The 57671-nt window shown below is 39.6% G+C and carries 41 protein-coding genes and 1 pseudogene; 2 read left to right on the top strand and 40 right to left on the bottom strand.

The features are described from left to right. Positions 1-61: 61 nt before the first annotated feature. A pseudogene (locus tag QR40_RS33525) lies at positions 62-142 on the bottom strand (DUF6783 domain-containing protein); the annotation flags it as partial. Between the two features lie 41 nt (positions 143-183). Here QR40_RS33525 and QR40_RS06305 point away from each other — a divergent pair. Then, on the top strand, positions 184-864 hold the full coding sequence (locus QR40_RS06305) for a response regulator transcription factor (RefSeq protein ID WP_044293923.1): 681 nt from the start codon (positions 184-186) through the stop codon (positions 862-864). Next, a complete protein-coding gene (locus QR40_RS06300) occupies positions 857-2149 on the top strand; it encodes a sensor histidine kinase (protein WP_044293922.1) in 1293 nt (430 codons plus the stop codon). Before QR40_RS06305 ends, QR40_RS06300 begins: the two co-directional genes overlap by 8 nt. An 84-nt stretch (positions 2150-2233) precedes the next feature. On the opposite strand, the gene glnA is transcribed toward QR40_RS06300, so the two are convergent. The 39 genes from glnA to adhE all read right to left on the bottom strand — a co-directional run bounded on the left by glnA (position 2234) and on the right by adhE (position 57421). After that, the gene (gene glnA, locus QR40_RS06295; protein ID WP_044293921.1) at positions 2234-3664 is read right to left on the bottom strand and encodes a type I glutamate--ammonia ligase; all 1431 of its coding nucleotides are present in this window, start codon (positions 3662-3664) and stop codon (positions 2234-2236) included. An 83-nt stretch (positions 3665-3747) separates the two neighbouring features. After that, positions 3748-4092 carry a helix-turn-helix domain-containing protein gene (locus tag QR40_RS30540; RefSeq protein WP_063837253.1) on the bottom strand — a complete coding sequence of 115 codons (345 nt, stop codon included), beginning with the start codon at positions 4090-4092 and terminating at the stop codon, positions 3748-3750. 36 nt (positions 4093-4128) lie between these two features. Further along, positions 4129-5718: a hypothetical protein gene (locus QR40_RS06285; RefSeq protein WP_044293919.1), complete on the bottom strand. Its 1590-nt coding sequence runs from the start codon at positions 5716-5718 to the stop codon at positions 4129-4131. Positions 5719-6086: 368 nt separating this feature from the next. Further along, complete coding sequence (locus QR40_RS06280; protein ID WP_044293918.1) at positions 6087-13772, bottom strand: endo-alpha-N-acetylgalactosaminidase family protein; 7686 nt, start codon at positions 13770-13772, stop codon at positions 6087-6089. A gap of 284 nt (positions 13773-14056) precedes the next feature. Then, the gene (locus QR40_RS06275; RefSeq protein WP_044293916.1) at positions 14057-15796 is read right to left on the bottom strand and encodes a S8 family peptidase; all 1740 of its coding nucleotides are present in this window, start codon (positions 15794-15796) and stop codon (positions 14057-14059) included. Positions 15797-15882: 86 nt separating this feature from the next. After that, positions 15883-16494 (bottom strand): TasA family protein, encoded by a 612-nt coding sequence (locus QR40_RS06270; protein WP_027295108.1) that lies wholly within the window; start codon positions 16492-16494, stop codon positions 15883-15885. After that, positions 16494-16673: a hypothetical protein gene (locus QR40_RS06265; RefSeq protein WP_027295109.1), complete on the bottom strand. Its 180-nt coding sequence runs from the start codon at positions 16671-16673 to the stop codon at positions 16494-16496. The genes QR40_RS06270 and QR40_RS06265 overlap by 1 nt, the downstream gene beginning before the upstream one ends. Positions 16674-16950: 277 nt before the next feature. Continuing rightward, positions 16951-17559: a SipW-dependent-type signal peptide-containing protein gene (locus QR40_RS29560; protein ID WP_052430722.1), complete on the bottom strand. Its 609-nt coding sequence runs from the start codon at positions 17557-17559 to the stop codon at positions 16951-16953. A 108-nt stretch (positions 17560-17667) separates the two neighbouring features. Next, entirely contained in the window at positions 17668-18288 is a 621-nt protein-coding gene (locus QR40_RS06255; protein ID WP_044293915.1) for a SipW-dependent-type signal peptide-containing protein, read from the bottom strand. Between the two features lie 121 nt (positions 18289-18409). Continuing rightward, complete coding sequence (locus tag QR40_RS06250) at positions 18410-18925, bottom strand: signal peptidase I (RefSeq protein ID WP_027295111.1); 516 nt, start codon at positions 18923-18925, stop codon at positions 18410-18412. 63 nt (positions 18926-18988) lie between these two features. Continuing rightward, positions 18989-19555 (bottom strand): SipW-dependent-type signal peptide-containing protein, encoded by a 567-nt coding sequence (locus tag QR40_RS06245; protein WP_044293914.1) that lies wholly within the window; start codon positions 19553-19555, stop codon positions 18989-18991. A gap of 12 nt (positions 19556-19567) precedes the next feature. Then, positions 19568-23611, bottom strand: a complete 4044-nt coding sequence (locus tag QR40_RS06240; RefSeq protein WP_044293913.1) for a fibro-slime domain-containing protein — start codon at positions 23609-23611, stop codon at positions 19568-19570. Positions 23612-23865: 254 nt separating this feature from the next. Beyond that, complete coding sequence (tnpA, locus tag QR40_RS06235) at positions 23866-24342, bottom strand: IS200/IS605 family transposase (RefSeq protein WP_027292570.1); 477 nt, start codon at positions 24340-24342, stop codon at positions 23866-23868. Between the two features lie 231 nt (positions 24343-24573). After that, entirely contained in the window at positions 24574-31725 is a 7152-nt protein-coding gene (locus QR40_RS06230; protein ID WP_160295777.1) for a leucine-rich repeat protein, read from the bottom strand. An 11-nt stretch (positions 31726-31736) separates the two neighbouring features. Then, positions 31737-32327: a hypothetical protein gene (locus QR40_RS06225; RefSeq protein WP_027296311.1), complete on the bottom strand. Its 591-nt coding sequence runs from the start codon at positions 32325-32327 to the stop codon at positions 31737-31739. An 11-nt stretch (positions 32328-32338) separates the two neighbouring features. Next, entirely contained in the window at positions 32339-32674 is a 336-nt protein-coding gene (locus QR40_RS06220; protein WP_044293910.1) for a hypothetical protein, read from the bottom strand. A 186-nt stretch (positions 32675-32860) separates the two neighbouring features. Beyond that, the gene (locus QR40_RS06215) at positions 32861-33985 is read right to left on the bottom strand and encodes a leucine-rich repeat protein (protein ID WP_044293908.1); all 1125 of its coding nucleotides are present in this window, start codon (positions 33983-33985) and stop codon (positions 32861-32863) included. Positions 33986-34011: 26 nt separating this feature from the next. Next, positions 34012-34167: a hypothetical protein gene (locus QR40_RS31685; RefSeq protein ID WP_156043044.1), complete on the bottom strand. Its 156-nt coding sequence runs from the start codon at positions 34165-34167 to the stop codon at positions 34012-34014. Between the two features lie 12 nt (positions 34168-34179). Continuing rightward, positions 34180-35682 (bottom strand): hypothetical protein, encoded by a 1503-nt coding sequence (locus QR40_RS06210; RefSeq protein WP_052378000.1) that lies wholly within the window; start codon positions 35680-35682, stop codon positions 34180-34182. Next, a complete protein-coding gene (locus QR40_RS06205; RefSeq protein WP_242858458.1) occupies positions 35673-36665 on the bottom strand; it encodes a CpaF/VirB11 family protein in 993 nt (330 codons plus the stop codon). Before QR40_RS06205 ends, QR40_RS06210 begins: the two co-directional genes overlap by 10 nt. 141 nt (positions 36666-36806) lie before the next feature. Next, positions 36807-36986, bottom strand: a complete 180-nt coding sequence (locus QR40_RS06200; RefSeq protein ID WP_044289699.1) for a hypothetical protein — start codon at positions 36984-36986, stop codon at positions 36807-36809. A gap of 295 nt (positions 36987-37281) precedes the next feature. Then, a complete protein-coding gene (gene truA, locus QR40_RS06195; RefSeq protein ID WP_027296306.1) occupies positions 37282-38028 on the bottom strand; it encodes a tRNA pseudouridine(38-40) synthase TruA in 747 nt (248 codons plus the stop codon). Between the two features lie 110 nt (positions 38029-38138). After that, positions 38139-38945 (bottom strand): energy-coupling factor transporter transmembrane component T family protein, encoded by an 807-nt coding sequence (locus QR40_RS06190; protein ID WP_027296305.1) that lies wholly within the window; start codon positions 38943-38945, stop codon positions 38139-38141. A 130-nt stretch (positions 38946-39075) separates the two neighbouring features. Then, positions 39076-39936 carry an energy-coupling factor transporter ATPase gene (locus QR40_RS06185; RefSeq protein ID WP_044293905.1) on the bottom strand — a complete coding sequence of 287 codons (861 nt, stop codon included), beginning with the start codon at positions 39934-39936 and terminating at the stop codon, positions 39076-39078. Beyond that, a complete protein-coding gene (locus QR40_RS06180; RefSeq protein ID WP_027296303.1) occupies positions 39927-40772 on the bottom strand; it encodes an energy-coupling factor transporter ATPase in 846 nt (281 codons plus the stop codon). Before QR40_RS06180 ends, QR40_RS06185 begins: the two co-directional genes overlap by 10 nt. A 275-nt stretch (positions 40773-41047) precedes the next feature. Continuing rightward, a complete protein-coding gene (locus QR40_RS06175; RefSeq protein WP_044293903.1) occupies positions 41048-42079 on the bottom strand; it encodes a LacI family DNA-binding transcriptional regulator in 1032 nt (343 codons plus the stop codon). Between the two features lie 119 nt (positions 42080-42198). Further along, the gene (gene malQ / locus QR40_RS06170; RefSeq protein WP_044293902.1) at positions 42199-43683 is read right to left on the bottom strand and encodes a 4-alpha-glucanotransferase; all 1485 of its coding nucleotides are present in this window, start codon (positions 43681-43683) and stop codon (positions 42199-42201) included. A 177-nt stretch (positions 43684-43860) separates the two neighbouring features. Beyond that, positions 43861-44793, bottom strand: a complete 933-nt coding sequence (locus QR40_RS06165) for a DMT family transporter (RefSeq protein ID WP_027296300.1) — start codon at positions 44791-44793, stop codon at positions 43861-43863. A 79-nt stretch (positions 44794-44872) separates the two neighbouring features. Continuing rightward, positions 44873-46027, bottom strand: a complete 1155-nt coding sequence (locus QR40_RS06160; protein WP_027296299.1) for a 1-propanol dehydrogenase PduQ — start codon at positions 46025-46027, stop codon at positions 44873-44875. Positions 46028-46217: 190 nt separating this feature from the next. Beyond that, on the bottom strand, positions 46218-46742 hold the full coding sequence (locus QR40_RS29555; RefSeq protein WP_052430721.1) for a hypothetical protein: 525 nt from the start codon (positions 46740-46742) through the stop codon (positions 46218-46220). Beyond that, entirely contained in the window at positions 46729-47520 is a 792-nt protein-coding gene (locus QR40_RS06150; RefSeq protein ID WP_027296298.1) for a ParA family protein, read from the bottom strand. Before QR40_RS06150 ends, QR40_RS29555 begins: the two co-directional genes overlap by 14 nt. Before the next feature lie 170 nt (positions 47521-47690). Further along, a complete protein-coding gene (locus QR40_RS06145; RefSeq protein WP_044293901.1) occupies positions 47691-48959 on the bottom strand; it encodes an MFS transporter in 1269 nt (422 codons plus the stop codon). Positions 48960-49056: 97 nt separating this feature from the next. After that, positions 49057-49725, bottom strand: coding sequence for a TetR/AcrR family transcriptional regulator (locus QR40_RS06140; RefSeq protein ID WP_044293900.1), 669 nt, complete (start codon positions 49723-49725; stop codon positions 49057-49059). Positions 49726-49839: 114 nt separating this feature from the next. After that, entirely contained in the window at positions 49840-50676 is an 837-nt protein-coding gene (gene nudC / locus QR40_RS06135) for an NAD(+) diphosphatase (RefSeq protein ID WP_044293899.1), read from the bottom strand. A gap of 90 nt (positions 50677-50766) precedes the next feature. After that, a complete protein-coding gene (locus tag QR40_RS06130) occupies positions 50767-51570 on the bottom strand; it encodes an AAC(3) family N-acetyltransferase (RefSeq protein ID WP_044293898.1) in 804 nt (267 codons plus the stop codon). 157 nt (positions 51571-51727) lie between these two features. Further along, on the bottom strand, positions 51728-52756 hold the full coding sequence (locus tag QR40_RS06125) for a LacI family DNA-binding transcriptional regulator (RefSeq protein WP_044293897.1): 1029 nt from the start codon (positions 52754-52756) through the stop codon (positions 51728-51730). Continuing rightward, positions 52756-53580, bottom strand: a complete 825-nt coding sequence (locus QR40_RS06120; protein WP_052430720.1) for a GNAT family N-acetyltransferase — start codon at positions 53578-53580, stop codon at positions 52756-52758. The genes QR40_RS06125 and QR40_RS06120 overlap by 1 nt, the downstream gene beginning before the upstream one ends. A gap of 243 nt (positions 53581-53823) precedes the next feature. Then, positions 53824-54570, bottom strand: coding sequence for a phosphotransferase family protein (locus QR40_RS06115; protein ID WP_027296292.1), 747 nt, complete (start codon positions 54568-54570; stop codon positions 53824-53826). Positions 54571-54799: 229 nt separating this feature from the next. Next, positions 54800-57421, bottom strand: a complete 2622-nt coding sequence (adhE, locus tag QR40_RS06110) for a bifunctional acetaldehyde-CoA/alcohol dehydrogenase (RefSeq protein WP_044293896.1) — start codon at positions 57419-57421, stop codon at positions 54800-54802. Positions 57422-57671 lie beyond the last annotated feature (250 nt).

Here is a 57671-nt window from a genome sequence, read left to right as displayed (position 1 = left end):
TCATGTTTAGAACAACGTCTAAGAATAATTATCCCTGACTTTAATATTCTAATTTGATTCTTCATGATTGCAGCATTTCACAGACAATGCCAGAGCGTGTCTTAAAATTGCTTTCTGACAGCTGCTCGTCACAGTTTGTGGGCGATTTGTTACAATAAAATAAACATTTGTAAAGGAGCTATCATGCGAATTTTAATTGTAGAAGATGATGTCAAATTATGCGAATCTCTAAAGATTCAGCTGGAGCAGGAGAATATCAGCGTCGATCTCTGCCATAATGGAGAAGACGGGTTACATCTTATTCGAGATAAGGCCCATGATATTATCCTTCTGGATCGTATGATGCCTCTGATGGACGGGCTTGAGGTTTTACGTCAAATGCGTAGCGAAAATATATCCACTCCGGTTATCCTTGTAACCGCACTTGGCGAATTAGATGATAAAATTGAAGGATTAGACTGCGGAGCTGATGATTATATCGTAAAGCCATTTGCATTTGGTGAACTTATGGCTAGAATCCGCTGTATTGTTCGGCGCCCTCAAAAATGGGAAAGCAGTGGTTTATTGAATTTTGGAGATATTTCATATGATGCTTCCCTGAAAAAATTAGTAAAAACAGACTCCTCCTGTTCGCTTTCTAAACGTGAAGGGGATCTGCTGGAATTATTTCTCCGCAACCCGGGTCAGACCCTCCCCCGGCTTACCATATTGACTAAGGTCTGGGGACCGGATGCAGATGTGGAAGAGGGGAACCTTGATAACTACATACATTTTTTAAGAAGACGACTGAAGGGGGTGGGAAGCATCCTGAGGCTGAAAACAGTCCGTGGCGTAGGTTATTGCCTGGAGGAAACACATGTTTAAAAAATTGCACCTGCAGATGACATTCTTCTGCACTTTGATCACCGGCTTAATCCTGGTAACTATGACCACACTCTGCCTTTATATAGTAGAAAGTGGAATAAATGACCGGAGTTATACTTCTTTTCTGGATAACCTGAATACCATGTTGACTCATTTTGAAAGCCAGTCTACTATTTCACATCAATGGATTCTTCAAATGGAAGCGAATTATCATATTAAACTGAACATTCTGGATAATGATACTCCGCTTTTCTCTCAACAGCTGAATAGCGATCAGGAAGTATCCGTTATTTTTGAAGAGGCGGCTGAAAAAGCCAGAACAGACTATGACTTTAATGACGCCGGAATAAGTCCGGCAAATATTCTCTCCCGGCATGTGGAGTTCAAGATGAAAGGAAGCAATGGGCAGAATTATTATTCCTCTGTAGCATTTATACCAAAAGATAATGGTTATCTGAAGGTTACTGTTCTGTATCCACTTGACAACCTGGAACATGATATTATTGTCCAAAGAGCTCTTTTTGCACTTCTTGACCTGCTTGCCATTGGAATGCTCACGATTTTCTCCTGGCATTTCACAAAACGAATGATTCAGCCAATCAAAGAAAGCAGAGAACGTCAGGTACAGTTTATAGCGGCAGCCTCCCACGAACTCCGTTCTCCTCTTACCGTAATATTAACCAGTTTATCCGCCATGAAAGTAGCAGATAAAAACCAGTCAGAACAGTTTGCTGAGTCCATCCAATCCGAAGGGCAGCGGATGTCCCGTCTGATCGATGATATGCTGACACTGGCAAATGCCGATAACCGAACCTGGAGCATCCATCCTTCAGATATTGAGCTGGATACATTGCTCTTGCAGACCTATGAAAAATATGAACGGATTGCCCGGGATAGAGGTCTTGTTCTGGATGTTGACCTCCCCGAAGATATACCACCCACATATCCATGTGATGGGGAAAGAGTAGCCCAGGTACTTTCCATCCTCATTGACAATGCCATGAGCTATACTCCAAAAGGCGGCAGGATAAAACTTGGACTAAAGACAGAAGCTTCCCGCATACAGCTCTATGTAGCCGATAATGGACCCGGTGTTCCGGATGAATCCAAAAAATCTATTTTTGACCGGTTCTATCGGGTTGACAAAGCACATAAAGACAAAGCTCATTTCGGGCTGGGTCTTTGTATTGCAAAAGAAATCGTCAAATTACACAAAGGGAAAATAGCGGTGGAAGATACTCCGGGAGGAGGAGCTACATTTATAGTAACTCTGCCGCAGACTTAATTAACATAAAACTACTTTTTATATGTAGAAGAAGATGAGAATAAGATATCCTCATCTTCTTATTAGAAATATCTTTGGAACTGTCTACAAATCGTAGTATCTCTGAAATTCAGCCGGATGAGGAATCTGGCTAATATCTTTACTTTCTCCTCTTTTCCGTTCAATCCAGATTTGAATCAGACGTTCCGGAAACACACCGGATTTCGTCAGATAAGCATTGTCTTTTTCTAATGCATCAAGTGCTTCATCCAGATTTTTGGGCAACGACTGAATTTTTGCCTGCTGTTCTTTATCCAGATCGTACAGATTAAAATCATAGGGACCCCAGCCATTTTCGGTTGGATCAATTTGATTTTCAACCCCATCCAATCCAGCCATTAATATAGCTGCATATGCATAATAAGGATTCGCTGCAGCGTCCGGGCAGCGAAGTTCAAAACGTTTTGTCTCCGGTGATTTTGCATATGCCGGAATACGAACTACCGCACTTCTGTTGGAAGTAGCATAACCGATCGTTACGGGTGCTTCATAGCCTGGTACCAGACGTTTAAAAGAGTTGGTGGAAGGATTGGTCCAGGCACAAAGAGATGCCGCATGCTTTAATAATCCTCCTATAAAATAATGTGCCGTTTTACTGAGTCCGGAATATCCGTTTTCGTCATAGAATACAGGTGCGCCATCTTTTTGCAGCAGCATATGTACATGCATTCCATTTCCGGCTTCCCGGTATACCGGCTTTGGCATAAAGGTTACCGTCTTTCCTTCCGACACTGCTGCATTCTTAACCACATATTTTGCAATCATGGTTTTATCAGCCATATCCACCATCTCTCCCAGTTCCACTTCTATTTCCATTTGACCGGAACCGCCCACTTCATGATGGTGATACTTCACTTTTACTCCCCAATCTTCCAGAAGCATACACATTTTACTGCGGAGGTTATAATTTATATCATTGGGTGCCGAAATATGATAACCGCCCTTTTTCGGTACCTGATAACCATTGTTAAACCCATCATCTATGCCGCTGTTCCACTGCGCCTGTCTGGTATCCACCGAATAAAATGATTCCTCCGGTGATACAGCGAACCGCACATCCTCAAAAATATGAAACTCAAATTCCGGACCGATGATCATCTTATCTGCAATCCCTGTCTGTTTCATATACTCTGCGGCACGAAGGCTTACGTTTCTTGGATATTGATCAAATGGAGTATTTTCCTCTTTGCCGATTACACATACATCCCCTGTCATTGATAATGTCGGAATGGTAACAAAGGGATCTACAACTGCGGTTGCAGGATCCGGAATAAAAACCATATCACTTTTTTCAATGGGGGCATAACCATAATTAGACCCGTCAAAACCTATTCCATATTCAAATATCTTCTCGTCAAATCTCTCTGCCGGAATGGTGATGTGCCGCCATCTTCCATCCAGATCAGTCATTTTAAAATCAATCATCCTGATACCGTTGTCCGTACATAACTGCTTTACCTTTTCACTTTTACCCATGCTATCCTCCAATTTACATTTTATAGCTGACTCATGAATCAATTTTAGCATAGGATATATAAGAATTCTATAGTGAAATACACTTATTGGCCGGTACCACTATAGTCCCGATAAAGGATAAACATATATTTTATTACTCTTTTATATAAGATATCCGTAAGATCATCTCTATTTTTTCTACTTTGCTCTGCTTCCTCACGATTACGTTCAATCAGTATATCGTTCATTGATACCCCCAAAAGTATACTAAGGGCAAACAAATTATCCACATTTGGCAGCGTCATTCCACAAAACCAGCGGTAAATGGTCTGGGGACACGCAAATCCCATATATTCCTGCAATTCTTTTACGGAAATATTTTTTCCTTCGCATAAACATTTTATATTCTCCCCTGTTTTTGGCATGTCTATAACCGGATAAATTACCACCTTAACCCCCTTCTTAATATGTATACTGAAACACAGTTAATAATAATGATCCAACAATTCCTCATTGGATATCAACGCATAATAGATTTGGTAACTCTCATCATTTACCACCTTCACTCTGAAAAACGGGTAGTATTTCTTCATATATTGGTCATCCAGAATGTGGTTAAAGATCTGGTTCCAGGATCTTTTACTTAATAAGAACTGTTCATTATTTGATATAAGCATCCTGCACCGTTCCCTTACATTCAGAGGTAAAAACTGTTTGTCATATTCATCTTTACTGACCTTTTTCATAAACTTAATCAGCTTTTGCACACACCGCTCCAGCTGAGGCTCCATGGTATCTCCTTCCTCATACTGCATAAGATCTTCAAAATCCACAATATCGTAAATCTCATTTTCTTTATCTTCCTCCTCCAGCACTTTACCCATTTTAAGCATAATTTCATTATTATCATAAAACAGGCTCTGAAAGCTTTCCTGCTCTTCTTCATTTTCTTTTCGAAACTGCTCTACAATCTTTTTCACATCACATTCATCCTTGAAGTTTTTTTCCAGAACTGTCATCATATCATCGTAGGAAAGATATGCACTGACATTTTCATTTACTGCACCGGACATTAATGCAAAAACCTTGGACATCTGGTCTTTAATTGTCTCAATTTCTTCACTGTCCGGCCTGTCCTGAATATGTTCCGTGTAATCATAAGTGTTCTTCTCTTTTACATATAACTTTGACTTAACAACACGCCGGATGATGCTTTCTGCCGTAAGGGCTTTTGTTGATTTATGCTTTTCTTTTACCAGCTTACAGAACATCTCCAGATCAAATCCCATGGCGAAATACTTCTTCATTTCATGAATAAATCCTATCTGATCCGGGGCAAATCCATTAAAAGACTTTTGAAAATGAGTTTTAATAGTATCTTCGTTAAAATGCTCACGTATAAAATCCCCCATTTTCTCATCTTTCTTCTCCATAGCCAGTGTCAAAAATGCATCTAATCTTTCATCTTCATCCAGACTCATTTTCAAAACCCGCTTATAAAGCTGAAGCATACAAGCTCTGTCCGTTAATTCAATCGGTATTTCCAGATACTGGTTGGCCCAGCGAATGGCACGCTTACACTGTCCCAGTGATATATCTCCGTATACAACAGCCGCTCCCGGCAGCCTCGCCTCTACCAGACAGCCTACCGCCAGTAAATATAAGTGATATGGTTCTCCCTGGGTTTTTGCACCCCATAAACTTTGAATATCGGGAATCCGTTTATCATCATCTTCTATACAAGCCTTAGCAGATAAAATTGACCAGAACACGTCCTGATCAAGCTGATCCCGGATACCTCCCCCATAACTTTTCAGCTCTTTCGGAAAACGGAAAGACTCGCCCCTCTTTTTGCTCACCAGATCGCCGCTGGTAAACCAGCCCGAATGTCCATATTGATTTGTAATCTCCCGTGTTTTGACATAAAATGAAAATGTCTGCCCGTATTTCTTTGCGGATACACGGTTTAAGAAAGGATAGTTCTTAATCAGAACCAGACTTTCTTTGTATACTTTTTCCCACTCCTCTTTTGCAATTTTTTCTGGAACTACGTCCAGTGAAATATGAATCCCCATAGTCTTCCTCCTCTTTTATGCGTATAATCGTTTTCTATTTCATGATAGACTATCTGAAAGAGGAAGTCATTGAAGTACAAATTCAAAAAAAGAAGGGATCTGGTATTTTTTCATATCTTATGTATCTTTTTTTATTTTTTATTTTTTCAAATGTTATTTTGAGTGATTTATTCTTTTAGGATACTATAAAGTTAATAAAAAAGCAAATTGTATTAGCAGATCAACAAATTTTTATAAAAAGAAGGCAGCTGCCCCGGTTATATTTAACCGGAAACAGCTGCCTTCTTATTTCGAATCAATCCATTTTAAAATGTCCAGCCTAATATTACTATCATATTGCTTTACATTTCTAAACTTTAATTTACTGTTTACTTTACAATCTTAAGCTTAACATAATCATTTTTATTATTGTAAGTTTTGACCGTAATCTTAACCCTTCCTTTTTTCAGTGCTTTTACTTTTCCACTTGCACTAACCGTTGCAACTTTAGGGTTGCTGGAGGTATAGGTTACTTTTCCTGCACTTCCCTTTGAAAGCTTCGCCTTCAGTTGCATGGTCTTGTTTACTTTTAAACTGTCTGATTTCGCTACAAGCTTAACACTTTTTGGCTTTTTCTTTACGGTAATTTTACAGCTTGCACTTTTTTTGTTCGCTGTTGTTACAGTTATGGTTGCGCTACCTGACTTCTTAGCCGTGATCTTGCCTTTTTTATCAACTGTTACAATCTTTTTATTGCTGCTGCTCCATTTAAGGGTTCCTGCGCTGACACCGGATGGTTTCAGCTTCACAGTTAACTTAAATTTCTCTTTTTCTCCAAGTGTCTTTTTCTTCACATTTAATTTGACTGAAGTAATGGTCTTTTTCACTAAACCTTTTACTGCCTGATTCAGTTTGTTATAAAGTGCGTCTACTGTTTTCTGGTCTGCATTTACATTTGCCATTACTGCATCAATCTGTGAGAACAGATCTTTTACGGCTTTCACTGTTTTGTCTGTGTACTTGCTGAATGAAATTGCCTTTACGCTTTGATAAGCACTGTTTAACTTTGTCTTATCTGCACGTTTTACCAGCTGGCTTTCTGCAGATTTGGCCTGTGCCAGTAAGTCTGAACCTTCTTTTTCAGATACATTTGAGGTATCTGCCAGAACTTTTTCTATTCTTGCTAGAACCTGCTTCATAGCGGCGAAACTGTTAGATGTATAAGCAGCATCTTTTCCGTTATAAGCGTTGTAAATGGTTCTCAGACTATCAACTACATTCTTTTGTACTACTTTTACCAGTGATTTCTGTGCAGCTGTCATTCTGACAACGGCTGCGTCCAGTTTCGCCTGTGTTAAGTCGACACTGTTGGCAATTAAGTTCTCTACTTCTTTGATTGCATTTTGTAAAGTTGTATAGGAATCTTTTGTGTAATTACCCTGTACTACTTTCTTTGCTTCTGTTAATGCGCTCTGGGCTTCTACGATTTTAACAAGTCCGTTGATTGCATCATTCAGGTTCTTTGTTGCTGCATCTACTGCTTCCTGGTCCTTACGGTCTACCTTCTTGGCATTTTCCAGTGCTGATGCCAGTCTTGCGTAGCTGTTTGCAGTGTACTCACCCGCATTAATGGCTTCCGCCTGTTTAATCAATTCATCCAGGGCACCGTATTTTACCAGATCCGCTGCTGCTTTTTCCAAAGCATCATAAGCTTCTTTCAACTCTGCAACTGTTGCTTCCTGGCTGCCTAATGCTTCTTTGGCTGCATCCAGTGCTGCTTTAAATACTTTCCAGGATTGTGCTGTGTAGTCTGCTTCTTTTAAGTCCTTGTTTGCATCATACAGCTGCTGTAACTGGTCTTTCATATCTGTGTCGCTAGTTTTCACACCTATATTATCTAAGATCAATGCATATGCAGATGTCGGATTGGAATCCGTTGGTTTTAAAATAGCTTTTTCATAGAAGTAAATCTGATAATCCTCAGCATCTCCCGTAGTGAATGTACCGTTAAATGTTGACTTTGTCTTCTTATCTCCGGAGGTCGGGGTATGTTTCAGTTTCACCTCTGTGGCATTTTCATGGTCTTTGAATGCCAGTTTTCCTTCTGCTCCCTGGCTTACCGGTTTTACATAGACTACATAATCACAGCCATCTTCTAATGTATAATCGAAGGTTAAATCATAAGAAGTGTTCGGCTGGAGTTTTAAACTGCTTTCATTTGTAACTACATATCTGCCCACTTCATTTTCGTTGAGCTTTAAGGAGTTTTCTCCATCTAAAACCCAGGTCATTACAGGTCCTACTTTGTCTTCGCCAGGCTTTACAATTTCGTTATTATCATTTGCATTGCTTCTGTCGGATGCGATATGAATTTTTCTGGATCCGCCGCCATATTCTAACGGTCCCCAGCCTTCATAGGTATTTTCAAAATCTTCATAGAGCACATAATCTGAATTGTTTACATCATTTTCTGTTGTTGTATGCTGCCATACTTTTACGTCATCAAAGTTAACCACTCCATCGCCTTTTTCTGCGGTCAGCTTAATCTGTGCTGTGGTTACTCCTTCCGGAACGGTAAACTCAACATCCATTCTCTGCCATCTGGTTCCCACATATTTGAAGGAAGAGCGGTGCACTCCGTCTTTACCGGTAACAAAGTTGGTATAAGTCTGATCTCCAATTGTCACTTCAATAGAAGCTTTACGCCCGTTCTGGGTTTCTGTCCAGACACCTACGGTGTAGTCCTGTCCCGGTTTCAGATCTGTCATTTCCTGGGACAGCGTTCCGCCCTCTGTCTTAAACTGTGCATAGCGGTCCCAGCGGTTTTCGCTCATTTCTTTGGAAATGTCATAATTTACTTTTCCCGGTACAACCTCAATGGATGCATCTCCGTTTTTTTCCCATACGCCGCCTTCATCTGCAAATTTTTCTGCATTAAATGCAAAATCCTTTACAGGGCTTCCTTCGCCCCAGTCTCCTGCTGCTTTCAGTACCTGAGTGCTTGTGGACGGATATAATACATATGGTGTGTTTTTCTTGCTGTTGATGGTGATTGTGCCATTATTAACAGCGATTGTTTCGCTATACACTTTTCCCTGCTGTGTAGTCTCATATAAATCAAAGGAAGCAACATTCTTAAATTCATCTGTCAGTTCCCAGGTAGTCGGATTGCCTGTTGTATTCCAATGATACAGCTTTGCGCCTCCGTTAATATCTAACTTGTCGCCTGTTTTGATATCCCAGCTCCACGGAATCAGGGAAGTTGCCTCTCCTGCATGGCGTTCTCCTTCATCTGTTGTGGTTCCAGTGTCGGCCCAGGAAGAGATTAACTTTCCGTCCTGACGCAATTCCACCATCTTTGTTTCTTTATTTCTTGTGGAGGTAACATTTCCTTCAAATGTAATTTGGTCTGTTTCTGATTTTAAAACACCAAAATGCTGCATGAATTTTGTAGGAAGTACTTCGTTATAGAATACGGTCACACCCTGCTGTACATCGGTCTTAGAATCACCCCAGGTAGTTACTACCGGGATTTTCTGTCCTTTGAACAATGCATTTCCAACAAAGATATCCAAATCATTTTTTACCATTCTGTAAAGAACGCTCTTGTTTCCTTTGTTGGGATATCCAAGGTCGGTACCCCAATGTGTAAAGGTAACGCCAGGCTCAATCGGTCCGGAGAACTCTGTACCTACTTTAACGCCAAGGTCATTGATATAATCTACTAATTTGTAAGCATTATAATCATTTCCTGTATAAACATCAATATAGTAGAAGTCCAGTCCTTTATCTCCAACTTTTGTTAAATCATAAAGGTCTTTGAACCGTTTCTGAAGCTGTCCTGTGACAACATCTTTCGTCTGGTCTACATAGTATGCGGTATCAATCCAGTCCCAGCCTTTTGCAAGCCTGTCACTCTGATATCCGGCTGCTGTAGCACCGCTTAAGTTCTTATAGTATAATTCATTTGCATCCAGATGATATTCGGTAGCATTGAGATGCACACCGATGCTCATGTTATATTTATCGCCTTCGCCGATGAGAGTTTTAAAGTCTTCAACCCCACCCTGTCTTACACCGACGTTGGAATAGGAAGGAATATCATCATCATGGCCTTCTGCCTGATACCCTTTATGAAGTACCATCTGCCCGAATCCATCCATGTAATTGTACAATACCTTACCTGTTTCTAAGGAATTGAGGAATGGGTCGTTTGCCTGGCTTGCAAAGTTAAATGCAATGTACATCATATTGTTTGCCATGTCTTTGGCACCAAATGCTTCTTCCAGGATATATTTCCGATGTGCTACTGCTGCATCCTGCCAGTCAACATTTTCATCTGCATTAGCATCTTCTGTAATGACAATTTTTGCCCAGGGCAATTCTTCTTTATCGGTGGTATCGCTATAACGGTAAGTCCATTCTCCATTTCGTATCTGAGCCTTTTTTACCAGGGATTTTACGGATTTTTCCATTACCACTTTATTTCCGCCGGACATTACGTTGTTTTCGATGGAAGCAGCCAGACCATTTCCACTGATCATTGCCATGGTAGTTCCTTCCGCACCGCTCTTTTCCATTTGTGACATATCATCCGCTAATTCTTCGGATACACCATGCCATTGGCCATTTGATTTTGTCCAGGCATAAGATGCGCCTTCCATCTTGTCATCTGCATAAGCCCAGGTGCTTTCGCCCAGTGAAAATGTTTTCACTTTAAAGCTGCCGTTTTCTGCAATATCTGTGATTTTAAATTCTACCACATGATTTTCTGCTACAGAAAGTGTTGCTTTCATCGTTACACCTTTATCTGCAAATTCCATTACGTACTCGTAGGTACTGTCATCTTTCTTTGTTCCGGTTACAGCCGGTGATACTTTTTCTCCGTTCAGCACTACGGTTCCCAGCTGATCTTCCTGACCTCTCATAGTCTTTTCATTTAGCTTATAGGAAAGGATACGCGGGAATGACTGATCAATCATAGCTGTCAGTCCGTCTTTTTGAATCTCAACTGTTTTCTCATTTGCAGAGAATAACGGAAGAGAAGCTTCCTCTATCATTTCAAAATTATCAAATGTCAGTTCTTTACTTCCATACCAGGACTTTATACCAAAGAGTCCGGGTGTATTTTTCATAGATTCCATGGTAACGGAACCCATATCTGTGACAAGCCCATCTTTGTCCGTAAATTTCAGCTGTACGGTGTTCCCAATCAGGTCAATTGCTACCTTATAAGTCTCACCTGCTTTTAATGAAAATGTCTTGCCAAATCCCTTGGTACTGTCATCTACATTTACACGCCAGTTTCCATTGATATCAACCTCTACCGATAATCCTTGGGTAAAGTCGGTGTCGCGGAAAACGAAACCATAACGTCCGCCCTGCATGTCATCCCCAACGCTAGGTGTGAAATCAAATGTGGCATGCACATCCTTCATTGGAATCGAATCCTTATTTAAGAATCTGGTTACGCCCGGTACTTTTATGGTCAGCGTGCCTGCTTCTGTATTATGTATCGCATTATTACTGTTATCAAGAGGTTTGCTGGATTCCCAGTTAGGATTATATAATTCCCCAAAGGTTTCTTCATATACGCTTAATTCCTCTGCTCCCATTGCATCGATTTTTACATTCATTTTCTCTGCATTTGGATTGTAGATACCGAATCCGCCCTGTGTCTTATCATAAGAAACTTCATTTGCGGTTCCAACAGTCTGGTTATTCACTTTTAATGTTAGATTTCCCTTTACTATTTCCACTCTGAGAATATAATCTGCATCAGCCGCAATTGCTTTACTGATTCCCAGCGGTGTGATTTCTGATCCATTATCCAAAACCCATTCCGTTGCAGAGGTATTGTAAACTTTTAAATTTCCAATCTGAATACCGCTCTTCAGCTGGTCTGCCTGCATTTTCACCTGGAATACACCATGTTCCGGCATACTGATATCACTGTTAACAGCCGCCGCATTCCCTGCAACTGCACCTTCCAGATAGCCATTTTTAATCTGGGGTGTTTCGAATTCTTCCCAGTTTACCGCTGCAATTGTATCATAGTATTCTTCATAATAAACTTTATCCAGCGGAGCTGTTGAGATATCCTCGAACTTTTCCGTGTAAAGCAGATCATCCAGATAAATCTTACCGGTTCCTGTTATTCCGGGATATCCCATTCCAATAGAAACTCCTGCCGGTATCTCAGCAGCAGATTTTTTTCCATTGATGCTGAGTGTTACTTTGTCTCCGGTAAATGAAACTGCGAGATCGTTCCAGGCCTTTAACTTTGGTGATTCTGCTTCGCCTGTTAATGGATACGTCTGATTTTCTAAGACAAACTCCCATTTATTTACATTATACTGCACAATTCCAGTGCCGATCTTAAGACCAAGATCTGCATGTTCTGTCTTTACTTTTGCCCCATAGGTTCCCTGTGATAATTTTACGGCATCTGTTAATTCAGCCATGCCGCTGACATTTGTTAAACTCAGAACCTTATTGGATCCTTCCTTTACAATTGCAGGTGATCCCTGGCTCCAGGTTCCTGTGATGCCATCCTGGAAATCATTTTCATATTTCACGATAGCTTCCGGCTCGATTATTTTATTGGTGTAGATAACATCATCAATTAATACGGCAGTACTTCCCCAGGTACGGATACCGAACTGACCTGCCACACCATTTTTTAATACATCCAGTGTAAAGGTTCCTACCGGCTCTTTGTTTAAATAAACGGTGATCGATCCTTCCTGGAAATTAATGATTAAATCATTCCAGGTTCCGTTCACTGGTTTTTGCATATCGATGGAAGGATAACCAGACTGATTCTCTACAACCCATTGTCCCCCGTCCCAGTTTAACTCACGGAACTTATTGTCCTTAGCGCCAAAACGGAATCCAAACTGCTTCGGTGTGCTGTTCGCAGGTGCAACTGCTTTGTAACGAAGTGATAAGGTTCCCTCTTTGATATCCGGTGAATCCAGATCTACCACTCTTGCTTTACCGGCTGCAATTTTCAATACTCTGTTTCCGGTATCTGTTGTTTCGATTGATGCAGCATTATTACTCCAGTTTGGTGTATATTCCGGATCTTCATAATCCTGAACATATTCCACAACGTTGGATGGCTTGTCCTTTGTTCCTACACCTTCTACCTTAAAATCGCTGATAGATACTGTTGCAGGTACGTTAAACCATTTAAATATTCCTATCTGTCCTCTTTGATTAATAAGCTCCTCTGTCAACACATTCGGAACTGATTCATTAAAGATAACAGCATCATCTAAAGCAATGATTATCTTGTCTCCATAGAAACCTATCCGAAGTCTGTATTCCGTATTTTGCTCTAAAACAGGTCCTGAAAATGTTTTCCATTTTCCGCCTTCATTCTGGCTCTGAATATTCCAGGTGCCTTTAACATCATATCTTACGGAAATACCATTTGAATCATCATTTGCCTTAATTAAAAAGCCAATTCTTTCACCCTCAGACTGATATTTAAAAACGGTGGAAATAACACCGGAGGTAAGATATGGTGTATTATCCCAGGTCGCTGCAAATTCATTGCCTGTAAGAGATTCAATTTTCATAGTCAGCCCGTTATCTACGGTCGCTGTTCCTTTACCGGATTTATAAGTAAATGGTTCCGGCTGATTAGACTGATAGTTATTACCATAAGTGACTTTTTCCTGTCCTGCAGGCATTGCTGCATACATCTCGTCCAACAGGCCGGCAAATGCTTCATCTGCACTTACTTCCCCTTCTGCCACAGTTGCAGCATTCTTTTCCTGCAATTCACTCTCTGTCTCCGCTGCCTCAGTTGCAGCCTCTTCCCGATCGGCGCCATCTATTTCGCTTGTTGATTCCGTCTCCTCTATATCCGGTATCTCACTTTGCAACTCTGTTTCCTTTACAACCTCTGTTTCTGTTGGTATCTCCATGACCTCAGACCCATTCTCCTGCAGTTCTGCCGCATGCACAACCCCAGATGAGAAAAGACCTTCAGCACTGGAACATACCAGACATAATGATAATGTAAAGCTGATTATTCTGGCTGCCAGATTCCTCTTATTCCTCATAACTCTTTTTTCCTCCTGCTTATTATTACAGAATCTTAGAGCGTGTTTGATCATAGCTTTCGGACACGTTCCAGACTGTTACCCACAGAATAAATTATATACTAAATTTTAGCAATATCTTCTATGCAAATAAGCAATATTCCACAAAAAAAGCACTCGATTACACAAGTGCGGCTTAAATTTCACTCTCATTTTCCACTTTAGGTTATACTATTTTATATCTTTTGTATATTGCATTTTCATCATTGTGTATTGTCAAGTTAAAATGCACATAAAATTCATTTTTAACCCGGAAAGCTGTCTTTTACACAGAGCGTTCCATATCCCAGCGTGGGATTTGGATAAACCCTTTCTACATTTAAAGGCCTCGCCCCCCGGATCAGATATGCTTTGACTTTCTCTCCATATAAATAAGGATCATTCCCCATTACAATCCCCCACTGCATTAACATCGCCGCTGCCCCTGTAACAAACGGTGTTGCAAAAGAAGTCCCGGAAACAGTGGTATATCCCCCTCCAGGCGTGGCAGTTGTAATATCAACACCGGGAGCTGACACATCCGGTTTGACCTGGCTGCTATCCCGGTTATATCCTCTTCCCGAGAAAGGTGCATAAGTTAAAAGTCTGGAATCATAGGCACCTACTGCAATAACTTTCCTGGCAGTGGAAGGAATAGTTAACGTGGTTTCAACCGTGGGCTGATAAAATCTCGTGCCGATTCCTACCGCTGCTGATGCCGGTAGCCAGACATCATAACGCCCTTCTACAATTCTCTTTGGAGTAAATATTAACCGCCAGATACCGCTGTCAATATAAGTATCCCGGGGAATAAAATCTATGTAGATCTCCTGGGACGTGCTATAAGGGCTGGGTTCGCCATAATAGACCAAAAGCTCTGTCTCCCCTGCAATATAACGTTGTGGTCCCAGTACTTCCTGTAATGGTCCTACAACCTGCCCGGATGGATGCACGATAGTAATCTCAAATTCATCTACATAAGACTTCCAAATCTGCAGATTTATACTCAACTCATTATTTACTATTCCCAGCTGTATTTCTACAGGCACATTGTTTTTCAGTATCCCCGAAGTGTGTCCTCCGGTACTTCCTTCATTCCCCGTCCCCACCGATATTGTAGATTTCCACAGATTCGAAATGTCATCGATATATGTCTCCAAAAGTCCGCTTCCATCATGTGAACCATAAACGGTTCCAAAACTTAAATTAATGGCAACGGGCTTCTGGTATTCAATAGACTTCCTAATTACATAATCCAGCGCCTGCATCAGCTCTGTTGTCCTTGGAAATGAATTCGGGCGTGCCAGACCCAGTTTGACTACAATAATATCACTTGCATAGGCAACACCTCTGTATCTGCCGTTAGATGCCCTTCCATTACCTGCTGCGATTCCAAGTACCTGCGTACCGTGACCGCTTAAGTCCCTGGATGGCACAGCCTGTGCAGACCTTTCCCCTTCTGCCTCAGGGTTCAGCGCAGCGTTGATCTGTGCCTGGTCAAACTCAGTCCCGATTTTATATCCTTTTGGCGGATTCCCCGGCAGAGTCTGATCCCAGATATTTAATATGCGGGTACTTCCATTGGGATTTCGAAAATCAGGATGTGTATAATCCACCCCCGAGTCAATAACTGCAACAATAATGCCCTCCCCATTTAAATTAAAAGCCGGTGTCTGAAGCACATTCATGCAGGATGCTGCCCTCCCCTGATTAACCGAGAAAAACAGCCGCTTCGGCTTTTCAATAAATTCAACCTCTGGCTGTGCCGCCAGGTAATCAATTTTAGATTCCGGTAATGTTATGATTGCGTATTCATTGATTAATTCCACTACCTGAATGTCTTCACTCTCAAGCCTTGAGATATCCCCTGAGTACTTTACGATAATTTCCCACTTCTGGTCCACCGGATCATACCCCACATCTAACGTCAGTGATTTTTCCCGTTCTTCCGGAGTGGCATCCAGCGCCAGATTCAGAAGATTTTCTATTTTTTGGTCAGTTGCCATAGCGTATTCTCATCCTTATTCTGCAATTAAGGACGGAAGATTAAACAATCTTCCGTCCTTAATAAATATTAATACATTATATGATTTTATTTGGCCTGATATTCTATAATTTCATCCGGGCTGCTAACCGGCCATGGTGCGTCTTTTCCAAAATCCGGTGTTACATTCCTTGCCTGAATTGCTTCTACATTGAAGACAATCTCTATCTTCGCGGAATTAAAAGCATTTGTCCATGATGTAGGAATTTGCATTGTATAGATATTGCCTTCGCTTCCCAGCTCTTTCAACAGCGGAACCTTATCATTTCCAGATACAATGTTCTTATAATAAATGTAATCACCTTTCAGTACCCAATTTTCATTTAAAACCGACCCAAAATCAGAAGATCCATCTTGATTAAACAAAGGATAATCCACCTCATTTACGGTTACCTTTGGCGCTGCAATACGGATATAGGAATCCTGGCTTTCAGCTGCCAGATTAATTGTGGGATCTTTCCAAATTGGATCACCCGGCAATAATGCCTGATAATTCTCTTCTTTATAGTTTGGTTCATCAATCTCTACACTTACAAAACCAACTGCCAGTTTATTATTCGCTGTATCTTTATCCGTGAACCACGCTAATGTAGCTCCTACGGTTACAAGACCTATAAGTGCAGCTGTCGTAACCAACAGCGCTATTTTTTTCTTAACCATTACTCTTCCTCCTCTACACCTATGGCAGAATCCATCAAACGGATTAATTCTAATGCACTACGAAATGGCTGTATTCTTTTTTCTTCCACCCAGTTTACCGTTCCCTGCCATGTCTGATTTTTTCTGCTTTTTACTGTAACAATAAACGTCTTTTCTTCGTTTTTATTTGAACCACCCATACGTCACGAATCCATTCCTTTCTTCCGTTGAGCCATCAGGCTGATTTTCCCGCTAATAAGCTGCTGAAGTTTGTTATTTTATAAACTTCAAGCGTGTTTTCACACTGCCCGTATGCGGCTGACTGCTCCACCTTGCGGGAGGGCAGTGCAAAATTGGCGGCGTAGTGGGGATACGTTCTTAATTTGCACGGCTGCACCCTGATTAGCGGAGCTATCAGATCAGGCGATGAATTTCAAACACGCTCTGGTGAGTATTTACTGCTAATTGCTATCCTGTTTACTGTACTTCTGTTGGAACTGTTTTATTTGTTTCTGCCTGAATATCATTTCCTTCTGAATCTTTCCATCCCATAATTAAACCACGTTCTGAATATGGAGTAAAGCTATCAGCCTGAATAGCTTCTGCAAAAACATTAATCTTAAATGTCAAACCAGATACTTCATTGCCCCAGTTTTCCGGTATTTTTACGGTTTGGAACAGATAATCTGATGCTCCAGCCTTCATTGGAGCCTGATAATAATAGTATCCGTCTGTTGATAAAAACCATTTTTGAGTATCAATATCAATCAATGGTAAAATATCTTTAATTTGTTTTTCACTTAAACCTTCAAACTCAATTTTGGCACGTACATATGCTTCTAAAGAACCTTCTGCTACTGTAATTTTAGGGTCTTTTACAATACTCTGATTTGGCTTTACGTCCGTAATTGTATCATCCGGATTTTTACTAAACTCCGGCTCTTCTAAATCGATATCTACTTTTCCCATTGTTACAACGTTTGTTTTACTGTCTTTATCTGTGAAATATGCTAAAGTTGCCCCTACTCCGATTACTGCTACTAATGCTACTGCTGCTACCATAGTTAATATTTTTTTCTTTTTCATAATTATATTTACCTATCCTCTCTTTATTATATCCGTGGTTATATTTAGTGTTATATTTGGGGTATATTTACAATAAATTATATGCTGATTTAATGATGTTTTCGTTGTCTATGCCGCTGGATTTAATGCTTTACTTAACTGTGCAGTAGCTTCTTCCAGTGCTTTCGCTTCATCAATACCATCAGCCTGAATTGCAGCTGCAACTACATTTACTGTCCCAACAGTACCTTCTAAATTACCCTCTGCCTTTTCATTATATTTAACGCTTGTAAATACAGCCGGAAGTATATTATTTTTGTTCTGTTTTAATACTTTATCTTTATATTTGTAGATACCATCTAAGCTTATAGTTTCATCTGTCTTAATCCAGTCTGTATTCCATCCATCAATAGTAAAGTTCTTACTTACTAAATCATCTGCTCCGCTTACCTGTACATACACCCAACAGTCAGCAGAATCAGCATTGACGGTAACTACCGGTCTCTTAGCAACTTCCTGTCCCGGATACATATTCTTACCATCGGTCGTATCATTCCACTCTGTTTCTTTCGTAAAATCTTCATTCGTTTCACCGGTTTTTTCATTTAAATCAATCTCTACTTTACCAACTGTAAATGTATTTTGTGCTACATCTGTCGTGCTTGTTAAGTACGCTAAAGTTGCTCCAACCATTACTACACCTGTCAAACAAACTGCTGCTACCATCGTAACTAAACTTTTTTTCTTCATCTCATTATCTCCTATTCTTTCTATCCATTTATAAGTTCTTTTCGACTTCCTATGTTATGTATCCAGTATATAACAATCCAGTCACACACTGGTCATACAGAGATAATTCCATGATACTTTTTTATTCTTTTTTACTATCTTTTTTATTTTCTTTTTTCTCGTCTTTACTGAAAATTTCAGGTAAAAAAACAAGCAGAATTAACACTATAAATACGGCACATATCCCCGCTATTCCAAGCGGTGTTTTAGCATAAATACTGATATATCCCATGAGCGGAATATGAAATCCCACCTTACCGATAATGCTGGGTGCTGCAACCGGTTCGGCATCTTGTACTTCATTTGCATCACCTTTTGTTGTGATTAGCTGGTTCTCCTGATCCACATCTTTTATTCTATGTGTTACCACCGTATCGCTTCCCATATGAAAACTAATTACATCTCCCACTTTTAATTCATCAAACGGAGCTTCCTTTACATAAGCAATGGAACCCACACCTATGTTGGGTTCCATACTTCCGCTTAAGACTGCCATCGTTTGATATCCAAAAAAGTGTGGTACAATTAACGCTGCTGCAACTAATGCTAATATAATTAATAATAAAGAACTTAATATCCCACATACTTTTTTTAACATCTCTTTTCCTCCAAGCTTCTAACTTTTTTGTCGTATTTTGCATTTAAATAACATAAATATACTTTATTCAGCACTATAAATCTTCCATATTTTATTTGCTGATTCCACATTAAAATTCCCATTTTTGTCTAATGCAGAAATTACATCTCCTGCATCATTAACAGCTTCTGCCTGCACCGCTTCCTGGTATAATGTCATATCAAATGGTTCAAACTTTGCCGGATCTTTTATTTCATATTTACTGAATAATGCCTGTGTGCTTTCTCCCGGCTGAACAACAGCATTATAATAATAAAACCCATCTTTTTCATTATAAATCCACAATACATCTTTGCTTCCGCCAGAGACACCTACATTACTCTCTGCACTCTGAGGAGATATAGTCATTCTCATACGAATAATGCATGCATTTTTACCTGTGTTTCTCACTGTAGGCTCTTTAATACCTTCTGATGCAACAATGTTTTCTTCAATATCAGTTGTCACATTACCTACGGTAAAAGAATTTTCTTTTACCGTAGTAACATCTGAGTATAACGCAATTGTCATACCGGTAATACCTATTGCTGCCACACATACCATAACCAGAGTGGCCATCAATGCTTTTTTATTTTTTATAAATCGATTCATCTTATCCACTCCTTAATTTTCTTTATTTTCTGACTTTCCCAACTGATCCGGAGTAATTACAATATTACCATTTTCGTCCATAGTAAATTTATTAATTACCACATCTGTATGGGAATAGTTATCCGGATTCGTACGAATATTTTTAAATGCTACAGTCTGATTTAATGCAGTTTTCTTTAATTCTGTTTGTTTTACATTTCCACCTACACATTCATATCTAATCGTTTCTAACTCAGTTATTTCATAATTTCCAAGGGGTAAAAGTTCAAAGGTTTTTGTCTGTGTTAACGCTTCATCTTTTTTAAAACGCATTGTATATTCAAACACTTTTCCCGTTTCTAAATGTTTAATTTGGAATGTAAAAATCGGATCACCATTGTCATAATTTACAGAATCTATAGTCTTTTTAATTGTCAAATTTCCTAACAGCAAGGTATTCGTAACAATAACTTCTGCATTCTTTTTAAACAATAATTTTCCGGAAGCTTTTTCATCAGTCGCCAGAACTTCTGCATTTACTACTTTATAGTTTTCTTTATCATATTTTGTAAATGCCTGATTGAGTTCATCTAAATTAGATTCCTTTACTTCAAAACTGGTTCCTGACGGAATCTTGGGAATCCTGATTTTATCACCTGCTTTTACATATATCTTTCCTTTGACTGCCTGCTCACGGTTTTCATCTTCTTTTGCTTCATTTCGAATAAATTCACCTTCAAATAAATGACCTCCGACAGTAACCGTCAATTCATAAATATCTTCTGAAGATCCTGAAGTTAACACTTTTTCAATTACCAGATCCTGCAGGTTATCTCCTGTACAGAAGTTTTGAAAGTTAACGGTAAGGTCCGTTCCAACCAGCAAAGCCTGACTTCTGACAATATATTTATCTGATCCTTCGTCTCCTTCAATTATAGAACCATTCTCTGTCGTTAACTTTACACCATTCACTTCAAATTCATCATACTGGCTCTGAATAACATCCGTTTCTTCCACAAAATACTTTTTGCCCATATCAAACTGGGTAAACTGAGCTGTCTGACCATGTTTTAAAGTAAAACTGCCATTAAGGTCAGTCTTCATTTCTTTTATCTTACTTCCATCAATAAGTGTATATGCCCCATTTGTAACCAAGCTATACTTTGTATTATCATTATCGCGCGTTACATCTCCATTTTCATCTTCTACATAAAGTTTAAAGTTAAAGTTTACATCACTGAATGATCCTTCATTTATATTACCAATTTCTTTTGTAACATTTACACTTCCCTTAGGAACTGCCGGAATATTGAATTTCAACTTACAGTTAGATGCTCCTGCACCACGCTCCATATAGAATATCTTAATTTCATGAGCTGTATAGTTTTTAAAATAGTTCCCGCCTTCTACAAATTTAGAGGTATCTGCCTTTGCTTTCTGAAATAAAGCTTTTATATTTGTATCTGCAACTCCCTGAACCTTTACATCTCCTGTTTTGAAATTAATGCTTCCGCTGCGGGCATCATGACAACCGCCAATATCTAACACCAGAACGCCATCGATGAAAACCCACATATCATCATCGCCGTTAAATTCAAAAACCATTGGACTTCCATCTACCATTCCATTTTGCGGCTGTGCAAAGGAAGCGCTCATATTCATGCCAAAGTGATACGTTTTTCCCTGGGTAAGATATAATTCTTCTCCATACCGGGAATCATTTTTGTCTAATGGGTTACCCTGTTCGTCGTAGTAATTTTTATTTTTACTAAGTTTTCCATTTGCTATATTATTGTACGGCATAAAGTTACCACGCTGATAATATAATTGATTTGCATTATCCGGTGTTCCAATCTGTTGATAAACAGTAAAATTACCTGCATTATCACCTGTCTGATTTAAATAAGCATAATTATCAAAACTGCTATAGTAAAAGTACTTACTCTCATCATATACACTTTGTAAAAATAAATGGTTTGCATTTGCCTGAGTGGTGTAGCTCCCCTGTGGATTAAACCATTCTTTTAAAGTAGTTCCTCTGAGATCCTTATTACTTTCAGACTTTTTAATTGCCTGACCAAACTCTTTACTAAACACAGGATAGCCATCTGCATCTAATTTATTCTGGACCATCCCCTGTTTAACACCGCGGCCGGCAGCAGTTTCATTCCATTCCCCGCCCGAGAACTGATGCTTATCAACGCTATAGTTAAACATATTCAATTCAATGCCCTTGCTATTGCTGTCGATGGTATCAACTGTTTTAAGATTGTCAGTATATTCAAAATATAATTCATCGCCTGGCTGCACATTGTATGCTTCGTCATTTGAACTCCACTTTACCTGCCATCCGTTGTTACTTTCATTTTTCCAGAGCATTACATTGCTGACATCTTTTTGTCCCCCCCATGAATCAGAAGTCATATATGCACGACAAAAAGATTTATTTTCAAGTGTCTTATGATTATCCATATCTTCACTCTGAATCCATTCACTGATTTGACTGGGTGAAGCCTGTGGCCAGGATACTGCTGTCTTATGTTGAAAACTAATAGGTTCATTCATTAAATCATTTCCCTTTTTATCAACAATGTGAATTTTCAAACTCTGCGTTGTATTCGCTTGACCCGAACCAGCAGTATTTTTCCAAACTAACGTAAATATTGAGAAACTGTTAACTTGAAAATTGGTTGTTACCACTTCAGCTTTATTATTAACATCTACTGAGGCATGTTTAATTTCTTCAACATTTATATCCTGATTGCCATTTTCATTAAAATGGTATACCGTAACATTCTGTTCTGCATTGTTTTCTGCTTTTTCAGCATTACTCTTTGTTGTTTTTTCCGGTTTGACTCCTTCTTTAAAATCCATAGTCACTGCCACTTCACCGGAAGGTTCCACCTCAACACCATCTTTTACAAAACTAATATCATATGCCAGAAATCCTGTTATTGTATCATCTTCTGCTTTTGCATTGTTATTTAACAGGCTCTCTACTCTATCCAGTTCCTCTTTGTCTACTACCGGGACAACTTTCAGTTCTGCTCCTCTGGGAAGTATCCCCGCTTCACTTAAAACAGCCTTTACCGTCACCTGGTCATCATCGTATGTATATTCTGTTGTTGTATCCTCACCATTCCAAGCAATTGCGAACTGGCTTACATTATCTGATTCAAATGCTACTTCATTAACTGCAAAATCGGAATTACAATTTAAAACTGTTGTTTTTTCTTTCAAATCAATTACATTTGTTTTTCCAGCTTCATTTTCATCTGCCGTAAACTTTAATACCTGCGCCTGAACCGCTTTTAAATTTATTTCTTCCGTTCTGAAGGTTTCAGGAAGAACTGCGTTTTTAAAATTAATGGAAACTTTCATTTCATCTTTGACCGGATAGATCACACCATCTTTTTCAAACTGAATTGCATAAGCATTAAATCCATCGATTGGTGCTGCTTCTTTTTCCGCTTTTTCATTTAATAAAGTATTAATTTTGTCATACTCTGCTTTTTCAGCTTTATCTGTTTCAGGGCTGTTATCTGAAATCATTTTATTTAAGATTGGCTTTACCTCTAACACCGCATCCGCTGGAACTGTATCCGAATTCATCAATTCTACTACTGCTGTCATCTCTTCATTTTCAAAAAGATATTTTGACTGCATTTCTTCCGGTCTGCTTTCTGTTTCTGTTGAAGCAGTTTCTGTTGTCTCCGATGTCATTTCGGATTGCATTTCTTCCTGGCTCTCTGCTTCTGTTTCGCTGGACATCTCTGTCTCCGGAATATTTTCAGTTCCTGCTTCGGAATTCATTTCCGTTTCCGGTACTGCTGCAGCTTCTGTTTGAATCTCTGTCATTACGACAGGTTCCGTCTGAGCAGCAGCCGCTTCACTTTCAATCGTCTCTGCTGCCGGGCTTACTTCGTTGACCTGTTCAGCCTCTGCTGCCGTCCCCGGGACTTCTGTATGATCAGTATTATCCGCCGCCAGTACTACTCCATTGGAACCTAATGTAGTCACGATCATGGCCATACATAAAAGGATTGCGGTTAATCTTTTTTTCATTCTTGTCTTCATGTGGATCCTCCTCTGATATACTATCTATTCTCTTTCAAATATCAACTTATCCCGTTAATTCTTCGTTTTATAGATTTACTATATCAAAATCAAGTCACAGACTGGTCACAGCAAACATTTTTCCAATCAGTACCACCGGCTTAGCCGGTGGTTTGTTTTCCGCCCTATAAGGGCTCGTTTCCGGTACTGGAGTCTAAAGACTCATCGAAAGGTTCGCCAGCCGCAACGTCAGTTACCTGCTAAGCCCCTTGGGCTTATTTCTTTTTGCTTTTGTTTACTGGCTCACCCGTAAACGGGTCAATATACTCCTTCAAAGACATTTGATCATATTCCAAATCTTCCTTTAGTTGATTCCGAATATACTCTTCTATTTTTTTTGCATTTTTTCCTACTGTATCTACATAGTATCCTCTGCACCAAAAGTGTCTATTTCCATACTTATATTTGAGATTAGCATGTCTCTCATATATCATTAAGGTACTTTTTCCCTTTAAATACCCTACAAAATCTGACACACTTATCTTTGGCGGTATTTCTACTAACATATGAACATGATCTGGACAGATTTCTGCCTCCACAATATGCACTTCTTTGCGCTTGCATAACATACTTAAGATATTTGCAATATCCTTTTTCAACTCGCCATATATAATTTTTCTTCTATATTTCGGTGCAAAAACTATATGGTACTTACAATTCCACTTTGTGTGTGCTAAACTATTATTGTCCATTTGGACTACCTCCTTTGATTTATAAAACGGTTGGCGAACCTATTTTTATTATATCATTGGAGGTTTTTTACACAACGCTAAAGCTATTCCAACCACCCGCAGAGCAGGTGGTTTATTTGTTCTCCAAAGTTCCGTTTTTCGGATCAACGAAAAACTCCTCAATGGAGAACAGGGCCATGCCCTAACAAAAAGATCCTCCCCTTCTAAACTTAGCCGGGAGGATCACTATTTTTATTTATTCATATACCGCTTTTTTATAATCTCAATTGCATGTTCAAAATCTTGCTTACTCTTTAAATTTTTCATTAACTCTTTTATTTTAAGTATATTTTCATGAGTAAAATTATAAGTTTCAACTGGTATTTCATCTTTTAGCATTGTTCTAAGTTCTTCTTTATCCCATTTTGAGTGCTCATCCAACGTATCCAAATACTGTAAAGATATAAATCTTATATATTCAATATTATCAGCAATTAATTCAGCCGGTTCTACAGAGGTTAACTTCATCGTCTTTTGCGTTTCTTTACCAAATCGATCCATCACAGAGTACGTAACAAAATACTCTCCCACATCATGAATTTCCTCTGGTTGAATTATTTTATTGGATTCATCCTGTATACTGATTATCTTTACTTTATCTTGGATATTTATTACATTTCCATCGATATCAGTTAGACCTTGTCTTTTAGCCATATCATCTTCGATATCATCTGCTTTTACATAGCTTAACAAATCATTAATAGTCAATGGGTTCATTCTAAGCTCTTCATTCGTCATAATAAGATTTTCTGGCACTTTTAAAATAGGATAATTGTTATATAAGACTCTTACCACACTTATTTTGCTGGTAACATTCCCTGCACTATCTTCTACCCGAAATGTCAGTTTGTGGTTAACTTCTTCATTCAACGCCATTCCCTTTTTATTGTAAGTATCAAAAAAATAGTCATTTGGCATATCCTTATCATAAATAATTTTACTCGGATTAGGTTTATACCCATTTTGTATAGGATAATACTCAACTTCTATAATTTTTACTTTCTCATCAAGAAGGTGTGGGAAATATTCTTGATTTTTCTCTCTTGCTCCATCCTCTTTGTCTGTTGCACCCAGTTCCGAGTAATAAATTTCCTCCATTAATTGCTTCTTAGTTACAGATTCACCTTCATAAAATTCCATTATTGTAGTATCAACAATAGGCATCTCATCCCAAATAGCATTTAGATCCACTTGGTAGTCATACTCAACATCATTTAGTGCTCTTTCTACCGGCTTTCCGAATGTTTCAGCCAATAATGATACTGATAATATATTCTCTTTATATGACTGAACTTCAAAAGTCTTCTTACTAACTGGATTCATGTTATTTCTAAAGCTGTCTGAAGGTATTACTATTTGCCCAGGTTTAAAATTAGAATTACCAGGGTACGCTGAAGGACTAATACTCCATCCCGCATATGAATGGCTATTAAACACAAACTCATTCTCCCGCAATGTATAATCAGCCTCTAACGGCACAACATCCCCTGCCATCTTCCCTGTTCCCCCATTCGGCAGATAATTAATCAGAACTCTTTTACCATCCAATAATACCTGATACGGATAGTCCCTATCTACACCGGTCTGATCATCAATCACGATTCCCTTTGCGTCTGCGAATTCTTTCGTATCAGCCTCCAAAGAATACTTTCCTGTTTGCTTTTCTGTATTGAATTTGTAGTTAGCCAATATTCTGCCTTTAAAAGTATCCTCTTCCTTCATGGATGTAATAAAAGCCGCTTCGCACGTATTCTCCACAGTAATGAAATGATTCGGTGTTAAAAATATATCCTGTGTCACATTTGGATTTCCCTTTACATTTAAAATACCATTTTGATATATACTATTACCCATCTCATGAGCTCCGGTGACTCCATTGGGAAAGAATTTGGATGTAATTTCTTTGCCGTTATGTAAGATACCTCCGGAATATAGATTAAAGGTTCCTGCATTCTCTAATCCCCTTTTTGTATTTTCTGTGATAGTGCCACCGTTCAAAGTTGCAGTTCCTTCGTTTTTCAACCCTGTTTTTGCAAGCCAGATCTGATTTTCCTCACCCATTGTCATTGTACCAGTGCTTCCATTATAAATTCCAACATCAGAATTACCAGATAATGTACAATTTGCACCGCTAAACATATTTAATTTACCACGGTTATAAATTCCATAGGTGGCGCCACTGTATATACGTGACCTGCCTTTAATGTTTAATCGGTCTGCATTGTAAATTGCACCGATTGAATTTTGTTTAGATTCTGCCTGTGCCTGAGTAAGTCCACCCGATGCATTTTCAAATTTTTCGAATCCGATTAAAGACCATCCATTACTGGAAGATGAAGCATTCTCCAAATTTACAGTACCTAACATATTAACAATTCCATACCCGCTATTTCCATAGATTCTGCCTCCGGTCATTGTAAAGGATGCAGCAGCATTTCCAAGCCTGATACCGCCACCGGTATTGCCGGCTTTACATTTATTACTATGGATCGTTCCCCCAGTCATTCGGATTGATCCATCATTGTTTATCCCTCCATCACCGGGAGCAGTATTTCCATAAATAGATGCATCATTTAATACCAGTGTATTACCTGACAACACCTGGATACCTCCACCCCAGGAAAGGGCTGTATTATTAGATATAGAACCTGATTTCATCGTATTCACAGGTCCTCCGAAGACAATGCCGCCACCAGTCACTGCTGTATTGCTGTTAATATTATTACTTTCTAATGTAACATTGGCATTGTAATATATTCCACCTCCATTACCTCCTGTAGCTGCATTACCCGTTATCGTTGTATTTGTGAGACTTAATGTCTTCGTATCATGGGTATCGGTATAGATTCCGCCGCCATTCCCAGCGGAAACTTTATTATTTTTAATGGTACCTCCAGATATGGTCAGTTCATTATTTCTTCCGCTAAAGATTCCGCCGCCTCCGTTGGCTGCGGTATTTCCATTAATGCCTCCACCAGTCATGGTAAATGTCCCATCATTCCTGACACCTCCGCCTAATCTGCCTGAGCTATTATCTTTAATCTCTCCCCCATTCAATTTGAATATCCCATTGTTTTGCACACCGCCGCCGCCTGATGAAGTATTATTACGAATAAATCCTGATGTCATAGTATAGGTACCTAGATTATAAACCCCTGCCCCCGTCCCGTAGTTTTTATTATCATGGATATCTGCGTTCCCCATATTTACGATTCCGGAAACTGTATTGTATACCCCATAAGCAGTGCATCCGTAAATTCCTCCACCATTTATATTTATATTCTTACTATTGTAAATTCCGGCTTGTGCATTTAAAACCAGAACTTTCTCTATTGACATTTGTCCTGAATTATCTATTGCATGAGTGGACTTCCCTGTTATAACCGGCAAATTTCCTGATGAATTAATCGTACAAATTCCTACATTATTTATATTAAAATTAGTTGTACTAGCTAGACAAATCCATGCATTTGCACTTCCCTGAACGGTGAGATTTCCCTTATTATAGATATTTCCCTCTCCATTATTACTTGGTGTAAAGGAGGTACTGCTTGTCCATGATGAGAATCCCATACCTGCTCCATCTTTCACTTCTACTGTTCCGGCGTCATTATGTATCCCATAGCCGCCAGCATTTCCATATATCCACCCGCCTTTTACAGTCATTTTGGGATTATATGCACCATGCTGTTCAATTCCGGATCCTTTATTGGAAGTATTACCATATATTTTACCATTTGATATGGTTAAGACTGTAGCAACTCCCTGGGTGCCGCCATCATTACATATTCCACCGCCACTGTTAGCAGCTGCCCGGTTTCCCCCGATCTCGCCCCCGGTAACATTCAGGGTATTTTTATTCATTATACCGCCGCCGTAAGTCGCAGCAATATTATTCAATATCCTTCCGCCATTCATAATTAATCTATTATTGTTATATATAGCGCCGCCACTTGCTGATGCTGTATTTCCCGAAACAGAAGCAGTGCCCTTCATCGTTATTGTACCATCATTATAAATACCGCCACCATAATTTCCTTTATTAGAATTAATTCGGATAGAGTCTGCATCTCCACTTTGTGCATCTAACAAGCAGGTTCTGCCAGTATTATTATAAATTCCACCACCTTTATCTCCCCCTCCATTATTAATAATCTCTACCCGGTTGCCCAGACCATAGTCCGTTGTAACAATTGCCATATTACCGTTATTCATAACACCTCGTAACGTACAATTTTGTATCACCGTGCCTTTCGTTGAAAAAGGTGAATTTTCCATCATACAGCTATCTTTTTTGGTATTCTCATTTAAAATACCTGTCTTAGCGCCATCAATATTGACACCATAAAGGTATACATAACCTGTAAGTGTATTGCGGATACCATATGATGCATTCCCCCATATTTTAGTTCTATTACCATTTGTATTGCTTGTAATATCCAATGTCCCTTCATTGTGTATGGCTTCATTCCCTGTATGGTAAATCCTACCTGCGGATTCTATCCATACTTCTGATTTGTTGGATATGGATATTCCATAGGACGCATTAGAGGAAACTTTATAAGTGTCCGCATTTGCATATGATGTTAATCCAACATATACTGAACTAATGTCTGCCATAGAGTTATTTATTTGAATACCAATATCATTATTATAGATATATCCGCCGCTAAAATTAGCATATGCATCCTCTTTATTACCACCGTTTGCACCATTTCCATGATTAACCCCAATACCAACGATACAGTTATAAATACTTCCTCCAGTGACTTCTATCGTACCACCATTGGAGTGGACGCCCTGTCCATACTGCATTTTCCGATTTGAACTTTCACAATAAATTTTGCCATTTTTAATCAGAATGGTTCCGTAAGATCCAATTCCAAAGGTATTTCCACCGCCGTTTACAGCTGTGATCTCTTTCGTATTCATAATGCTTCCACCATTCAATACTATAGTTGTATTTGGATCTCCATATACGGTATGATAGCGGCTGTTGCGCACAAGAACGTTACTGTTGATTGTAGTTCTAGCCGTTCCCTGAACTATGATATTACTGGAATTGATACAGTTTCCAGTCCCTTTTGACGCACTTGCACCGATATATAGTTTATTATCTGCCACGGATCCGTTGGATGCCAGATGGGTTCCCGTTGCTGCAAATGTTACTTTGCTGTTACCATTTATAATAAATGCAGTAACATTGTTTCCATTGGCAGGCGTGATTGTCCGGTTGCCGCCGGCTGCCCTAATCGTAATATTTTTATTTGTGATAACAACATTTTTTAATGTCATATTTTTGGAAAGATTGATAATATCACCACTGCCGGACTGTCTAATTGCAGTTTCCAGTTCTGCCTGTGTTGATGCACTTCTGGTTGTAGCTGCAAAAGGAGAAATAGCATTTTTTAAACCATTGTTTTTATCTACAATAGAAACATTAAATTTGATATTTGCTTCCGGATAATTCTTATTAATGTAATCGTCATAATAACTTTTGAGATCTTTGTATTTCTTTCCGGATTCATCACTGCGCTTTTTCAGGATATCCTGAATTTCAGAATCCTGTAATTCCTTAGACATCTGCAGGGCATTGTAATACAGGCTTCCAACATAGTTGCGATTACCTCTGGAATCTGTTTTTCCATATGATTGAATTTCAAGCTTTACATAGCTTGGATACTGGAAAAATGCATCTTGATTTATCTTAATTCCTTTACCTTCTGCATCCTTTTCTCTGACCTTAAAACAGTTGTAAAATGCATATCCTTCTATTTTCTGCATAGAACCTGGAAAACTCTCTGCCTGAAGGTTAATATTCTTACTAAACGCTCCCTCTTTGATAACTTCAAGATTGCCGGGAAACCGTACTTTTGAAAGACAGTAATTGTCAGCAAAAGCATATTTACCAATAACTTTTAAAGAATCCGGCAATCGCAGTATCTCTGCATTTAAACAATTACGAAATGTAAAATCACCTATAGCAGTTATTCCTTCTTCTATAATAATAGTTTCAATTTCAGCCTTTATATCATCGATGGGGTTTTGGGTATACATTGATAAATCAGGGAGATTTCCTTTCCCGGTTACCGTAAGTACTCCATCCAGGAATTCACCCCTTATGTTCTCTGAAAATTGAATAAGTTGCTTTTCACTCTTTGTTTGTTTCGAATTGGCTTGTGTGTTCGTTTGCGTTTTGTTTTCTGGATCAGCTTCTGAGAGAGATTCTGAATCAGCTTTTGAATCAGCTTCTAATTTTACTTCTGAATTCGTTTCGGTATTAGATTCTATTTCCTGGCGTTCTGTAACTGTTGTTGTTTCGCTCTCTGACTCAGACTCGGTTTCCTTATGAGACTCATTCACACTCTGCAGTACTTCCAGTCTGTAACTTATTTTTATTCCATATTGCTCAAGTTCTATAAGATAGTCAAAATAGTCATTAACAGTTTCAAACGTCTGATTATATTCCACCTCCAATTGTGATAAAACTTTCCCAGTCTCTTCACTATCCAGCTTTATTGCCAAATCTGCAGCTGCCTTGTATATATTTCCAAATAGTACCCGGCTTCCATTTTCCAAAAAGTATGCTTTATCCGGAGTAAAAACAACTTGATTCCGGCATAAATAGAATGCTTCAGCACCAATTTTAATTTCCTGATCTGTGAATGTCTTGTTATGATAACAATTGTAAAAAGCTGCTTCGCCTACTGTTTTTAGACTTATGGGGTATTCCGTATTGCTGAGGTTAATCCCATTAAAAAATGCCCCTGCTCCAATCTCTGCCACATTTTCAGGAAAATTTATTTCTTTTAGGGCTACGTTATAAGCGAAAGAATAATTACCTATGGCAACAAGTGTTTTCGGAAGTTCAACCTTCTCTGCATTAACACAATCAGCAAACACATAATTCCCTATTTCTGTAATACCCTCGCCTACCTGTATGGAGGTTATATTTTTCATAACTTCTTTCAGAGGCGAACTTCCTTTTTCGTAATCAGGTATCTTTCCAGTACCTGTAATGATAAGCTTTCCCTTGTCAAATTCTCCCTTTATTTCATCTGTAAAAATAATTTTCAGAGCATCATCCCCTGTCTGTTCCTTCTTATCTTGTTCCCTCTTATCTTGTTCCCTCTTATCTTGTTCCCTCTTATCCTGTTCCCCCTCCTTATCCTTTTTCTCTGTTGTTTGCGTTTCATTTTCCTTTTCTATTATCTTTTCCTTCTCTGTCACAGATTCAACTGATATCTCCGGTACTCTTTTGTTGACTGCGTAGGCGGTTTCCGGCATACACATCGCAAATATTAATGTAGCTGCTATAATAATTTTTCCTGGTTTTCTTTTCATAATATAATCCCCTAACTGCATACCGCACGAAATGTCATGTCTCCTGTTACTACGATTTTGCTGAAATCCCCATCCCATGCAGTATCATCTGTTAATTCCCACCGAATCAAATTGGCAGGTTCCGGTTGTGGTGCTGTCAGGCGCCCCTCATGGTAGACCTGTATCTGCCGAAACAGTGACCCATCCTTATTCAAAAATCTGACCTGATAGAACTTGTCATTTGGATCCTGAAACTGCTCAAATATCACTGTTTTCCTTACTGCGATCTTCCCCTCATTCCCGTTAAAATATTTAAAGTGTTCTACGGCCTCTACATCCATACAACCATTTTCAAAGTCTATATTTTTAATATGAATATCAATATCTGCATCACTGGTTATTTGTGCAAATAAATTCCCGGTTAAATCTGCAATCAGTTCGTCCTGATCCCTGATTGGATACGTATGATCCAGATATTTAACTTTCATTGTCTGTTCAATTGCATTGGAAAGACTTTTTTCCAGTTCCGATTTTCTGATATTTCTTCCTGAAACAGTATAAATAATGCTTCCTGTCAAAAGTAAAATCAGGATGCTGATAAATGTAATGATTCCCGCTTTCATATAATCCTCCCTTATCTTGCATAACCACGTATTGAATGTTGTTCATTTGTTATATTTAAAATTCCAATATCGTAGTTATAATTAAGATCAACCTCAGCTGTTTTTTCATAATCTTCTATTTCATAAGGAAGTATTGGTTCAAGAACATAACCTTTATCTGCCGCATCGGTATATAGATTTTCTATTATCTCCTGATTAAAATTACTGGCTTCCAACTCATTTATGATAGATGCATGATAGTCTCTTGCATTAGCGGTATTGATAGATGCCGTAATATATGCGGTTCCTGAAATTGCAAGTAACGCAAAAGTAATGGTAATCATAAAAAATTCAACAATTCCTTTCATATTCTCTCCCTTATCTCTAATTTAGTACGACAATGCCCCCATCACAGCCCACAAAATCTTCACCATTGACAATCCAATTATAACAATTGCGGCTGTCTGACCATATTCTTCTAAGATATCCTTCATAAGTGCCTCCATCTCCAAAACCTTCTTTTATATCATCCCCAGCATGTGTTTTAACGTGATCTATTCCTTTATACCCAAATATCTTACATTAGATCCATTCAACTTTATAATCTCCTGTATTACCATCTCTTTTAAGGTGGAACTATTGATTTCATTTGCAGCATATATTTTCAAAGAAACTCCGCCCGTCTGGCTTGCCGTCAACTCCAGGCAGTCCTGGTAGCTTAACGGATCTGCCTCAATTAACAATTCTCCCCTCAGCTTTACACATCCTGAGAAAGCTTCATCCATAATACTTACGGAAGAAAAGATGGGTCCCATTGAAGTCATTTCGGTGCATCCTTTAAAAGCCTGGCTGATATTTTCCACTGTATTTTCGATGTAACCATATTTTATGGCTTTGCAATTTTGAAAAGTCCCCTGCATTTTGCGGACTCCATAGAACTGCGGAATCACTTCCAGTCTGGAGCATTCACTAAACCAATAACTGACATCCTCTGTTCGGACAGAACGTGCAATCTCACATTCCGTTATCTTATCTGCATAATTTTTCAACCATGGTATCTGTTCTGGACTTCCATAAGCCTTTGCTGCTCCTTCTCCATTAATGGTAAGTACATATCTTTTTGTAAAAGTGCCGCCAGCCTGATAATCGTACTCAAAAATCCTTGCCGACACCGTTTCCGCTGCCTGTCCAATATCCCATTCTTCCAATAATTTTGCTGCCTCCAGACTATCCGGATTATTTACGATTGCTATGGCAAATTTCTTATCTGCAGCAAGCCCCTGGGAATCCTCTGCACGAAACCGAAAAGACATCGTCCCAAACTGAACTGCCCTGATTTCATAATCAGATGTTACCGGTGTCCCATCCTCCAGGTAATACCGGATATGCTCTTTCAGATCATTTCCGTCAGCATCGGTTGCACTTACCACCAGATCTCTGATCAGGATCTTATCCCCAAGTCTTAATTCTGGAGAAGAGAAGACAAACTTTGGCTTTTCTCTTTTTGACAGGCTGCCCAGTTTCAATCTTGTAAACTCATTCCGTACATCCGGATTCGCAGGCTTAAGACTATCCACCATATCCATAAATGCTCCATGAAACAATAAAATCATCATGCTGATAATACCAATTAGGGCAATTATCAGCACTTTCCCATACTCCTGTATAAAAACTTTCATCCCAATGCCTCCCGCGTTAGTTGAAATTATATGGCTGTCCCAGCTATCATGCTGGAAAACCTTCTTGCCAGCACTTCTAAAAATCCACCTTCTTTCAAGCCACTATATAAAAACATTAATATCAGTCCCGCCAAAACAATTGCTATTATGACATATGCATATTCCTCTAAAACTGCTTTCATCTGACACCTCCTCTACATTCCCTGTGTTAAACTAAGTAAAGACATAAGAAAGACTCCCAGGTCCGTCATCATTTTCAGGGATCCCGTTACCATTGGAATCAATACCAACATGCCTGTCCCCGCTGTCTTATCTTCATTTATAATTCTTTCCGACTTATCCAAAAGCCGGTTATTACGCTCCACCATAAATATAATCTGCTTTTTAAAGTCTTCACTTCCTGATTCAGACATGGAATATAACATACGAAGGAAAGACTGAACATCCGGCAAATCAAACTCAGTCATAAATCCCAGATACGGATTAATGGCTGCCGGATTTTTTTCCATTTCACTCACCAGTTTTTGTAAGCTTTCCTGTAGTACATAAGGTGCCCGGTCAACAGACTTTGTTAACGCCACCTGCGGATTGTCCGTTTGTAACAGCAGGGATATCTCCATAATCCATACCGGAAATGCCTTGTCAACTTCCCTTACCATTCTTTTTTTAGCCATCTTAAGTCCCATCCCCGGCTGCATCAGTGCATAAATAACAGCTGATGCTCCAATGATCGTTACCGGGATATTTTGCAGTATGATTCCTGATGCACCTATCATCATGCAGAATCCCGCCATTATAAAGGACTTTTTTCTTTCTTTTTTTGGATTATGTTTCATTACACGATCGTAACATCTCTTGATCTCCTCCCGGTTCTCTTCCAGATCGTTTAGCCAGTCCACACTTAGTTTCTTCTGTCCGATATACCAGATGATAATATTGCTGATAATCAACGACATCGTTGCTGCTTGTGATAAACCATTGTGTAAAGTCTGAAAATCCTTTGGGAGCATAAACATGGTCAATCCACAAATCAGAAATGAAAGTGCCAGTGAAATGGTTATTTTCACTTTTAGATTACTTCTGTCCTTCTCCAACTCATATACTCTTTCTATCCACAGCCTTCGGTCTTCCAGTAAAATATCGATTGCTCCGCTGAATTCTCCGCCAAAGCTCTCTACCTTTATTAAGAATTCATGCGCCTGACGCAGTCTGCGGCATCCGTAAGCCTCTTCCATTGCAGAAAATGCATCACGGTATAGATCCCCGCTCTCTTCAAGCGGTTTATTCTGAATGGCGTCCATAACCATCAGAATATGGTCATGCATCTGGCCTTCAGGAAATACGGCCAGAGTATCCTGGAGAGACGAGAGAATCTTTGGTCCTTTACGAAAGGAATACAGTAACTGCTCCAGATAATTTGTCACATCCTGAAATCGCTTCTGCTGATACATATTCTTATACGTATTTAAAATAATAAAAGGGGAGAGAAAAAGAGAAAAAATTGATACAGCCAGAATATAAGGCAATTGTAATTGATAAATCATACTTATGATAAAAATACTGACGAGCGCCAGCAGATAAAATTTCCAAAAACCCAACAGGGAAAAATGATACCCATACCTGTTTACTTCATACACTAAATTTTGGGGGCTGAGCCAGTTACAAATACCCGGTTTTCTTTTCGCACTCACTTCCAATGTTCATACCTCCCTCGTACCCGGAAGGGATCTTCGATATTATCCTGTGTAAATTTTCTCTCAATATTATGAGGAAGTTTACGACTTGTCATTTCGCCATTTTCAGCAAGCACCATAATTTCATTCACCCCTCTAACTTCATTCCTGTTATAGATACAGATTTGTTCGATATATCTCTGTATCACTCCTACATGATTCATTCGCTTTTTTAATAAAACACCCACATTCACAAATGAGTATATGTCGTTTTCCATGCGGTTCGCAGCCAGGGAATCTTTCATCATATTCTGAATTCTATCAGGCACTTTGCGAACATCATCTGTATGCAGCGTGGTCAGACAATGGGTACCCGTACTCATTGCTTCCAACAAATATTTCACTTCCGCCGATCTGGCCTCTGACAACATAATCCACTTTGGATTTTGGCGCAGACATGCTTTTATTGCCTTGGTATAATCAAACAATTTTTCATTTACTTTTAGTTCCACCGCATCCTTGCCTGGATTAATATCTGCATAATGAATTTCCAGATTATCCTCAATCGTGATTACTCTTTCATTCGCAGGTACAAACCCGGTCAGATATTTCAGCAATTCCGTCTTTCCCGATCCCGGAAGTCCACACATAATAATATTCATATGAGCTTTTACGGCATTTTCTAAAAATGCCATCATCTCTCCCGAACAATATCCTGTTTTCTGCATCAACGACTCTGTCAGCCGTCTGCAGGGATCTGTTTTACGGATTGATACAGAGCGGCCAGTACTGGCTACACTTTCGTGTATTATTGATATCCGCAGAGTTTTCGTCTCTGCCTCCAGCAGATTTTCATTTTTATTGAAATTTGCGCTGACCGCATTGGACAGACGCATACTGAACTGATTGATAAAATCTGATGTAACTTCGATGTCCTCTGCAAGAAAACGCCCCTTTTCCAGGTGATCTATCCAGGTATCCCTGCCATTATAATTGATGTCTGTCACCAGGTCATCTTTAACATACTTTAAGAAAGGTCCATAATTTTCTTCTTTAAAGGTCCAAAAATCAACTGTATTATTAATACTGCTTCCTCCTTTCTTTCCTTGTTATGCAGGGATCTGAGACGGTCCCTGCAATTAATTGTACTACCAGGGCATTGTTATTTGAGGGGGGCTTGAGATACCAGATTTGGTAATGAAATTTGTGACGGTGGCAGCGACTGCTTCACCGATGTAATGTCCCAGTGGCGTTGCCAGTAATACCATAATCAGCGCAATAATTGCAACGATAATGATAATACCATATTCCTCCAGAAATGCTTTCATAGGCATATTCCTCCTTTCCATATTTTTATATAGAAAATCCCTATAAAAATCAGAGACTATTCTAGCTTCGTTTATAATTGTGCGATTTATCACACTATTAAAACAACAAGTGTTATCGCTTGTTTCTATAATGATTACTGCTGTTATTTGCGTTAAAAATCCTTCTTGTTACAAAATAGGGAAAACCTTTGGCGATATGCCAGAATTTATATCATTTAGATGTATATCCACACTTTAACATAATATATTTATTTTGTCAATAAAAAAGAGTGATGTTTTTAATATTATTAAAACATCACTCTTTGTCTGTATATTCTATTTTTACCAGAGTCAATCCTTCCGGCCTTGCTGTCTCACCTGCTTTTTTCCGGTCCTTACCTTCCAGAATATCCAATACATACTCTGGTTCAAAGCTGCCATTTCCTACCCGGATTAAGGTACCTGCGATTATTCTTATCATATTGTACAAAAATCCATTCCCTCGAACCCGGATTGTAATCAGATCATCATTCTTTTCAATATCCAGTGAATAAATTGTTCTTACCGTATTGGTTATCTCCGGTTTATGGGTACAAAGCCCGGCGAAATCATGCTCCCCTACCATATAAGCAGCCGCTTTACGCATACGCTCCACATCCAGTGGGATATAATAGAACAGGGAATACAGGCGGCGTATAGGGTCCTGAAACCGTTTATTCAAAATTTTATACTCATATGTTTTCACCGTGTTGCAGAAACGCGGATGAAAATCTTCTGGCACTTCACAGGAATCCTGAATACGGATGTCAGACGGAAGCCTGGTATTCATCGCATAAGAAATCTTATCTGCCGGCATTCTTGCCATTGTATTAAAAACAGCTACATTCCCCAGGGCATGTACTCCGGCATCTGTTCTGCTGGCACCGATTACCTTAATTTCCTCCTGGAGAAGTTCGGAAAGATGATGATTTAATTCATCCTCTATCGTATTCCCATTGGGTTGTACCTGCCAGCCGCAATAATTTGTGCCGTCATACGCAACCACTAATTTTACTCGCTTCATGTTCCATGCACCTACTTTTATTTCATATCCAAACTCTCAATATAGTATCAAATTGTTTTTCTTTGAAATCAACTGATTATATTTTAATCCCTGAAATCCATTCCTGCTGTTTACATTTTTACATATAATTTTATCAGTATCATTCCTGCTAAATACACTAAAAGGCAGATATACGCTGCATAATCCTGCTTTTTATAAACCAGCGGCTTCATCTTGGTTCTACCTTCACCGCCATGATAGCCCCGTGCTTCCATAGCCATGGCGAGATCATTCGCTCTTCGAAATGCAGAGATGAATAACGGGACAAGCAATGGAACCAGGTTCTTTGCCTTTTGAATCAAATTCCCATTTTCAAAGTCAGCGCCCCGGGCCATCTGGGCTTTCATTATTTTATCCGTTTCTTCTAACAAAATCGGGATAAAACGAAGTGCGATAGACATCATCATCGCTACTTCATGTACCGGTACATGCAATTTATTCAGGGGACGGAGCCCCTTTTCCATACCGTCTGTCAGCTGGTTCGGTGTTGTAGTCAAAGTCATGACCGATGATCCTATAATTAAAAATGCCAGCCTCAGCGCCATAAATATTGCCGTTTCTATTCCTTCCCGGGTAATGGTAAACTTCCATATTGTCAAAACCGGGGTTCCGCCTGTTAAGAAAAGGTTAAAAACAACCGTGATCATCAGAAGAATCATAATCGTCTTCAGACCTTTTACCATAAATTTAAAAGGTACTTTAGACATTTTTATCACGACACCCAGGCAGACAGCAGCAAATGCATAAGCAATAAAAGACCGGACGATAAATAAAGATACAATAAATACAATCGTACCGACTAATTTAGTCCTGGGATCAAGACGGTGAATGGGAGATTTCACCGGATAATATTGTCCTAATGTAATATCTCTTATCATATTTATAACCATTGCATATTGCAGGACCGCCTGCAATACTGCCACAAATAAAACAGGTTGAAAGAATCACAGTGTGGCTTCCTTTCCATTTCTCATTTTTCTTTCAGCCTTTCAACATCTTCACCATGCATTATTGCATTTTTCTGCCTTTCATGGCTTTTAAGATGGCATCCCTTGCCTCTTCTACCGTGGTAGCGCTGGTATCAATATTCCATCCTTTGTTCTCAAGGGCCTTTACAGCATAAGTTACCTGCGGCGCCGCCAATCCAATTGCTTCTAACTCTTTATAATGCTGGAAGACATGCTTTGGCTTGTCATCAAACATGACTTTTCCTTTGTTCATAACGATAATACGCTCCACATAGCGCGCAACATCTTCCATACTATGTGATACCAGAACAACCGTTATTTTTCTCTCCCTATGGAGTTTTGCTATCTGATCCAGAATATCATCCCGTCCTTTGGGATCCAGACCAGCAGTAGGCTCGTCTAAAATCAACATTTTCGGCTGCATCGCCAGAATTCCGGCAATAGCCACTCTTCTCTTTTGTCCACCGGACAATTCAAATGGAGATTTCTTATAGTACTTCTCCTTAAGTCCTACCTGCTGAAGCGCCTCTAATGCCCTCGCTTCTGTCTCTTCCTTTGACAATCCCTGATTTTTAGGACCAAAACAGACATCGGTAAATACATCAATTTCAAACAGCTGGTGCTCCGGGTACTGGAAAACCAGTCCTACCTGATTTCTGAGACTGCGCATATCATACCCGTCCTGATAGATGTCTTCCCCGTCATAATAGATCTTACCGGATGTCCCTTTAACAAGGCCATTCAAATGCTGGATCAATGTGGATTTACCTGATCCGGTATGACCGATAATCCCGATAAACTGTTCATCTGGAATCTCCAGATTAATATTATCCAGAGCCTTCTTTTCAAATGCTGTACCTTCACTGTACACATAACTTAAATTTTCTATTTTCATCGACATAGTTCATTCACCAACTCATCTACACTTAAAATACCTTCCGGCAGATCTGCACCTGCCTTTTTTAACTCATGAGCCAACAGCGTTACCTGAGGAACATCCAGACGATATTTTTTCAGGGTTTCCACCTGTGAGAAAATTTCTTTGGGCGTTCCCTGCATTACAACTCTGCCCTCATCCATCACAATAACTTTATCAGCATGTACCACTTCTTCCATATAGTGGGTGATCAGAATTACCGTCACCTCTTCTACCTGATTTAAAGCTCTTACGGTACGGATTACTTCTTTTCTGCCGGTTGGGTCTAGCATAGCAGTTGGCTCATCCAGAACAATACACTTTGGATGCATCGCCACGACACCTGCAATGGCAACGCGCTGCTTTTGTCCGCCGGAAAGTTTATTCGGAGATGCTTCCCGATATTCCCACATGCCGACTGCTTTCAGACTCTCCTCAACCCGTTCCCAGATTTCCTTGGACTCCACTCCCATATTTTCCGGTCCGAACCCAACATCTTCTTCCACTACCGTTCCTATAATCTGATTATCCGGATTCTGGAATACCATGCCTGCAGTCTGCCGTATCTCCCACACCTTGTTATCATCCCGGGTATCCATCCCATCCACATACAGCGTTCCTTCCGTAGGTATCAGAATCGCGTTCAAATGCTTTGCCAGGGTAGACTTTCCAGAGCCATTATGACCCAATATTGCAATAAAATCCCCTTTTTTCACATCCAGATCCACATGATCAATCGCTCTTTGGGTAGATTCTACATTTCCGTCTTCCCCATATTTAAAATATTCATATACAAGCTTACTTGCTTTTATAATTCCCATATTGTCACCTGTTTTAGTTTAATCGTTAACAATTATAATCTTTGTATATTGTATATGATTTAATGATTTTTTACAAGGACTTTCGCGCCCAGAATTTCTAAAATGATTCTATATATTTTCTAAAATAAAAAAGCAATGGATGAATAGCGCCCCTTTCGAACAATTCTCTAAAATGAAAATTAAAAGAGAGTGCATAAGTTCGAAGAAACTTTTTTCACTCTCTTTTAATCACAATATTTTACACTCCCATATCCTGCAGATACTTTATCTCATTCTCACTCTATCCTTTTTACGGATTTTCCCTCTATTAGTTCTCCATCAAATACTCTCTGTTGTTCCCGTGCACCGTTTAAGATCACATCAAAGAGCATTTTTATCGTAGCTTCTGCCATTTCCTCTACCGGCTGTTTTATTGTTGTGACAGACGGATGATAATAAGCCGCCATTTCCAGACCGTCAAATCCCGCTACCGAATAGTTCTCCGGCACACTCTTTCCGGCATCAAAAATAGCCTTGCAGCATCCAATTGCAATACTGTCAGAAATTGCAAAGATAGCCGTAAAATCTTTTCCTGATTCCAGCAGTTCCTTCGTAACTGCATAACCGTTTTCCATTGAATAACTATCCACATCGTCCTTCATCCGGGCTACATAGGATTCATCGTATTCAATACCATGTTCCTCCAGCGCCCTTCTGTACCCCTCCAGCCGGAGCCTTCCAATACTCTCATCATCCTCACCGGATGCGATTATAGCAATTTTACGGTGTCCCTGCTCAATCAGGTAACTTACCATCTTGGCACTTTCCTTTACATCATCCACGTAGACACTGGAATACCTTTCACTGCCGGATTGGTCCCGCAGACCGATTGTACTGAGTACAAAGGGAACTGGAATCTGCTCCAGCTTCTCTCTGGAATGGGAAAAATGACCGCCTAAAAATACAATTCCATTCAATCTTTTTTCCTTTTCCAGGCGGATTGCAACATCCACCTCATCCTGGTGGTCATCCACATGCTGCAGGACAAATGTATATTTTTTCTCCTGAATTTCCTGCTCAAATATTTTGATCATTTTGCTGAAAAACGGGTTCGTAATCCCCTTAATTAATACTGCAATTGCCTTTGCATCTGCACGCTTTAAATTCCTTGCGCTGTTGTTGGGGACATAATGATAATCCTTAATCACTTCCATGATTTTCTGCTTCGTTTCTTCATTAATATCCGGATGATTATTCATCGCCCTGGACACCGTACTCACACCAACACCGCATAACTTTGCTATATCCTTAATCGTAATAGTTTCCATTGATCTTCCTCTTCCCACTATCTAATAGTAAAAGTATATCAACTGATGAATAAAAATACAAGAAAAATAAGATGTAATGCAGTACTATCCTCTGCTCCGGTTTTATCTATCCCATTGTCTTACTCACTTCTGCCAAATAAAACACAAAGTTTTCTGATTTTGCTAATCAATTCTTCATCAAAATCTTCATCGGTTAAACGCCAGGTCCAATTATCACCTAAAGTAGACGGCGTATTAATTCTGGCATCGGAATCCAGATAAAGATAATCCTGTACCGGTATTACCGCCAGCATTGCCACACTGGAAAGTGCCAAACGAATGAACTCCCAGTGAATTTCTTCATCGCTTCTGCCATACAGATTCATATATTCTTTAGCAAGCTCCCGGTCTTCCTCTGCCATTTCATAATACCAGGTTCTCAGTGTCTGGTTATCGTGGGTACCGGTATAAACCACACAGTTCTTGTCATAGTTATGAGGCAGGTAATTACTTGGTTCCCTGGAATCAAATGCAAATTCCAGCACTTTCATCCCCGGGAATCCGCTCTCTTCCACCATCTGTATAACACTTGGAGTTAAATATCCGAGATCTTCCGCAATCACCCGCATTTCCCCTAACTGCTTCCTTAACTGCCTGAACAGATCCAGTCCCGGACCCTTTTTCCAACATCCATTTTCTGCAGTCTTATTTCCATAAGGAATCGCGTAATATTCATCAAATCCCCGGAAATGATCTACCCTCACAATGTCGTAAAGGCGGAAACACCGTTCCATACGTTTTGCCCACCATACATATCCGGTCTCTTTGTGATATTCCCATTTATACAGAGGATTCCCCCACAACTGGCCTGTAGCTGAAAATCCATCCGGAGGGCACCCAGCTACATCGATGGGCAGATTCTCAGCATCAAACTGAAATAAATCCGGACGCGCCCAGGTATCTGCGCTGTCAAATGCTACATAAATGGGAATGTCTCCAATAATCTCCACACCGCTTTGATTTGCGTATTTCTTTAATGCATACCATTGTTCCTGGAACTTAAACTGCTGAAAGCGGAAAAAATTAATTTCATCTTCATACAGATTCCTGTACTTTTCCATTGCCTCCGGTTTACGAAGCCGGATATCCTCATCCCAATGGTCCCAGCTGACTCCGTCAAAATGATTTTTTACCGCCATATACAGGCAATAATCATCCAGCCATTCCTCATTCTCTGCTAAGAATTTCTGGTAATCCTGATTTCCTTCTAATTCACAGTGCTCGTAAGCTTTCCGTAAAAGGAGAAATCGGGAGTCATAGATCTTTCCATAATCAATATGTCTTCTATTTGTACCAAAATCAAAAGACTTACATTCTTTTTCACTTAACAATCCTTCTTCCACCAGCTGGTCCAGATCAATGAAATATGGATTTCCAGCATAGGTAGAAAATGACTGGTATGGTGAATCCCCATACCCCGTAGGACCTAGAGGAAGAATCTGCCAGAACTTCTGGCCTGCCGCCTTTAATATATCTACAAAATCATATGCGCTTTTTGAAAATGTGCCAATTCCATACTTAGATGGAAGGCTGGCTATCGGTAATAACATTCCACTGGCTCTCATATAAGTGCCTCCTCTGTTCTTCTTTATCTGTTTCCGGTAACGTTATCGGTACCGTTTCCAATTCTATAATTATCATAGCACAGATATACACGGCTGGCAACTCCAATTCTCCTGATTTTTTGCATTTCAGAAAAACGCATAAGTTACAGCCCTGTATTCTGTGCACATTTACTTTAACTACTTTATCTTACGCCTGTTAACGACTATAATTCCGGCACTGACGAGAATCAATGCCCCAAGATTTCTCAGGGTAAAGGCATTCTCCTGAAGGAAAATTGCAGATAAAAACACTCCAAACACCGGAATCATAAACCCATAGATCGCTACCTTTCCCACGGGATTATATTTCAGCAGAATCGTCCATATGGAAAATGCTGCAGAGGATATAAATGCCATATATAAAAGCAGAAGTAACCCGGATGCAGAGAATCCGCTGACAATTTTTCCACCGCTTAAAAATCCTATTCCAATTAACAGAGCACCTCCAGATAAGAGCTGCAATGCAGTAATCAAAATGGGATCTTCTTTTTGCGCAAGCCGCTTTGACCACAAAGAAGCCACAGAATATGCCAATGCAGAAATCATCAAAAATCCTTCCCCCTGAATTGAAAAAGATGTATCCCATCCACTCAGGGAAAAATTAGTAAGAATGACTCCTCCAAACCCAAGAAGACACCCCACACATTTTTGAATATTCAGCTTCTCACTTTTCATAAAAAAATGAGCCAGTAATATGGTAAAAAAGGAATTCGACGCACTAATGATTGATCCTTTTACACCGGTGGTATTCGCAACTCCGATATAGAAAAAAATGTACTGTATCGTGGTCTGTACCACACCCAGTCCCAATATTCCGGGTATCATTTTCCGAACCGGAACCGGGAATCTTTTCTTTAGTATCCATACAAAAACAAACGTCATGATCCCTGCAAGGAAAAATCGATAGCCCGCAAATAAAATTTTTGATCCAATATCCTCTGCAGCTATCTGAAAGATCTCATATCCCGATTTCACACAGGGATACGCACTTCCCCACAAAGCAGTGCTGATCACGGCAAGTATTCCTACTATCCAGGGATTTGTCAAATAATGACCCGCATCTTTTTTCATATTCTCTCCAAAAAACAGAGCCAAACACAAGATCATCTCTGAAAAATGCTCTTGTGCGGCCCTATTTCGTATCTATTTATTAATTTACATCCCAGAGACGTTCGTAGATGTCCATAATATCATCTTTGGTTGGAACTCTTGGATTGGTTGGTGTACAGGCATCCGCTAAAGCTGCATCCGCCATAGCCGGAATTGCTGCAAAATATTCTTCTTTTGTGCATTTTCCAGTCTGTGCAATACAAAGCGGAATATCCATTTCTCTTAACATGAACTGTACCCAGGCTACCAATGCTCTAATGGTAGTGATTGTATTAAAGTTCTGAAGTCCTAAGATTCTTGCGATCGTTACGTATTTTTTAACCTGTTTCGGGTATTCCTTCTGACTTCTGCTGTGTTTGCTTATGTAACTGTTATATTGAATAATAAATGGCAGCAGCATTGCATTCGCACGTCCATGAGGAATATGGAATCTTGCCCCCAGCTGATGTGCCATACTGTGATTAATCCCCAGCGAAGCGGAGTTAAATGCAAGTCCTGCAAGACAAGATGCAATATGCATTTTCTTTCTGGCATGTGTGTCGCTTCCATCCAGGTAAGCACGTAATAAGAAGCTGCCGCAGATTTCAATTGCTTTTTCGGATAATGCTGCTGCAAATTCCTGATTTTCGGTACTTACATATGCTTCTAACGCATGGGTAAATACATCCATTCCGGTATCTGCTGTGATTGCAGGCGGAACACTTCTGGTCAGCTCTGCATCTAAAATCGCTTCGGTTGGAAGCAGGCTTTCAGAAACCAGTGGATATTTAATCTGTTCTACCGGGTCGGAAATGACAGAAAATGACGTTACTTCAGAGCCTGTACCACTTGTAGTAGGTATTGCAATTAAAGCCATTTCTTCTTTTGCACCAAGCTTTGTAGCAAACTCGCGCATACCTTTTGCGGAATCAATCGCGGAACCGCCGCCTACTGCAACAATTGCTTCCGGCTGATATTCCAACAGTGCTTTTACGCCTAAAACTACTTTTTCAATCGGTGGATCCGGCACTACATCCTTGTATATGGAATATTCTTTCCCACTCTTGTCCAATCGTCTTGTTACCAGTTCGATCATACCGCTCTGGACTACAAACGGATCTGTTATAATCATTATTTTCTGATATGGAATATCTGTCAAACGGTCTAATGCATTGTCACCGAAATATATCTTCGTCTTAATATCAAAACTATTCATGATTCCCGTCCCTTCTTTATCACTTTTTTGTCATTGTTAACATATTAACATTAATATACCACATTTATTTGGGATTCGCAAGTTTAAATCCTAGAAAACAACAAAAATCCACATTGAAATCTACCTAATCCAAAACCCGCTGCTGCCGTATAATAAATGCTGGAAAAGAAAGGTATTCTGAAAAAACTTTTTATAATAAATAAGTGGGCATTTTATCCTTAATACCGATATAATTCTTCTGTACCCCTGTTTCCTGTTCAACCACAACGGTTTCTTTCGTTTCCTTTTTTACTCGTGCCGGAGCCTTTGTTTTTGCAGCTGCTTTTTTCACAGGTGCTGCTTTTGATGTTGTTTTTACTGCAGCCGTTTTCTTTGCCGAAGCCGCTTTTTTAGCTGGTTCTGCCTTCTTTGCCAGTTCAGCCTTTTTATCTGGCTCTTCCTTCGTTACCGGCTCTTCCTTAGGCGCAGTTTTTCTTCTGGTCGTTTTTTTCACTGGTTTTTCAGCTGCAGACACTTCCGCTTTTGTTTCTGATTTAACAGATTCCTTTTGTTCTTCTGCCGGCATTTCAGCTGCTTCTTTTACTTCCTGCTTCTCTTCTGCCATACTTTTTTCCTCCACTTGATTTTCTGTTGCCTGTGTCATAAACTCTATATTATTTTCCTTTTTACTTCCGGATTTCGCTGCTCTCATGATGCTTCCTCTACCTACTGCCAATTTCCAGTACCTCCTCTGCCAATGCTGTATATTCTTTTGCACTTCTGCTGCTCTTTTTATAGGCAACTACCGGTGCGCTGTTATCCTGTGACCATTCGATAGAACTGTCCACCCGAATATAAGATTCGAATAAATGGATATCTTCCATCTCCTTTAATGTTTCCATTGTCTGTTTAAAATAATTCTTTCTGGTATCTACTTTTGTTACTACAATTCCCAACAGTTTCAGTTCTGTTGAAATCTGCTTAACCTCATTTAAAAAATCAAACATATTTGCCAGGCCAAATAAGCCCCAGGGACTGGCTTCTACCGGTATGATTACCTGATCGGATGCACAGAGTATGTTCATTACCCATCCTCCAAGCGTAGGAGGTGCATCAATCAGTATATAATCGTAGATACCGGATGTACGAACCTTCTCAAGACACTTTTTCAGAATTAATTCTCTCTGCCATTTTGTAAACAATTCATATTCAATAGAACTCATTAAAGTAGAAGAAGGAATCAGATCCAGATTCTCATAAGCGGTAGAAACTATGTAATCACTCAAGTCCTTTTGGGCCTTTATCGCCTGATAAAGATTCTTATCGCCTGTAGCAAATTCTAATACCTCATCCTCTGTAAAAAATGACAGTGATAAATTCAGCTGCATATCCGCATCGATCAAAAGCACTTTTTTCCCGGCCATAGCCATAGCACATCCTACATTAGAGCAGGTAGTAGATTTACCACTTCCTCCTTTATTATTCGTAAAACAAATGACTTTTGTTTCTTTCATCAGGCACCTCGCTTTATTTCATAGATATTTCTTATATAAAATTGATTATACGAGGTTTTTTGACTTATTTCAACTTTTAATTTCTTACTGTTCCCGGAATAAGATTTCTTTTTCAGATAACAAAAGAACCAGGTTTTGAGTAAATTCAAAACCTGGTACAAGATATTTCTCTAATAACTTCCCACTTCTTCCTTTTCAAATGACTGTCCCATGGATCGGAAGACTTTTCCTGCTGCTAATGCAATTACAATTGAGATAAAAGCTGCACCAAAAATAACGATATGCGGTGTCATTTTAAATTTTTCAAATAGAGCTCCATACATTGCCTGCCCAACCGGCTGCGAACACATAGCCAATGCCAGTACCCAGGAAATTACCTTTCCTAATAAATGTGCCGGAGTCTGCCCCTGAACAAAAGATAGCATCTGCACGCTGAACATGGTAGACATACCCATCAATCCAAAACTGCTTATGGTAATAATGATATACGCAGCCATTGGGGTACAATCAATTAAAAACACAGCCCCCATAGGAATTAACAGTATCGCAGAACCTAAAAGCATCCATGAGGTCTGCTCCACCTTTAATTTTTTAGCCAGAACACCCGTCAGTATGCCCCCAAGTAACCCACCTGCTGCCAAAGCCCCCTGGGCATATCCATACATCTGGTCCGGCATCCCCAGAGTCTGTGTAATCATAACCGGCATGGATACCATCACCATAGAACTCAGGAATAAATTAAACGCTGCCACAATCATGATACCTTTCATGATAATGGGGTTTTCTTTAACAATAAAAGTCATGCTTTCCTTAAAATCACTTTTCACTAATACCAGAATACTTGTCGCTTTTCTAGTCTTCACATTTGGAATACGTATAAAAATCTCCATTACCGCAGAGCAGAAAAAGCAAATACCGCCAATTGCCAAAATCGGGGTCAGTCCCCATAATCCAAATAATATTCCTCCTATAATAGGACCCAGTAAATTAGAAAGTGCGCTGACCTGATTGATCACGGCATTCGCCTGCAGTAAATGTTCTTCATCTGCCAGCAGGGGCATACTAGCCTGAACAGCAGGCTGATAAACCCCCTGTATTCCATAAAGAATCATTAATGTAATGATCAATAGTACAATCAGATTCAATCTCCCCATAGTAATTGAAAATATGGTTATGAGCGCTGCTGTGGCAAAATCCAGTACCACCATAATATTTCTTTTATTCACCCTGTCTGCAATCATCCCTCCAATAGGAGTTAACACAATCATTGGAATAAATGACAGTGCGCTGGCAAGCCCAAAATAAGCAGCAGATCCCGTTATATTCAGCAGGTAAAGTGGCAGTGCGAATCGAATAATTGCATTTCCAAAAAGGGAAATAATCTGTCCGATTACCACCAGTGTGAAATCCCGGTGGAATAAAGTTGTTTTTTGATTCATTCTAAATCCTCCTTAATTGATACCGACGTTTGGTATGTATATGTTTAAAAATATACTGCCACTATATTACGTGACAGTAATTGAGTTGCTATCTTTTTTATGATAATTCTTTTGCTGAGTTCTCATCCATGATGCGTCGAAAGTATTGCAGTCTTTCAAGCATACTATCATCTAAAACGGGAATGCCTATACGCTCTCCTACATCTTTTAGAAATAAAAATTTATCATACAGTTCATTATCCGGAACCGGAAATACTGCCGGGTTCAACCAGATATTAGACAGGATTATCAGCATCTCCGCCAATTGTTTGGGATACTTCGTACAAATGGAACCGTCTTTAATTCCCTCATGCACCAGAGGCTCTATCACTTCTCTGCAAAAATTATTAATACTACCATACAGTTGTGCTGCCAAAAAGCGTGAGTTATGCATTAGATCCGGCGCCGACTTCAGTACCTTTTCCTGATTTGGATTTCCCAAAGAAACCCGAATCGTTTTCTGTATCTTCTGTAAACCATTTAGTGATGAGTCTTCCATTATCGCATATACACTACTATACATCTCTGCAAACATACGCTCCATAACGGCTTCAATAATATCTTCTTTGGATTTAAAATGATGGTAGATGGCACCCTTGCTTAAATCCCCCAATTCATCTATTATTGCCTGAATTGTTGTACTATCGTATCCTTTTTCCACAAACAATCTGGTAGCCACATCTAAGATACGATTTACTGTAACTTCCGGATACTTATTTCTAGCCATACGTTCATCTCCTGTATACATACTATTGGTATGTATGTAGTATACAGGAACTTTTACGCATTGTCAATCATTATTCTGGTCTTCGATAACGTTACCTTCTGATCTGTATAATTTTTACTCTTTATTCTCTCTAAATCTCATTATCATTTCATTCGTCAGACTAATCGCGGTGTCGCAAACCGGTATATCTTCTCTGTTAAACCACTCTGCAAATTCCAGCTCATTCCGATCCAGCGTTATGTCTTTTGCGCCATCAAGGTCTGCATAAAATCCGAACAGCAATGTACTGGAAAAAGCCCAGGGCTGGCTTTTATAATATCTTATATTCTTTACTTTAAGCCCCACTTCTTCCATAACTTCCCGTTTTACTGTTTCTTCAATCGTCTCACCAACCTCTGCAAATCCCGCTATCAAAGCATATTTCTTATAATTCCGCCCGGAATATCTGGACATCAGAAGCTTATTTCCATCTACAATTCCTACAATTACTGCAGGTGAAAGTTTGGGATATTCCTGTAATCCGCATTCGCTGCAAAACATCATTCGTTCTTTATCATGATGTTTCATAGGTTTACCGCATCTGCCACAAAAACGTCTGGTTTGATACCAGCTGAATATTTGAAATGCGGTTATTCCTGCAAATGACAGATATTGGGGCTGTGCAGTCCGGAATATTTCCACATTCGCCATGGTAAATCCTGTTCCAGGGGAATTTGCTATGTTATTTGCCAGATAAAAACTCTGGCTGTTGATTGAAAATAAATAAGTACATCCCTCCTGCAGATTCTCTTCCATCGATTCCAGGTCTTTTAACCTCGGAAAGACGATTTGGTCATCACTGATATTTATCAAAACTTCATTTCCATGAAAACAAAGCAGAAAACTATCCTTATTTGGCAAATCAGGGGTATACTGATTATCTAAAACATATGGTGCTATATCCTGAATCATTTATTCCTCCACCTTTCGTTTTGTTTTCTGCATTATATCAGGTTTAGAAAAAGCTTTCAATGTTTTTCAGAATCCGCCTCTTATATTCTTTTATTTTCTATATTTTTCAATCCACTTAACAGCAAAGTCCACCAGTTCTCTTTGCTTCATGATGCGAATATCCGCATTTCCCAGTTGTACCACCCTTACTTCGTTTTCCTCTTCAAAAGCTTCCCCAATTTTTTGAAAATCCTCACCATCCACCGCCAGTGTCTCGTAAGTAACCCATTGTCTGATTCCGCCCTTATTGACTGCACTGCTCTGAACCTCACTATGCTTTCCCGGATAATCAGCTATTGCATCTGCCAGATGCAGCGATGTGTTCTTATCATATCCCACTCCAATCAGTAAAACTTCCCCGCCCAGCTGGTACAAGCGATCGATCGGGGATCCTGCACCAAAGATATTGGATAAATCGTGCTTTTCTGTTAAAAACTCTGCATATCTTCCCACCGCTGTCACAGAACGCACCGGATGACTGCTGCGCTTTGCACCCGGCCATTTGCGAAACATTTCTGCTACTGCCCCCATGTTATTGGAAGGGGTGATTTCAGGGTCATATGCAGGCCAGCATTTGCGTATGACAGGATACCACTTTCTTGGAAGATCCCCATGAACTCCTGTATCCGGATCCATGTTCTTCCAGCTCTGGGTTGGCATCATAATGGTTCCTTCCTCACCAACAGACTCTAACAGTGCTTCAATCACAACTTGTGCCCCTCCACATACAAATCCAAGACTGCTCAGCGAAGTGTGCACAAAAACGGCTGCTCCTTTTTTTATTCCTATTTCATGAAATCCTTCCATGAAATCTGCTTTTGTTAAAAATGCTCTGTTTTCATCATTATTCGTCATTTTGTTTCTCCTCGCATTATAAGTCGGCATTCTGGAAAGGATTCCTTTCTTTCCAATACCTTTATCCTATCACGCTTTTTCTGAAAAACAAAAGGTTAACCGCGTAACCAAAGCCAATTCTTTCAAGATATTTTTGTACAATTTAACGAAAGCCACATTATATTTTTTTTACACTCTGCCGTTCCACCAGCATAACCGGTAAGATCCTTTCTTCCTGTATAATATTTCCTTTCATCATTGACTCCAGTAAATCCATTGCCGAAGCCGCTTTCTCTTTTAAATCCTGCCGGATTGTAGTAAGCTTTGGTCTCACTATCTGTGCCGCCGACACATCATCAAACCCGGATACGGAAAAATCCTCCGGTATACGGTACCCATGATCCGTCAAATAACTCATAAATTCTATGGCATATACATCAGAAGCACAGAACGCCGCCGTATATTCTCCCAGTTGGGATAATAATTGTTCATAGACCTCCGGGCGTTTTCCGGCTTCCATTGGCAGCATTTTAAAATCACACATACCTCCGCCCCATTCTGTGATAGCCTTCACAAATCCACAGTATCTCTGGTGATCTGCGCACTCATCATTATCTGCCAGAAATAATATATTACGATGCCCCATATTCCACAGATACTCCCCCATCTGGTATCCACCGCTAAAGTTATCAATGCCGATATTCCCATAGCGATCTATTTTTTTCAGAAAACCGTCAATTACAACAAACGGAATTCTCATTCTGCTTCTCAGCTTCTCATACTCCTGTTCACAAAATCCCAGTAATAGAATCCCAGCCATATTCCAGATCGAAGAATATCGGACAATTTCCTCCAAATCATCTTCTTCCCGAAGCAGCATAAAATATCCCTTTGCCTGAATTTCCTTCAAAAGGTTGGAAACCACCGTACCGACAAATGGATCTTCAATCATTCTGCCTTCGTATTTACAGTCATCAGACAGTATCACCCCGATGATTCGCGCATCATTTTGCGCCATCAAAATAGATGCCATATTGGGAAAATACTGATTTTTCTCCAATACTTCCTGCACTTTTGCTACGGTAGTCTCCGAAATCTTTTTCGTCTTCCCGTGGATGACATTAGATACCGTGGCTGTGCTCACCCCCAGCTCATCTGCTATATCTATAATCCGCACACGATATTCCTGCTTTTCTTCTTCAGCCATTATAATCCCCTTCTGTAATACTGTATATCACCATCTTTGATCAGCTGAAAGCCTGCTTTTTCAGCCAAAGCACGGGAACCCAGATTCTCTGATTTCGTTCTGATATAGACTTCCTCAAATCCCAAAAATGTCTTCCCATAATCCAGAACAGCTCTGACTGCTTCAAATGCATATCCCTGTTTCTGCCAGACGCTGCCAATCAGATATCCCAGTTCAATCATTCCTGCTCCTTCCAATTCCCCATTTTCAAATCCCACTCTGCCAATCATCTGACTGGAACTTTTTTCAACTACAGTCCACATACCATATCCATATAATGCATACATATGATCAAAATAGGATTCCAAAATCTCTCTTTCCTCATTAAGATCCTTTGGCAGTGCCGGTAAATACCTGGATATCTCCGGATCTTTGTATATCTCATATAATTCATACACATCTTCCGGTACAGTTTCCCGAATAAGTAAACGGGCTGTCTCCGTGATAACAGAAGCGATCTTATAGTGTCTGTTATAGACACTCATCAAGAATTCGCTGCCCACTTCTTCCAGACCTTCTACCACCATATCAACCCCGTAAATACCGGCTGCACTTCCCAGTGCATCATAAAAAACGCAGGGAATTCCTGCGTTTTTCGCTTTTTTTCCATTGGCAGCTGAATTTGTGATCAGAATTACGGATTCCAGATCATAAGACATGTCAGATGCTGCAGTTATCACTTTCCATCCTTCCTTTTGCAGGCGATTGAAAAACTGGTTTATTTCTTCTATTATATTGTTGTTCTCTATGTTTTGATTGAATATAATGTCATTTATGATAATCATAGGGCTCCGATTAGGCTGTAATATATATTCTTATTGATGCAGCCTGAAAAGATTTAATTTTTTATTATGTTAAACTTTTAAATAATTATTTGCAATATTTTTATTATATCATATTTAGTCCAAGAAATCCTGCAATATCCGCAATCTATATCATCTTAGTAAACCACAAGAACAAAGGAATGCCCAATCACCCGGCATTCCTTCGTTCCCCACTACTCAATCTTCAATTTTATTCCAGTCATTCTATTGATATTCGCAAACATCAATCCACTTCATTAAAAATTCTTTTTCTGCTTCCACACCTTTTGTGAGGCGGGATGCAGCTACAATCGGAAGCCACTGCTCTACGTATTGTTTTGCAGTGTCACTCTTCCTGCAGAATAGATCCATGTAAAGCTTTGCTGCTTCATGATTTTGCAATGCGAAGCAGAGATAAGTATTGGCGGTATCGGCACTTGCGTTACCCTGGGTGGCATGTGCCCAGTCAACAATCGCAGCTGTTCCGCTTTCATCGATAATAATATTGCTCGGGTTGAAATCGCCATGACATACTTTGGTATGGGTAGGCATCCCCTGCAGGCGGGTGTTGAGTTCATAACGAACAGTTGCATCCAGACCTGCTGCAGTAATCTTACGAATCATCTTATCTTTTAACTTGTTTAATAAAGGTGCTTTTTTGCTGTGCATCTCAAGCTGAAGGTCAACAAATAAATTCATATATTCCTCAAGCCTTTCCGGATGCTCCTGCATCAACTGCTCTAATGTCTTACCTTGGACAAATTCAGATACGATCGCCCATTTTCCATCGACTTTCGTTACTTCCAGAACCTGCGGGATATTAAGTCCCGTTTCTTCTGCTCTTGCCTGATTTAATGCTTCATTTAAAATATTTGCTTTCGTGAAACTTGATTCAAATACCTTGACCGCCTTGCCGCCGTCTCTGTAAACCATTTTCTGGTCCCTTTTTGCAATAATCTGTAATTCTGACATTAGAAAATCCCCCTTTTCCATGTTGTTGGTTCTGCCAGGCAGACACTTGTAATGTACTAAGGAGGACTGCCTGGCAATTGATGTTTACAAACTGCCATTCAACCGTTCTTGGAATAAAACTGATCGTGGAAATTACGGCAGACTGTAGACTCAATCTGCCGTAATTCTTCATACTATAGCAAGGTATCCGACTGAACAGCTTATCTATAAACTATACCATATAGGAATCCTATTTGCCATAGTATGCAGCTAAATAAATTTCTTTGATTTCCTTCATAAGAGGATATCTTGGGTTAGCTCCTGTACACTGATCATCAAATGCCTGTTCAACCATGTCATCTAATGTATCCAGGAAGTATTTTTCATCTACGCCGTAATCAGCGATGCATTTTTTGATACCAATTTTTTCTTTTAAGTCTTCTAATGCTGCAATTAATTTTTCGAATGTATCATTGTCATCCTTGCCTACGATGCCTGCAAAGCGAGCTGCTTCCGCATATCTTTCTTTTGCATGCGGATACTGATACTGAGAGAATGTACCCATCTTTGTAGGAACGTCAACTGCGTTGAAACGCATAACTCTTGTAAGGATTAAAGCATTTGCAACACCATGTGGCAGGTGATGGAATGCACCTAATTTATGGGCAAGAGAGTGGTTGATTCCAAGGAATGCGTTAGCGAATGCCATACCTGCCATACAAGCAGCATCAGCCATTTTTTCTCTTGCGATCGGATCATTTGCTCCGTTTTCATATGCTGAAGGAAGATACTGGAATACATTTTTAATTGCTTTTAATGCAAGACCGTCTGTATAGTCTGTAGCCATGATGGAAACGTATGCTTCTAATGCATGTGTCATTACGTCGATACCGGAAGCACTTGTTAAGCCTTTTGGCTGGTTCATCATGTTATCAGCATCAATGATAGCCATGTTAGGAAGCAGTTCATAGTCTGCTAACGGATATTTTACTCCGGATTTTTCATCTGTGATAATTGCAAATGGTGTAACCTCAGAACCTGTACCTGAAGATGTAGGGATAGCTACGAAGTAAGCTTTTTCGCCCATCTTAGGGAAGGTGTATACTCTCTTACGGATATCCATGAAGTCCATTGCCATTCTCATGAAGTCAGCTTCCGGATGTTCGTACATTACCCACATAATCTTAGCAGCATCCATTGCAGAACCACCGCCAAGTGCAATGATCGTATCCGGTTCGAATTCTGTCATTGCTTTTGCACCAGCCTGTGCACATGCAAGTGTTGGGTCCGGAGCTACGTCAAAGAAGCAGGTATGCTGGATTCCCATAGCGTCTAATTTCTCTTCGATTGGTTTTACATAACCATTCTTATATAAGAAACTATCCGTTACGATAAAGCATTTTTTCTTATTCATGATTGTTCCCAGTTCATCAAGAGCAACCGGCATACAGCCTTTTTTGAAGTAAACTTTTTCAGGTGTTCTAAACCACAGCATATTTTCTCTCCTCTCAGCAACTGTCTTGATGTTGATTAAGTGTTTTACACCAACATTCTCGGAAATGGAGTTACCGCCCCAGGATCCGCATCCAAGTGTTAAAGATGGAGCCAGTTTGAAGTTGTATAAGTCACCAATACCACCCTGAGCTGCAGGAGTATTGATTAATACACGGCAGGTCTTCATAGCTGCTGCGTGTTTTTCCATTTTTTCTTTCTGTGCCGGATGGATGTACAGGGATGCTGTATGTCCGTATCCGCCGTCAGCTACTAACTGAGCTGCTTTTACAAGAGCTTCATCGAAGTCTTTTGCTTTATATAATGCCAGTACCGGAGATAATTTCTCATGTGCGAATTCTTCACTGATGTCTACAGATTCTACTTCACCGATCAGGATCTTGGTTGCTTCCGGAACTTCTACACCTGCAAGCTTTGCAATTGTATAAGCGGACTGTCCAACGATCTTAGCGTTTAATGCGCCGTTGATGATGATTGTTTTACGAACCTTATCCAGTTCTTCGCCTTTTAAGAAATAGCATCCGCGGTCTGCGAATTCTTTCTTTACTGCGTCATAGATGCTTCCTACTGCTGTTACAGACTGCTCAGAAGCACAGATCATACCATTATCAAATGTCTTGGAATGGATGATGGAGTTTACTGCAAGTTTTACATCTGCTGTATCATCAATTACAACAGGGGTATTACCAGCGCCTACACCTAAAGCAGGTTTTCCTGAAGAGTATGCGGCTTTAACCATACCAGGGCCACCGGTTGCAAGGATGCAGTCTGCTGCTTTCATTACTTCATTTGTTAATTCAAGGGAAGGAACGTCGATCCATCCGATGATGCCTTCCGGTGCTCCTGCTTTTACTGCTGCATCTAAAACAATCTTAGCTGCTGCAATGGTACAGTCTTTTGCACGCGGATGCGGGCTGATGATGATGGCATTTCTGGTCTTCAGAGAAATTAAAGTCTTGAAGATTGCTGTTGAAGTCGGGTTTGTGGTTGGGATTACTGCTGCAATTAATCCTAACGGCTCTGCAATTTTTTTAATACCAAATGCAGAATCCTCTTCAATCACGCCACAGGTCTTTGTACTTCTGTAAGCATTGTAGATATACTCTGCAGCATAGTGGTTTTTGATAACCTTATCTTCTACAATACCCATACCTGTTTCAGCAACTGCCTGTTTTGCCAGCGGAATACGCTGCATATTTGCTGCCATAGCAGCTTCAAAAAAGATCTTATCTACCTGTTCCTGTGTGAAAGTAGCAAATACCTTCTGCGCTTCGCGCATAGCAGCCAGTTTCGCATTCAATGCTTCAACACTGTCAATCACTTCAGGTACTACATTAACCGTGGTTTCTTTCTTAGCCATGTTTGTTCCTCCTTGAATAGGTGAATTTATAATTTGTTTTGGTTCATTTATTGACAATTTTTTAACAAGGTCATCATACTATACCGTTAAAATTTTGTCAATCCTTTTTTTAAAAAAACTACAAAGATTTTTTTACCATCTGAATACTCGTAAAATTCCACATTGTAACCTGCTCAAATTCGCTATAAATACAGATTTTCTCACAAAAAATCACATTTCAAAAGGACAGGACCCCTAATTATAAAATTTT

It is taken from the genome of Robinsoniella peoriensis (assembly GCF_000797495.1).
GTDB classification, from domain to species: Bacteria; Bacillota; Clostridia; order Lachnospirales; family Lachnospiraceae; genus Robinsoniella; species Robinsoniella peoriensis.
The sequence above is the reverse complement of the archived record's forward strand: the minus strand, read 5'-3'. Positions and strand labels throughout refer to the sequence as shown.

Excerpts from the sequence above, each read along its gene's own strand:
- QR40_RS06300 (WP_044293922.1), top strand. The coding sequence starts at position 857 with ATGTTTAAAAAATTGCACCTGCAGATGACATTCTTCTGCACTTTGATC.
- QR40_RS06145 (WP_044293901.1), bottom strand. The coding sequence starts at position 48,959 with ATGAATCAAAAAACAACTTTATTCCACCGGGATTTCACACTGGTGGTA.
- QR40_RS06230 (WP_160295777.1), bottom strand. The coding sequence starts at position 31,725 with ATGAAAAGAAAACCAGGAAAAATTATTATAGCAGCTACATTAATATTT.
- QR40_RS06225 (WP_027296311.1), bottom strand. The coding sequence starts at position 32,327 with ATGAAAGCGGGAATCATTACATTTATCAGCATCCTGATTTTACTTTTG.
- QR40_RS06180 (WP_027296303.1), bottom strand. The coding sequence starts at position 40,772 with ATGGGAATTATAAAAGCAAGTAAGCTTGTATATGAATATTTTAAATAT.
- malQ (WP_044293902.1), bottom strand. The coding sequence starts at position 43,683 with ATGAGAGCCAGTGGAATGTTATTACCGATAGCCAGCCTTCCATCTAAG.
- QR40_RS06185 (WP_044293905.1), bottom strand. The coding sequence starts at position 39,936 with ATGTCGATGAAAATAGAAAATTTAAGTTATGTGTACAGTGAAGGTACA.
- QR40_RS06280 (WP_044293918.1), bottom strand. The coding sequence starts at position 13,772 with ATGAGGAATAAGAGGAATCTGGCAGCCAGAATAATCAGCTTTACATTA.
- QR40_RS06255 (WP_044293915.1), bottom strand. The coding sequence starts at position 18,288 with ATGAAGAAAAAAAGTTTAGTTACGATGGTAGCAGCAGTTTGTTTGACA.
- QR40_RS06265 (WP_027295109.1), bottom strand. The coding sequence starts at position 16,673 with ATGGGTGGTTCAAATAAAAACGAAGAAAAGACGTTTATTGTTACAGTA.
- QR40_RS06220 (WP_044293910.1), bottom strand. The coding sequence starts at position 32,674 with ATGAAAGGAATTGTTGAATTTTTTATGATTACCATTACTTTTGCGTTA.
- QR40_RS06270 (WP_027295108.1), bottom strand. The coding sequence starts at position 16,494 with ATGGTTAAGAAAAAAATAGCGCTGTTGGTTACGACAGCTGCACTTATA.
- QR40_RS06240 (WP_044293913.1), bottom strand. The coding sequence starts at position 23,611 with ATGAAGACAAGAATGAAAAAAAGATTAACCGCAATCCTTTTATGTATG.
- QR40_RS31685 (WP_156043044.1), bottom strand. The coding sequence starts at position 34,167 with ATGAAAGCAGTTTTAGAGGAATATGCATATGTCATAATAGCAATTGTT.
- QR40_RS06120 (WP_052430720.1), bottom strand. The coding sequence starts at position 53,580 with ATGATTATCATAAATGACATTATATTCAATCAAAACATAGAGAACAAC.
- tnpA (WP_027292570.1), bottom strand. The coding sequence starts at position 24,342 with ATGGACAATAATAGTTTAGCACACACAAAGTGGAATTGTAAGTACCAT.
- QR40_RS06275 (WP_044293916.1), bottom strand. The coding sequence starts at position 15,796 with ATGGCAACTGACCAAAAAATAGAAAATCTTCTGAATCTGGCGCTGGAT.
- QR40_RS06175 (WP_044293903.1), bottom strand. The coding sequence starts at position 42,079 with ATGGAAACTATTACGATTAAGGATATAGCAAAGTTATGCGGTGTTGGT.
- truA (WP_027296306.1), bottom strand. The coding sequence starts at position 38,028 with ATGAAGCGAGTAAAATTAGTGGTTGCGTATGACGGCACAAATTATTGC.
- QR40_RS06150 (WP_027296298.1), bottom strand. The coding sequence starts at position 47,520 with ATGAAAGAAACAAAAGTCATTTGTTTTACGAATAATAAAGGAGGAAGT.
- QR40_RS06130 (WP_044293898.1), bottom strand. The coding sequence starts at position 51,570 with ATGACGAATAATGATGAAAACAGAGCATTTTTAACAAAAGCAGATTTC.
- nudC (WP_044293899.1), bottom strand. The coding sequence starts at position 50,676 with ATGATTCAGGATATAGCACCATATGTTTTAGATAATCAGTATACCCCT.
- QR40_RS06125 (WP_044293897.1), bottom strand. The coding sequence starts at position 52,756 with ATGGCTGAAGAAGAAAAGCAGGAATATCGTGTGCGGATTATAGATATA.
- QR40_RS06250 (WP_027295111.1), bottom strand. The coding sequence starts at position 18,925 with ATGTTAAAAAAAGTATGTGGGATATTAAGTTCTTTATTATTAATTATA.
- QR40_RS06160 (WP_027296299.1), bottom strand. The coding sequence starts at position 46,027 with ATGAATAGTTTTGATATTAAGACGAAGATATATTTCGGTGACAATGCA.
- QR40_RS06305 (WP_044293923.1), top strand. The coding sequence starts at position 184 with ATGCGAATTTTAATTGTAGAAGATGATGTCAAATTATGCGAATCTCTA.
- QR40_RS06190 (WP_027296305.1), bottom strand. The coding sequence starts at position 38,945 with ATGATAAGAGATATTACATTAGGACAATATTATCCGGTGAAATCTCCC.
- QR40_RS06115 (WP_027296292.1), bottom strand. The coding sequence starts at position 54,570 with ATGTCAGAATTACAGATTATTGCAAAAAGGGACCAGAAAATGGTTTAC.
- QR40_RS06140 (WP_044293900.1), bottom strand. The coding sequence starts at position 49,725 with ATGGCTAGAAATAAGTATCCGGAAGTTACAGTAAATCGTATCTTAGAT.
- glnA (WP_044293921.1), bottom strand. The coding sequence starts at position 3,664 with ATGGGTAAAAGTGAAAAGGTAAAGCAGTTATGTACGGACAACGGTATC.
- QR40_RS06165 (WP_027296300.1), bottom strand. The coding sequence starts at position 44,793 with ATGAAAAAAGATGCGGGTCATTATTTGACAAATCCCTGGATAGTAGGA.
- adhE (WP_044293896.1), bottom strand. The coding sequence starts at position 57,421 with ATGGCTAAGAAAGAAACCACGGTTAATGTAGTACCTGAAGTGATTGAC.
- QR40_RS29560 (WP_052430722.1), bottom strand. The coding sequence starts at position 17,559 with ATGAAAAAGAAAAAAATATTAACTATGGTAGCAGCAGTAGCATTAGTA.
- QR40_RS06200 (WP_044289699.1), bottom strand. The coding sequence starts at position 36,986 with ATGAAAGCATTTCTGGAGGAATATGGTATTATCATTATCGTTGCAATT.
- QR40_RS06285 (WP_044293919.1), bottom strand. The coding sequence starts at position 5,718 with ATGGGGATTCATATTTCACTGGACGTAGTTCCAGAAAAAATTGCAAAA.
- QR40_RS06215 (WP_044293908.1), bottom strand. The coding sequence starts at position 33,985 with ATGAAAGTTTTTATACAGGAGTATGGGAAAGTGCTGATAATTGCCCTA.
- QR40_RS06245 (WP_044293914.1), bottom strand. The coding sequence starts at position 19,555 with ATGAATCGATTTATAAAAAATAAAAAAGCATTGATGGCCACTCTGGTT.